Here is a 57,671-nt window from a genome sequence, read left to right as displayed (position 1 = left end):
ATCAATTTCAAAAGAACTCAAAAACGACGTGGACAAATTTCAAGAAAAACTGGAGCATTTGAGAGTATCCATAACAAACGACTCAATCGCTTGAATAGGTGAACCATGAGTGGATTTAACGAACTTAACAGCGTCGAATATTTCATCATTCACAACCTGACAGGCGTGAATTTGAATAACATGCGTGGGGGCATGGTAAAAGAAGAATCTGTTGGGTACGGGGAAGCCAAATGGCAATACGTCCAAAGCGAATTGCTCCAGCGGGAAATCACGGATGTCTTTATCGAGCAGGAATTGGTTGACGCCCTGCAGCGTCTCAACCCTGAAATTGCGGCACAACCTGAATATGCCGAAGAAGTCATTCGCAAACTCAAGGCAATTTTGCTTTCCGTAGGCAATGTGGGTTTGGTGCGCGCCAACGAAGAATTTGCCAAATGGCTGAGAGGTGAAATCAACATGCCATTCGGCAAAAACGAACAGCATGTGCCTGTTCGTTTGATTGATTTTGAAAACATCCACAACAATTCCTTTGTTCTTACCAACCAATTCAAAATCCTTGCGAGGGAAGCCAAAATCCCCGATGTGGTGATGCTGGTCAATGGGATTCCTTTGGTTGTAGGCGAAGCCAAAACGCCTGTTCGCCCTGCGATCAGTTGGCTGGATGGAGCGCACGACATTAATGTTGTTTACGAAAATGCCGTTCCGCATTTGTTTGTGCCGAATGTCTTTTCGTTTGCGACCGAAGGCAAGGAACTATTCATCGGCGGCGTCAGAACGCCTTTGGAGTTTTGGTCGCCCTGGCGAATCGAAGAAGAACGTGACGAACTCAGTCACTTTGCAGGTTTGCATGACGTGGGCAAACAATTGACGCACTTATTGAAACCGTCCACGCTGCTGGATATTCTGCAACATTTCACCATCTATGCCACCGACAACAAAAAGAAGAAAATCAAAGTCGTTTGCCGCTATCAGCAATACGAAGGCGCAAATGCTCTTGTCCAGCGTGTTTTGGAAGGTGAAATCAAAAAAGGCTTAATCTGGCATTTTCAAGGGTCGGGTAAATCCCTGCTCATGTTGTTTGCCGCTCAAAAACTCCGCAAGGTTGAAGAACTTGGCAACCCAACCGTTTTGATTGTCGTGGACAGAATTGATTTAGATACTCAAATCACCGCTACGTTCAATTCCGCCGAAGTGCCGAACATGGTTACAACCGACAATATCAAAGAACTGCATGATTTACTGGAACGCGACAGCCGTAAAATTATTATCACGATGATTCATAAATTCAAAGAAGCCTATCCCGATATGAACAAGCGGGAGAACATCATTGTGATGGTGGACGAAGCTCATCGCACACAAGAGGGGGATTTAGGGCGAAAGATGAGAGCGGCTTTGCCTAATGCGTTTTTATTTGGTTTGACTGGCACGCCAATCAACAAGGCTGACAAAAATACATTTTGGGCTTTTGGCGCACAGGAAGATACCAACGGCTACATGAGCCGCTATACCTTTCAAGAAAGTATTCGCGACAACGCTACTTTGCCCTTGCACTTTGAGCCGCGCTTGCCAAACTATCACGTTGAAAAAGAAAGTTTGGATATTGCCTTCAAAGAAATGGCAAACGAATTGGGAGAAGAAGATAGAGATAAACTCAGCAAGAAAGCCGCAAGTATGGCGGTTTTCCTGAAATCGCCTGAACGGGTCAGGCAAATTGTTCAAGATATTGTTGAACATTTCAGAAAGCATGTGGAACCAGAAGGTTTCAAGGCAATGATTGTCACGCCTGATCGCTTCGCCTGCATTCTATACAAAGAAGAACTGGATAAGTTTCTCCCCTTTGCCGCCAGCAAAGTCGTTATGAGTACGAACGCGAGCGATGCTCTCGAATTCAAGCAAAAATGGGACATGGATAAAGACCAACAAGAAAAAGTCGTCGAAGAATTCAATGACCCCGACTCGCCGTTGAAATTTTTGGTTGTAACCGCCAAGTTGCTAACTGGCTTTGACGCGCCCATCCTTCAAACGATGTATTTGGATAAATCGCTCAAAGACCATACGTTATTACAAGCCATTTGCCGAACCAATCGCCTATTCCCCAACAAAACTTTTGGGCGCATTGTGGATTACTTCGGCGTATTCGATGATACGGCTCAGGCTTTGGCGTTTGACGAAGAAACCGTCAAGATGGTTATTACCAATTTGAAGGAATTGAAAGACAAGTTGCCGCAAGTGTTAGCAGATTGCTTGTCTCATTTTGCTGGAATTGATAGAACCATCGAAGGCTTTGAAGGCTTGCAAGCCGCGCAGGAATGTATCAAGACCGATGAAAAACGGGACGCTTTCGCCAAAGACTTCAATTCACTTTCCAAACTTTGGGAAGCCCTCTCGCCTGATGAAATCCTGAATCAATATCAGAAAGAATACAAATGGCTTTCCCAAGTTTATCTTTCAGTCAAGCCAACTTCCGACGATAACGGCAGACTGCTTTGGCACGCTTTGGGCGCACAAACAACGAAATTAATCCACGAGCATATTCATGTGGATGGAATCAGTCACGAAATGGAAGAAATGGTTTTAGACGCAAAAGTGATTGATGAACTGATGAATAACAAAGACCCCAAAGAAGCGCAACGGATTATGAAAATCCTTATCAGCCGTTTAGCGCGACATGGGAATAATCCGATTTTCATTGCATTGAGTCAACGCCTTGAAGCGTTACGCGCCAAGGCCGAGCAAGGGCTTATCAGCAGTATTGAATTTATCAAGCAGTTATGTGAGATTGCTCGTGATACGGTCCAAGCCGAAAAGCAAACAGATACAGTTGATGAGCGCAAAACCGCGAAAGCCGCCCTCACTGAATTATTCCTTGAAATGAAAACCGACCAAACGCCAGCAGTTGTAGAAAGAATCGTCACCGATATCGATTCTATTGTGAAATATGTACGTTTTGACGGCTGGCAAAATACAACCACCGGTGAAAAGTTGGTAATGAAAGAATTGAGAAAGATTCTTTGGGTGAAATACACTATCAAGGATGAAGAATTATTCAATCGAGCTTACGCCTATATTCGTGAGTATTATTAGCCAAAAGATTGAAGGAAAGATTAATATTTTCATCCGCGATCATTTTGTTGACGTCAACATAATGGTCGAGATCGGCAAAGGCGGGTAAAGTGAAAGACCTGAAAAAGAAAAATGAACTTCAATCAAAAAAACCGGAGAGCAAATCTCCCCGGTTTATTGTCGAAAACCCATTCCGTTACAGCGAAGGCAGCAGATAATCGTAGGCGCTCAAAGCGGCTTTGGCTCCCTCGCCGACCGCGATCAGCACCTGCTCGGCATAGTTATTGGTCACATCTCCCGCCGCGAACAAACCGGGAACGCTCGTGCGGCAATTGGTATCCACAACGATGCGACCCTGCTCGTCGAGTTTCACCAGGTCCTTGACCATGTCGGTGTTGGCGACCAATGCCTTCTCGACAAACATGCCGTCCGCTTCAATCTCCCGGACCTTTCCGGTCTTGTCCTTCAAAAGCAGTTTACGGGCATATGCATCGCCCTGTACTTCGACGACCTCACAGTCCTTCATGATGTTCACGTTGCCAGCCCGCTTGAGTTTCAAACCAAGGGGAGATTCGAATTTCTTTTCGCCCGCGCAGACGATGGTCACTTCCCTTGCAACCGTGGAAAGTTCACCCGCGGATCGCAGCGCGAGGTCCTCGTCGCCGATCACAAGCACGGATTTATCGATGAAGAGCGGCGCATACGAAAGCGCGGAATAGCACAAGCCCTTCATCGTGTATTCCTTCTCGCCCGGCACGCCCATCCGGGTCTGGCGGGTGCCGGTGGCAAGGATGACCGCCTTCGATTCGAGCGTCGCGCCTCCCCTGGTCGTGACGATGAACTGCTCGCCCTTCTTTTCGACCTTATCCACAACTTCGATGTGGCGCGCAAAGTCGAGATATTCCAATTCGTTGCGAAACTTGTCCACAACCTCGAGCCCTTTGATGACCTGGTACTCTTCGACCCAGGGCAGGGCAAGGCGGTAATTGGTCTTGCCGCCCAGGTCCTTCGAGACGAGCAACACGTTCAGGCGTTTGCGGATCGCATACACAGCGGCTGTCAACCCGGCGGGTCCGCCGCCAACGATAATCAGATCGTACATGATCGTTCTCCTTTCGCCTAATAAGCCGACTTGATGGTCTCGAGATCGATATCGTGCGAGCCCTCATCGGGCGGAGGCTCGGCGATGAATCCTTCCTCCATCATGCGCTTTGTCATGGACCGTGAGCGCTTGATGATCTTCGAAGCCCGCTCGAATTCCTCGTCATAGGTGCATTCGATCCGCGCCAGCCCCTGCTCGATGGCTTTCATCGCCACCGAAGCGGCTTCTTTGGGAAAGACCTCCCAGTCGTCCATATTCGGCAGGATGAAGTCCGCTGCGAGGCGGTCGCCGACGTGGTTTGCCATGGCTTGCGCGGCAGCGAAACACATCTCATCGGTGATCGTCCTGGCGCGGACATCGAGCGTGCCGCGGAAGATTCCGGGGAAACCCAGCGAGTTGTTGACCTGGTTCGGGAAATCGGAACGACCGGTTGCAATGACGGCCGCTCCCGCTTCCTTCGCCTCCCAGGGCCAGATCTCCGGGACGGGATTCGCGCACGCAAACACGATGGCGTCCTCTGCCATGGTCTTCACCCATTCCGCTTTGATGACATCCGGTCCGGGCTTTGAGAGAGCGATGACCACATCCGCGTCTTTCATCGCTTCGGGGATATCGCCCTCGCGTCCCTGCTCATTGGTGGTGTTGCAGAGTTTCCATTTATCTTTGAATTCAGCCTTGCGTTTTTCGATATCCTCGCGGTGTTTGCCAAGAATACCTTTACTATCCACCATGTAGCACTTCGCCGGGTCTGCGCCCCAGCCGAAGATCAGGCGCGAACAGGCCACGTTCGACGCGCCGCTTCCGACGAAGGCGATGCTGACATCCTCCATCTTCTTGCCGACAACCTTCAACGCGTTGATAAGCCCCGCCAACGTGACCGTTGCGGTTCCCTGCTGGTCGTCGTGCCAGATGGGAATCTCCGCCTTCTCGCGCAGGGTATCGAGGATGTAGAAACATTTGGGCTGCGCAATGTCTTCCAGGTTCACACCGCCGATGCCGGGCTGCAGCATCAGCACCGTGTTGATGATGGCGTCCGGGTCCTTGGTGTTGAGCATGATCGGCACACCGTCCACACCGCCGAGGTATTTATAGAGCAGCGCCTTGCCCTCCATCACCGGCAAGCCCGCCTTTGGTCCGATATCGCCCAGGCCCAGCACGCGCGTCCCATCGCTTACCACCGCAACCGTGTTCCATTTGTTGGTGTACTCATACACAAGTTCAGGGTCGGCTTGAATGGCTTTGCATGGCGCGGCGACGCCGGGCGTGTACCAGATGGCAAAATCATCGAAACTGTGAACGGTGCATTTGAGGGTCGTTTCGATCTTCCCCCGATAGAACGGATGCAATCGCATTGCATCTGCGGAAGGCTTCTTTGCTTTTGCAAGAAGTTCTTCGGTATTCATACCTGCCTCCTTTAGTTTATTCTCCGCTCCTCCGCTTCGATTCTTCGCGAAGGACGGTCATGACCGCATGGAGATCGAGTCCGCGTTTGCAGGCGCGGCGGGAAGCCTCGAGAACAGAATCAGACCACAAGGTTCGGCATTGAAGCGCCTCTTCGTCGTTCTGCAACACCATTTGGATGAGGCTCGCCAGTGGAATATCCATTTCGTTCCCGTGGGTCGTATCGCAGTCGAAACATGCCTGGCATTTGGATACATCCTGGCCTGTCGCATCCTTGACGATACGCCGCAGGGATCGTCCCGGACTCATGCAAGCACAGGCTCCGCCTCGCCCTTCGGGACGGCTGATCCCGTTTTCAAAAGTTTTGCCTCGCCGACAATGCGTGGCACCACATCCTCCCAGCCCACAGGCATGATATGCAATCCGTGAATGCCCTGCCCGTGAAGCTTTTTGATTCGCCCGATGATCTCCAGCGCGATCTTTACGCCTTCCTCTTGCGCGGCTGGCGCGCCGCCCGCTTTATCGGCTTCGTCCATGCGTTTGACGATGACATCGGGAACGACCACGCCGGGGACCTGGGTCATGTAGTGGGTCATCTTTGCGCTTTTGAGCGGCGTGATGCCCACCATGATGTAGACCTTATCGAGGATATTGCGCTTCGCGATTTCGTTCAGCCAAATCTCCATGCGGTCCACATCGTAGACGAGATTGGTCTGGAAGAACTGCGCGCCCGCGTTGACCTTCTTCTCTTCGCGCAGCGCCTGGAACTTGGGGTCCGATGCAAACGGCGAAGCCGCCGCGCCGAGGAAGAACTTGGGCGGGAACTTGATCTCGCGTCCATCGAGATAATGACCCTCATCGCGCATACGGCGCAGAATCCAAATCATCTGGATCGCGTCCAGGTCGTTGATATCCATGCGCCCGCGCGGTTGCGGCGCAAGCACGGGACTGTCGCCCGTCACACACAATACATTTCGCACGCCCATCGCGGTCGCGCCAAGGATCTCGCCCTGCAGGCTTGCGCGCGTCCGGTCGCGTGCGGCGATCTGCATCACGGGTTCCGCTTCGTTTTCGATGGCAAATTTCGAACAAGCCCACGATGTCATTCGCGGTGTGGCGGAGGCGTTATCGGTGAAATTGATGGCGGTCACGTACGGCTTGACGAGGTTGATGTTCTCGATCAACTTCTTCGTGGACATGCTCAACGGCGGCGCGATCTCGCAGGCGACCACGAACTCTCCAGCCTGAAACGATTTCTGCAGATTGGAAACAGGTTCGGTTGACGCGGGAGCGTGATACTTGTCATCGCCCTGCCACCAATCGGGCTGGCGCACGTTGCGGAAGATCAGGTTCCATGTCTTCCAGCGGTTCTCTCCGCTATCGAGCAGGAGACTCTTCATCACCTTGCCCGTGCCGTTCTTTCTGACCTCGGCAACGACGTCCTTCCACGTCTCTGTGCCGACCTTTTCCCAGTCTAGCGGCGGGAGGACTTCGAGCAGTTTTTCTTCGCGTCCCATTCTGTGAGAGCGCTCGTAGATCTTGTACCAAATGCACGGGCGGGTTTTATCCACGTAACAATGTTCGGGCGTCGAGCCTCCGCACGGTCCGTTCCGCAATCCCTTCGGGCATTCCATCGGGCAGATGAATGCCGTCTCCTGCAAGAGACAGTTGCCGCACATGCGACAACCGAATAGCGGTCCCTTGAGCATGTATTCGAAATCCTCCATTAGTTTATGGCTGAGGGGCTCGTTCTTAAACGGGGAGTAGGCTGGTTGCCATCGGCGACCGGGGGTAAAGATGGGCATGGTTCCTCCAGTAAGGTGCCAAGTGTCAAGGATCAGGTGTCAGGCAAATAAAAACCTGAAACTCAATTTTGTAAATACGAATCCGCGTAGATCACTTTGTTCAGCAGAATCTGGGTCGTCTTCCAGATTTCGGACTGTTCGGGGTCGGTTAGGTCGAAATCTTCCAACTGCGGTTCTTCCCCTGCGCCGATCCGTTCTGCAATCTTATTGTAGAGTCTCGCCAGCGGATTACTAGTGTCTTTCGTCTCTACCCAGCGGATAATATTGTTCTGTTTTTCATCGAACGGGTTGGCGATCATCATCTGCAATCCCACACCCATTAACATGGCGAGGTAGACGCGGTTGATAAGCGGGCGGTTGTCATTCGGAACCGCATTTGAAACGTTGCTCAATCCGACCGAAATATTCGGCTTTGGGTCCCAGGCATATTGCAAGGTGCGCACCGCTTCGATGAGGTGCGGGCAATATTGCTGGCATCCGCTGACCGTCAGCACGAGCGGATCGATGATGAGGTTCTCCATCGGGAAGCCGATCTCCATCATGCGCGGAATCAGGGTCTCGATGGCGATATTGACCCGCGCATCCGCTTCGACGGGAATCCCTTCGGTCTTCATCGTCAATGCGATCACCTTGGCGTTGTATTTCTTCGCCAGGAGCGGAATTTTCTCCAACCGTTCAGGCTCGGCTGAAGTGGAATTGAGGATCGGCTGCGCTTTTGTGATCTTCTGCAAAGCCGCCTCCATGCCGTCCACGTTCGTCGTATCGATCGAAAGCGGCACATCCACGACCGATTCGACCGTTTCGACGATCCATGGAAAGACCTCCGCCCAATCCTTCTTGCGCGGACCGAGATTAATATCGATCGCCTTCGCCCCCGCCTCCACCTGCCGCACTGCCAGATCCATGAAGAACTCACGGTCGCGGTTCGCCAGCGCCTCCTTTACCTTCTCCGAGATGATATGAATGTTCTCTCCGATGATATACATGGTTCCTCCTTTACATGAACCGAATGCTGTCATTTCCTTTGCGAAAAAACATCTCCGCTTCTTCCATCCGTTAAAACTCGTCTGTGCGCGGTTTCAGGCACATGGTCATAAAGACGACGTCCGCGCAATCGCCGTCGGGAAACATGAAATAATCCTCCAGCGTGCATTGTGAGACGAAGCCGACCTGCTCGAAGGCGCGGACGACCTTCGTCTTGTCCGCAATGATCTCGGCAGTCAGGATCGCGAGACCCTGCCTGCGCGCAAAATCCACCAACACGCGGGTCATCTTCATGCCGAGTCCGCGCTTGCGATAATCCTTCGAAAGGAACAGACGCACCTCGCCGATATGCCGCTTGGGACCGTCGAAGAAATGAAGCGACCCGCTCCCCACTGCATGGTCCTTGACGAGCGCCAGCAGGGGCAGCACCTCGTCATAATTCAACCGGTCGCACCAATCCTGGAGAACGGCCGGGTCTTTCACATTGTGCCGGAAATAGAGCATATCGTCCTCGCCCGCCGGCAGAAAGATCTCCTCCAAATGCGGCCGGTCCTCCTTGACCATCGGCCTCAACAACACATGCACCCCATCCTTGAGCGTGACCATTTCACGAAATATCCTGATCTGATCTGGCAGCATAGCGTTTCTCCTTGCTTGCTTGGTCAAACTTTGCTCAACGCAGACTCCACGGAAGGGAACCTGCGCAGGTCTGTATGAGGAAGAAATAATGCGGAAGTGAACGCATCATAAAAACTGTTATCAGCCGACAACTCGATATAGGTCATGCGCTTCGCGATTTCGGAAATGCGACCACGCTTGCGCCAATCGAGCAGCGCGTAATACGCGCCTTTCACCGATGTATTTCCCAGGAATTCGAACCTGTTCCATTCCATGTCAGGCAGCAGCCCGATCTGCACCGCCTTTTCCACGTTGATGTATTTTCCAAACGACCCGCCAACCAAAACCTTGTCCGTGGTCTCGAGCGGAATGCCGACATTCTCAGCCAGCACCGTAAAACCGGCATAGATGGCGGCTTTGGCGCGCAGAAGGTTGTCAATATCGACTCTTGTGATGACGATATCCTCACCCGACTCGGTCTCCGCGCCCCAAGCCACGACATACTCTCCTCCATGCGCCCCTTCACGGACCCTTGAACTGCCAGCCGTTAAATTAACATTCCCACCCTTATCCAGAATCCCCGTTAAGAACGCCTCCGAAAGCAGGGAGATCAATCCGCTTCCGCAGATTCCTTTCGGTTTGCCCCCGCCTATGACGCGATACGTCGGCTCGAGCGTTTCGCTGTTGATCCAGACTTCTTCGATCGCGCCCGTCGTTGCGCGCATGCCGTTCACGACACCGGCTCCTTCGAACGCCGGTCCTGCCGAGCACGCGCAAGTGACAAGCCAATCTCGGTTTCCAAGCACGGTCTCGCCGTTCGTACCAACATCCAGAAACAGGGTCACATTCTCCGCGTTATCAAGACCCGACGACAACACGCCCGCTGTGATGTCCGCGCCGACATAACTTGCCACCCCGGGCAGACAATCCACGACAGCCTCGGGGAAGATATTCAAACCGACCTCTCGTGCCGTCGAAGTCGGCGGCTGGTTGACCGCGGTAATAAAAGGCGAGAGCCGGATGTTCGATGCGGGGATTCCCAACAACAAGTGCATCATCGTGCTGTTACCGGCAATGGTTGCTTTGACCAATTGTTCGGGCGTCAAATTACCTTCAGGCAGTTTGACGCGTTTGCACGCCAGTTCGAGCAGTCCATTGACGGTATCCAGTACCCGCTGACGCAACTCATCCCCGCCGCTTTTTTTTGCGGCGTAAATGATTCGCGAGACCACGTCCTCGCCGCGCGAGATCTGGCCGTTATACTCGGCAACCTGCGCCTTGACCTGTCCAGTCACCAGGTCCACGAGCCATAATGTCACTGTCGTTGTACCGATGTCCACCGCACAACCCCAGAGCGGGGCATATTCATCTTCATGACCAGCGCGCAGGTCGATCAGCCGGGCGGGATGCCCTTCCTCCAGATTGCCAGTCTCGATGATGGCGGTAACGCGCCAATCTTTTTCGCGCAAGACCTCGCCCATCTTTCTCAACAGCCCGACAGAACACACAATCTGCTCCATCCGGTGCTGCAGGCGGAATGCGGTCTGGGTGCGCGACCAATCGTCGGTCTGATCATCCATGCTGGGCGGCGTGAGGGTCAGATGCATGCGGCGAACTGATTGCGTGAATGGATATTCATAATCAGATGGAACGGAAACTTCCACAACAACGCGGTCGGTGGTGAGCCGCCGTTCGATTTTCTCCTGCGGTGGGATATAAATTGCAGCGTCGCCCTCAACGACGGTCTGGCAGGCGAGTGCATATCCCTGTGCGATATCATCCGGCGAAAGCCGCAGCGTACTTCGGCGACGGACATCGCCACTCGTCACCTGCACCGCGCAACGACCGCAGCGTCCCTGCCCGCCGCACGGCTGACCGATGTCGATGCCCGCGTCATGCGCGGCATCAGCCAGCAATGTGTTGGTCGAAACTTTGACTTTGGCGTCGATATTTTCGCCGGTGAAGGTGATGGAATGTTCCACTTTGGTATAAGGTTGAATGTTTCAGGTTGAAGGTTGTTATTCTTCAGAGAACTTTCAACCTTCAACCTTGTACCTGCAATTTAATTGAGAACCTGCTTCATGAACGCGGGCAGATCCACCGCCTCACGCGGACCGACGCGAACCTCCCAGCCAGGGAGTTCCTCTTCCACCTCGCCGGACAGTACCGCGACGTGGCCCGGCAAAACGATACGCTTTTTACTGACCTTTTCCTCGACGTTGAATCCTTTGATGGCTTTGGCGATTCGTTCAGCATCGAACTTGCCCGCCGCCCATGCGGTCAGGACTGACATGCCCTCCGCGTCTGTGACGACCAGCCAGGCGGGCAAGCCGCTCCCTTCCACTTCGTTCGCAACGGCAAAGTAGGTGATGCTGAAATTGGTGGTGACGAGCACAGGGCTATCGGGCTTCGGAGAGTTGATCTCGTAGATACCCGGCTGGACTTGAATGGGTTTCTGCGGATCGGTGTAGATGTTCTCGCGCAGAACGAGCAATGGATAGATCATTTCCGGCGCAAAGGTGTCGATGACGACAAACCCGGCGTATTTCGTTATTGCCTGCGATGCATAGACAACTTCTTTGTCGAGTCCGTTTTGGGCTGCAAAAAAGATGGTGGGATACCCAAGCGGCTTGAAGTTGGATTTCAACGCCAGGCGGCGGGCTTGCGTGGAACGCGTGAGCCATTCGCCGAGATCCTTCCCGCCGAGGTCGAGCACCATATCCTCCACACCCCTGGCTTGCACTTTTTGAGTCAGGTCGGCGAGAGCCTCGAGCGAGTCCGCTTTGACTGCCAGGATGGCTTTATGTTTCGTCGCAACATCCGCAAGGGATTCGTGGTTGGATGAATCTGCGGCGTAGATCAGAGTCGATTCGCCAGCGAGCAGGCTGAGGGTTGAGTCGAGAGCCGCCGCATCGTTCCCGATCAAGATGAGCGGGCGTTTTGTCACACTGCGGACCGTCTTCGCGGCTTCAGGATTTCCATCCAATTCGATCGCAAATCCGTCGATGGAAAAATCCATGCCCACATAATTGACTTTGTATGCATCGGCAGCCGCGACTTTCTTTGCAAGATCGGGGTCGCTGGCTTTGACACGCAGGAACAGGCCGGGTTTGTTATAGAAAGTTTTTTCGTGGCGGAACATCACAACTTCGTTCCCGACCTTGAGCTCCGTTCCGTTTGCCCTGAGCGAGATGAGACGGATGGGCGGCGCGGCGGATTCTGCCAGCTGCTTTTTCGATTCTTCACTGACGTACGGGCACGCGCTGAGTTCCACCTGTTTTGCTGCAAGTTTCATCGCGAATGCGAGACAAGTGGGGAAGCTGCATTCCTTGCAGTTGGTTTGAGGGAGGAGCTTGTAAATTTGGATTCCGCTTAATGCCATGTGTATCTCCTTCGTGGAAATTGGAAAGTGGGGAGTGGAAACTTTTCACCTTCTACGCAGTTATTAATTCCTCAATCGCATCCTTCACCCTCGCCACCGATTCAGGATGCCTCAACACCACAATATCCGCGCCCGATTCGACGAGCGCAATTGCGGTGAGCGTTTCCCAGTGAATCGCGCGCGCTTTCCAGTCGCCCCACGCTTCGGGCACGCCCTCCCCGACCTTCGCTTCTTTTGTTTTCCATGCTTCAAAACCCGGCGTGACGATCATGGGGAACTGAGTCATCGCATCACCCTGCAGTGCGGCAAGCCGTAAACGCTCCATTACCGAATAACCATATTCGATGCCATAGCCGAGCGCGCCCGTGGTCGGGTCCATGAGAATGCGTTCCTTCGGCATGCCCATGTCGCTGATGAGAATGTTCAACTGCTTAGACAGGTTCACATCCATCGGCGCCCGTGCCTGTACGAGATGTCCGTTCGCCATGGCGGTGGCGACGATGGTGCGATAGTTCTTGTCTTCGCAAATGCCGAGGACGAGTTTTTCGCCTTTCGTTGCCTCCGAAACAGGGACCAGCACTTCGTTGTCTTTCTCCGCCTGCCCCGGTCCCCAAACGATGAGCGGGAGTCCTGTGGCGCTTAGAACAGATTTGACAATTCGCACCGCATCATCCGGGGTATCCTCAACGGTCAAACCCAGAGCGATAAGGTCGGCTCCCGCCTCTTCCGACTTTTTCGCCCATTGAGCAGGATCCGTCATCGCCTCGCCCCAGACCTCCATCAATAACGGCGACCAGTCTTCGGGCTTGCGAGATTTGATCTCTATGGCGATAACGGGTTTGTTCGGGGTCGGCGCTTCGAAGTGCAGATACGGCATGGTCGTTTCGCCGCCGATGGTGACGCTCCTCGAGCGCGTGCCTCCCTCTGCGCTTGTCGCGCCGATGGTGATGGCTCTGATACTGCCAGCCCATTTGTCTTTTGGGATTTCAATTGGCATAGTGTTCTCCTTTTTGAACCGCCAGGAGCGCGATGCCCGCAAAGAAAACATTTTGCATTCCTGGGGTGCTTCGTGATTACAGTAATCCTGCCTTCCTCCTTGCTTCATCCCTTTTCTCAATGAATTGTTCGATTGGCGATTTGCGCTCCGCGGCAAGGCCCAAATCCTTCAAATCGCTTTCATCCTTCGCTGCCATGTGACGCAGGATATGACGATAGGAAATATAAGCCGCGGGATAGATGATCCCTGCGGAGTTGTGCATCATATAAGCAATACGGATGCCCCTGTCCTTCATCATCTGCGCGGCAACCGCGAGTGGAACATCCGCTCCCAGCTCGGGGACTCCTTCACTCATGATGTCCTCGGCTGTCAGGGACTCATATCCCTCCCTGGCATATGCCCAAACGAGTTCGTCGGCTCCGACCACGCCGATGCCGTGACCTTCCACATCGAGCACGCACATCGCCTCGACATTCTTCTCCAAAAGGAAGCGGGCAATATCCTGGATGGGTGTTTCCCATTTACAGGTCGGCACACCGACAGTCATCAAGTCACGGACGAGTTTTTGTTCGCTCATGATTTCCAGCAAAAAACCTGACAGGTCTTCCTGAGACCTGCCAGGTTTTTAGTAGTTTACTCTCCCTCACCAGCCTGATTGCTCAGATAGTTCTCCAGACCCATCTGCTCGATCTGGATGCGCTGCTTCTTCGCCCAGTCGTGATGTCCCTCCTCCATCTTGAGGATGGTCACGAGCAAATCACCTGTAGCCTCATCGCCGACTTCGCTTGCCAACGCGATGCCCGCGTTGTAGGCTTTGATCGCGCCCAGTTCCGCCTCCTGGTCATTGCTCACCATTTCCTGCACATTCTTGCCGATCTTCATTTGGTTGAGTTTGGAAACGATGGGCAATCCTTCAAGGAAGAGGATGCGCCCGATGAGCCACTCGGCATGATGCATCTCGTCAACGGCTTTCTTTTCGATATCTTTGTGCAGTTTTCCATAACCCCAGTTATCACACATCTCGGAATGGACCATGTACTGGCTGATGGCGGTCAGTTCATCCGCCAGCAGATCGTTCAGGACTTTAATCAGTTTGTCGTCGCCTTTCATGTTTTACTCCTGTACAAGATTGAATGTTGAACGTTGGAAAGTTGACCTTTAAACCTTCCAACCTGTAACTGCTAAAACATCGGCTCCATCGCCATGGCAGGATGGTTGTGCGCCTCCAGCCAAGCGAGCAGGTCATCTACGGTTGATACACTTCGTTCGTCGGCGATCTTGTCAAGCAGATCAGGATCGCCTTCGCGGGCGCAGACAGCTTTGAACTCGTCGTTCATGGACTGTTTCAACACGGACGACATCCACACCACGCGTTTGAATCCGCCATCGGCGGAAATAAACTTGGGGCTGATGAGATAGAACTTGCCCACGCCCATTACGCCGGGGGTTTGCATCCCTCCGCCTGCGATGCCCGCGAGGGTCGAGAAGGTCATGCCTGCGGGGGTCATGGAAGTGTCTTCGCGCGAGACGACCATCACGCCATTGGCTTCAGGGATGAGCATCACAATACACTCGAAACATCCGCATGCCGTCATCGGGTTTTCCATGATGGAATACATCGAAACTTCCTGTACCACCCCATGCGACCCGATCTTGGCGTAATCGTTCGTCCCCTCCCAGTACCCTTTTTTCTCATCCACAAGCTTGCCCAGTTTGATGGGCTGGTTCGGCCCGGTCGGATTGATGCTGAACGAGGCTTTGCAGTCCAGCCAGTTGTACGCCCCGCACAGACCGAGGCGTTCAGGTGAAACCACGCACACATGGTTTGGCGCGAACGATTGACACAGCGTGCAGGAATAGAACTCCTCGACTTTGTTATCGGTCAAATCGGCAAGACGCTTGTTGCGGAAGTCATACGCCGCGCGTGCCTTCTCCAGCCATTCAGCGTGGAGCGCGGGGTCTGTGACGACAGTAACTTGAACTTTATCCACGATCGCGCCGAAATCTTCATGGAAACGGGCGTGTAATATTTTGCCGAAATGATCGAGGTTGAAGCCTTTTTCAGCGGCGTTGTTCGAGACGCGGATCCACGCAATGTCGCGTTGACCGACGTGCTGGATTCCGCTCGCGCCATTGACGAAGTAATGGACCTGTCTCTCCAGAACAGGCTCGAAATCCTGCTGCATCTGCCGCCCAGCGACTTTGATGATGATGCCCAGGTCCATCGACCCTTGCGCCGCAATTTGCGAAAAATCGGGACCAATGACTTCGATCTTTCCATCCGTGACTTCATCCAGTTTCGCCATGTGCAGGTATTCAAAAGCGCGCGAGTGTTTGCCGCCGAATTCCACCCGCAGATCCGCCTTGCGGACGACCTCGCCTTCAAACGCAGAACCGTACGGCACAGGCACATCCACGTTCGAGACCTTCACCCGCACGCCGCGCACTTCGATGCATTTTTGCACAAGTTGTTCCGCGCGCTCCAGATCATCTTTGCCTTCGATTTTGTTGAACGGCATGGAAACGACGTGTTCATAAGTCGTCACACCTGTCGGCAGGATCTCGGGAATGACCGTATCCGCAATGACCGGGAAACCAAAATTGATCGCACCCGCCGCTGCCGCATATTTCAGATCGTCCACTTCGCCGAGGGCAAGCACAAAGGCAAAGACGCGTTCCTTGTTGTAGAGCAGGATCTCGCGCGACATGCCCGGTTTGAGTCCGCCAAAGGTTAGTGCGGAGCGAGTTGCAAATCCCAATGCATAGATGGCGGATATGGTGTCGGTTCCAAATGGGACGGTAAACGTGTTGTAGCCGAGTTCCACGCCTTCTTCCTGAAGCTGGTGTATGATGCTTCGTCCGTTGACATTGCCGCACAGGAAGGTCAGGATATTGCGGCGTTGAAGTTCGCGCACGATCTTGACGGCGACTTCATTCGATTTTGCACATCCAACTATGGCGGCAAAACCGGGCATGCGCCCGTCCACAAGTTGGATGCCCCATGAACGCAATTGGATGTCATCAATGGGGCCATTCAAGTGTCCATCCAGATTCCCGCCTCCGTTTTCCGGGCTGGTAAAGGATGTGCCGCCGGAGAGTTTGAATCCCGGCATCGGTTCAGGCTGAAGCCCATAGGCGAAGCGCACCGCCTCCATCGTCTCAGCCGCGAGAAGCGTCGCCATCCCTGAGTCCAAAGTCTCGCCGAGGTACGGAGTCCATTTTGCAAAGGCGGGGATGGGATGAAGCAAATCCCGCGCATATTTCATGATGGGTTGCAGGTCGCCGAGCTTTTCGACCGCCTTGCCCGTCATGCCGAGGATGGTCGGGAGGTAGTAAGCCGTATTGGGGAATGAGACAGCCATATCGGCGCCTTTTTCCTTGAGCGCGCGATCGAGCATCAATTCAGCTTCAATGACCAGCGCATTCGCGCCGCGCATTGCTCTGGTTGCGATATATCGTGACATAAGTTCCTCCAGTAATTGGTAAATGGCAATTACCAATAACTTCAATCAGCCGCCAAACCATAGATCGCTTCGCGCTTTTCTGCGAGCGGCAACTTCTCCAGTTCGTTCATCTTCGCATCGCCGCTGCGGCCAAACTTGTCTTTCTCCCATGCGGGCAAGCCGAGCGCCGCGCGCTTTTTATCGATATGTTCGAGCGATTTGAGAATCATCTCCTGCGGGTCCGGGATGAATTCAAGCTTTCCACCGTATTGTTTCTCCCAGCCTTCGCTGATGTATTTCAGCACAAGGTCGCTGTCGCTGACGCGGTCCGGCATGCCGCTCACAGGCGACGCGCCGCCGAAAATGACATACGCGCCTGAGGCGACGCAATAAGTTGCGATTGCCAGCGCCTTCTCGCTCATCCATTCAGGCGCGAGGCCTACGGCTGGAACCTGGTCAATGTCATCGCCCAAACCGCCCTCTTCGACCATCTGCGTAAGCACGGTCAGGATGCGGGTGTTGTCCACACACGAACCCATGTGAAGGACGGGCGGAATGCCGACCGTTTCACAGACTTCCCTTAATCCGCTTCCGACTTCGGTCAGGCCTGCTTCGCCCAACATCAGCCCCAACTTCCCAGCGGCAATCGCCCCGCACCCTGTTTGGACGACCAGCACATCCTGTTTGAGCAATTCCTTCACAACCAGGTTGTGCAGGTAGTCCTGTGATGAGCGCGGATTGTTGCATCCCACGATCGCCGCCACACCACGGATGCGACCGGTCATGATGGCGTCATTCAACGGGCGGAACGATGCGCGATATGAGCCGCCGAGCATGTAGTTGATGTACTCATGAGAGAAACCCGGGATGACACTTTCCTTGATCTGCGGAATGCGCACCTTGGCAGACTCGCGATTTTTGAAGTTATCGATTGCGGTCTTGAGAATCTCTTTCGCAATCGTGAGCGCTTTTTGCTCGTCGAATTCGATGTGAGTGGCGCCCTTGATCTTGACCTTCGGCGACGTGGTGATGATCTTGGTGTGGAAGTTCTGCGCCAGACCCACCAGCGCCTGCATGATGCACTGCACATCCACCACCATCGCTTCGACCGCGCCGGTCATAATGGACAACTCTTGATGCAGGAAGTTTCCCGCCGCAGGGATTCCCTGCCGCATCAGGATCTCGTTCGCAGTGCAGCAAATCCCGGAAAGGTTTACACCGTGCGCGCCTGCCGCTTTCGCATACGCGATGATGTCTGGCGACTGCGACGCCGCGACAAGCATCTCGCTCATGGACGGTTCATGTCCATGCACGACGACATTGACCATGTCCTCCTTGATCACACCGAGATTTGCCTGCCCAAGAAGCGGCGCAGGCGTGCCGAATAGAATATCCGAGATGTCGGTGGCGATCATCGAGCCAGCCCATCCGTCGGCAAGAGCCGTGCGCACGGCATGATTCAAAATATGCGCGGGGTCCTGGTCGTCGCCAATGTGGGTGCGATGCAGCGCCTCAACCACCTCGCGATCGACGCCGCGCGGCCAGACCTTCTGTTCCCGCCAGACCTGCTGCCGCTTCTTCGGCGCGCGCACCGCAGGGGCAACCTCACCTCGCTGCTGCCCGAATTGCGCGATGTACAAATCCGCCAGGTCGTTGGCGACCTCTTCGGGTGACCGCCCTTCGACCTTGATGTCGTAATATGAAGCGACCATCCGCAGCTTCGCGACGTCACGAATGGAATATCCCTCCGCTTCGCCTTTGGCAGTCGCCTTTAAGAGGAAAGCCATGTCGCGTCCATGGTCTGAATGGGCCGCGCCGCCGGCCGCAATGGCGCGCGTCAGGTTGCGCGCCTGGATCGTATCGAGCGTCGCGCCGCAGACACCCACTTCGCCGTTCTTCGTTAAACGACACGGTCCCATGCCGCATTGTTTGCAGCACATTCCTGCGCCGCCAATGTTGCACGGAACCATGTTATCGGCGCGGGTGAACGCTGTACCGATTCCCAACTCCTCCGCACGGATCAACATCTGTTGCGCGGCGGGATCGGTCGAGTATTCCTTGATCTCACGCTTCTTAGCCATTGTTCGTCTCCTCGTCCATCTTGATTGCGCCAATCCCCGGGCAATACCAAAGCGGGCGCCCTCCATAATTCACTTTTTGCGCAAAGCTGACGGTTTGTTTGGTGGTCTCATACGTGGCAGTGTGACGGAAATACGGTCTTTGTCCATCCCCCTGTTGAGGTGCAATGCCCAATTCAACGGGCGGCGTCCATTCCCCCAGATAGCCAGCTTCGTCCAACTTCAGCGCAATTTCAAGATCGTTGATCTTCGACTCGTCATAGTCCACTTCGATGGTCTGAAATGCGCTGCTGGCATAAACCCCCGCGACCCCCTCCAATTCAAGCAGGATGCGTCGCACCTCCGTGACATGATGGTCACCATAAAGCGCGGGCGCCTCGAACGTTTTTGTTTTCATGCTGCCTCCTTGTCGGGTACTTAAATCATCACAAGACCTCTAAAGGGAGGTGGGCTTAAATCATTCTAGCACCCCGACCACCCGGCAAGTTGTGCTAATTGTCACAGGTTAGCTGGACAAATGTTATATCCATCATCCGAATTGATGATGAACGGCAATTTGAATGCGCGCGCGATTGGATTAAAGTGAAAGCATGAAAATTGCGATCACAGGAAAAGGCGGAGTTGGGAAGACGACCCTCACCGCCCTGCTCGCCCAGACGTATGCAGACGCCTCACGCGACGTTCTGGCTGTGGATGCCGACCCAAGCCCCTGCCTCGCCGGAGCCTTGGGATTCCCTCCCGAAGTCCGCAGCGGGCTTCATCCCATTTCCGAGATGAACGAACTGATCTTCGAAAGGACCGGCGCAAAACCCGGAACCGTCGGCGGTTTCTTCACCTTGAATCCGCGGGTGGACGACATCCCCGAACGCTTCAGCGTTCTGCATCGCGGCGTGCGTCTGCTCGAAATGGGCTCGGTCGATTTTGGCGGATCCGGCTGCATCTGCCCCGAATCCGCGATGCTAAAAACCCTCTTCACCCACCTGCTCTTCCGCGAAGACGATATCCTGCTTCTCGACATGTACGCGGGGGTGGAACATCTCGGCCGCGCCACCGTCGATTTTGTAGATGCGATGTTAGTGGTCGTTGAGCCGACCCGCCGCAGTTTGGGAACTGCGAAGCAGATCAGGAAACTGGCGAACGACATCGGATTGATGCGGTTGTATCTGGTCGGGAACAAAGTTCGGAACGGGGAGGAAGCGGATTTCCTCGAGTCTGAGGCAAACGAAATCCCATTGATCGGATATCTGCCTGCCGACTTGAAAGTGCAGGAAGCGGACCGCTTGGGCATTCCGGTCTACGATCATGTCGAAAGCCTGAAACTGTCGGCTCAAACCATCATTCAAAAACTCACCGAGTTGACCAGTGGCGAGGTGTATGAATGACCACTACCATTGCGCTCGCAGGCAAAGGCGGAGTCGGTAAAACAACTGTTTCCGCCATGATCATCAAGTATCTCGCCCAGAATCAAACCGGCAGCATCCTCGCCATCGACGCAGATCCATCCTCGAATCTCAACATGGTGCTCGGGCTCGACCTCGAATGGACGGTCGGCGACATCCGCGAAGATATGCTGGAACAGGTTAAAACTTCGTTGACCAACGGCGGCGCCGCAATGGGCACCATGCCGGGCGGTACGAGCAAACGCGAATACCTTGATTACCACATCCGTTCATCGCTTGCAGAAGGATCTCGCTTCGACCTGATCGCGATGGGGCGCGGCGAAGGACCGGGTTGTTATTGCGCGGTAAACCATAACCTGCGCGAAGTGATCGACGGATTAAGCCGTCATTACGCGTATGTGATCATCGATAACGAAGCGGGCATGGAACATCTTTCGCGCCGCACCACGCGCGACGTACAGCATCTTTTCATCGTCAGCGACCCCACCCAGCGCGGTTTGGTCGCGGCACAACGTATCGCAGATATGCGCAGGGAATTGGATATTAACATCGAGAATGCGTATCTCATCATCAACCGACTGCGCGGAGATATGCCAGCCGAACTAAAAACATTCATCGAAAAATCCGATATTCCTCTCCTTGGCACGATCCCTGCCGATGACGACCTTTCAGCATTCGAGTTTTCCGGCAAACCTCTTGTGGATTTGGGAGACGACTCCCAAGTTTTTCGATCCGTTGCACAGATGTTGAAAAATATCCTCTAATTCACACCTCGCTCTTTTTAAATCCACGACTTTTCCCATTGACCCAATACCCATCATCCCGTAAAATCCTTCTAAAATTATATATAATTTAAGAAGGATACACGCAATGGCAAAATACCAAGTCATGTACTGGCGGGACATTCCCCAATCATTTACCGTGGAAGCCGACGGGCGCAAGATAAAGAAGGAACTATCGCAAAAGGTGCAGAACAAGATCGACGCATATGCGATGGCGATCGGTGCTACATCCACTTCAGATTATGCCAAAGAATACAAACGCGGCGAATGGATCGAGCGCGATGGCACACCCGAGGAAGTTGCCGAAACGCTTCTTTCTGAACTGGAAGCTGCCGCCGCGATGATAATGATTCCACGCCGTGAAGCTGATCTGGCGTAATCATTGTCCCATATGCCAACACCCGATGGTGACCGAGCGCTTTGCATAGAATATGACTAAAAAACACAACATCATCCTTCAGCCCTCCGGTCGGCGTGGCCAGATCGACGAAGGCATGTCGGTTCGTTCAGCGGCGAGGGAATTGGGCGTGGAGATCGAATCCATTTGCGCAGAGAACGCCACCTGCGGAAAGTGCATGGTCCTGGTGGAAGAGGGCCGCTTCGAGAAGTACAACATCGAGTCGAAGCGCGAGAACCTCTCCCCTGTTGGAACCGAGGAACGGGCTTATCTTGAGCGCAGACCAAAGTTATTAAAGGAAAAAGGCTGGGAAATAGGCCAGGTCCGGCTATCCTGTCAGTGCAGGATTTTGGGCGATGTTTTGATCAATGTCCCAGAGGAAAGCCGCGGAAACAAGCAGATCGTCCGCAAGAGCGCGAGGGACCGCGAGATCGAAATCAAGCCTGCCATACGAAAATATCTCGTCTCGATGGCGCCGCCCAATTTGGAGCGTCCCATCGCGGATTGGGAACGCCTTGCCAAGGGATTGGAAACATCCATGGCGCTGGTGCGCGGCACGGAGGAAAAACTTCCGCGCTGGCATGACTTCGACATTGATTATGCCTGCCTGCGCACGCTCGCCAGGACCCTTCGGGAAGCAAAATGGAGCGTGACCGTTACCGTGCGCAACGACAGGGAAGTGATCGCTGTGCAGGCGGGCTATCACGAAGACAGCTACGGGGCGGCGGTGGATATCGGTTCGACGACGGTGGCGCTGTACTTATGCAATCTGCGCACCGGCGAAGTGCTTGCCTCTGAATCCGAGATGAATCCGCAGATCGTGTACGGCGAGGATGTCATGTCCCGCATTCAGTACGCGATCGATCAGCCCGACGGTTTGGAGAAATTATACAAAGCCATCATCGCCACTTTGAACAAATTGCTCAGTCAAGCCGCGCATACGGCTAATATCCGTCTGGATGATATTCATGAGATGGTCCTGGTGGGCAACTCCACCATGCACCATGTGGTGTTGAATTTGCATCCAAAAGATTTGGGGCTTGCTCCCTTCGTGCCGACCATTCACAAGTCGATGGATATCAAAGCAAGAGAGTTGGGATTGCACATCAACCCGTCCGGAAACATCCATGTCCTGCCGACCATTGCTTCATTTGTTGGCGCGGATACAAGCGCGGTCATCCTTGCCGAAGAACCGCACAAGCAGGACGAGAATTGGTTATTGATCGACGTCGGCACCAACGCAGAGTTGGTCTTGGGAAACCGTAAACGCCTAGTGTGTACGTCCACGCCCACGGGACCAGCATTGGAAGGTGCGCATGTCGAGTATGGAATGCGTGCCGCGCCCGGCGCGATGGAACGGGTCCATATTGATGAGACAACGCTCGAACCGAAGTACAAGGTCATCGGCGTGGAAGGTTGGAATACCGATCATGCGGAGTTTGTTGGTCAAGTCAAAGGGATCTGCGGATCCGCCATCATCGACTCTGTGGCAGAATTGTTCCGGGCAGGCATCGTGGACTCTCGGGGCAAGTTCAAGAAAGACTTGGACTCGAAGCGCGTTCGGGAGGGAGAATCCGGTTGGGAGTATGTCATTGCCTGGAAGGAAGAAACATCCATCGGACGAGACATCCCGATCACCCAGCAGGATGTTAGGCAGATCCAGTTGGCGAAAGCCGCATTGTTCACGGCGGCTCGCACGCTCTTGAAACGCAGTAATCTGGAAAGCCCTGATAAAATCATCCTCGCTGGCGGCTTTGGAAGTTTCATCGACAAAGAGAAAGCGATGCTGATCGGGCTGATTCCCGATTGCGAATTGGATAAAGTATATGCGGTTGGAAATGCCGCGGGCGACGGCGCGCGTATTGCGCTGTTGAACGTCGAGAAACGCAACGAGATCGATTCAGTGACACGCAAAGTGGAACGGTTCGAACTGCCCACCGATCCCGAATTTCAAAACCAATTCATGCTGGCGACGAGTTTCCCGCACATGAGCGAGCCGTTTCCGCACATCGCGCATCTGATTCCGAATCGCAAGGCGGATCCGCTGGCGAAGAACTTCATGAAGTAAAAAATCGGTGGTCGAGTAGGGCGGATGCTCTCCCCGCCCGTATCGAGACCACCATGTTAGAAAGTGTTTTTCATTAACGGGTGGTCTCGATACGCCTTCGGCTACTCGACCACCGATATCACCGATAAGGAAATACAATGAACAAATTTCTAGAACGACTGAGCGGCGGGGAAATTCTAGTTGCGGATGGGGCAACGGGATCGAACTTGCAAAAAATGGGATTGAAGCCGGGCAAGCCACCCGAGGACCTCATCATCGATGACCCGGATACGATTTTGAACCTCGCCTCCTCCTTCGCCCGGGCTGGGTCAGATATCATCCTGACCTGCACCTTCGGCGGGACTCGCATGCGAATGAAAGACTCGAAATATCAGGATCGAACCCCCGAGGTCAATATACGCGCAGCGGAGATCGCCCGCAAAGCCGCTTCGTTGAACAATGGACTTGTCGCCGGTTCGATGGGACCCGTCGGCGGAATCATCAAACCGTATGGTCCGCTCGAGTTTGAGGATGTGAAAGCGACCTTCGCCGAGCAAGCCAAAGCCCTCGCCGACGGCGGCGTGGACTTTTTGCTGATCGAAACGATGTTCGCCATCGAAGAGACCAATGCTGCGTTTGAAGGCGCACGGTCCGTGACAGATCTGCCCATCGTGGTGTCGTTCAGTTATGACCGCGGCACGCGCTCGATGATGGGCGTCAAGCCGAAGGATGTGATGAAGCGTTACTCCGAGATGGGCGCTGTGCTCGTCGGTGCGAATTGTGGAACCACCCTCGATAATATGGAAGCGGTGGTAAAGGAATATCAAGCCACCAAACTCGATATGCCGCTGTGGGTCAAGCCGAACGCGGGCGTTCCGCATATGGATATCGAGACCGAGCAGGGCGTGTATGACATGGGTCCCGAAGACATGGCAACCTATGCCAGGAAATATGTAGCGCTGGGCGCGAAGGTCGTGGGCGGATGCTGTGGAAATACAGCAGAACATATTGCGGCAATCGTGAAGGCGGTTAAGAGCTAGTTGCAGGTTACAGGTTGAAAGTTGAAGGTTACGGATTACGAATTACGGAACACGTAAAGCGTAATCCGTAATTTATAAGTGGAGGTCCTGATGCGTGCTGAGATTATTAAGTTGTTGTACGGGGAAAAGATTTCTTCGGTTCCCGCGTTCAGCGGGTTGATCCATGTCACGATCGAGGGATTGGCAAGTGAGGGATTGGCATTGCATGAAGTCCATCACGATGCGGAGAAGATGGCGCGGGCGGCGGCAAGTACGTTCAAGTTGACAGGGATGCCTTCGGCAACGCTCCCATTGGATTTCTGTTCCCCAGCGGAAGCGCTTGGCGCGGAACTTCTTTTTTACAGCAAGGAGGAAGTGCAATTCCCGCAGGTGCGCAAGCTGTTGTTTCAGAGTACAAAAGAGATCGGAGATTTGGAGATTGAAGATCGGAAGAGGGGAAGGATCGGGTTAATTTGCGATGCAATTGGATTGGCGAAGAAGGATATTGGAAAGCATGTTGTGATCTCAGGCATTATCCCCGGTCCGTATACGTTGATGATCTACATTTGCAAGGCTCAATATCTTTTTCGCGAAATGAAGGACGACCCAGAGACCGTGCTCAAAGCATTGGATGTCCTCGCTAATTTTCTGGCAAGCATTGGGAAAGCCTATTTGGACGCGGGCGCGGACTTCATCACCATTCACGAGATGGGCGGCTCACCTGGATTTATCGGACCCAAACCATTCGAGGCTTTCGTATTGCCTGCGCTTCAACAACTGACGAGGAAACTACCCCGCCCCACCGTGCTTTCGGTGTGCGGGAAAACGGACTCTGCCATGAGTCTGTTGGCGCAGTCTGGCGCGGATGCGATCTCGGTTGACCAATTGAATGATCTGAATGCGTCTCGCGCCGTACTAAAAGACATGTTGCTGTTTGGCAACGTAGACCCGGTGGCAACCTTGTGGCAGGGAAATGAAGGCTCGGTTGCAGAGGCAGTTCAAAAGGCGAAAGAAGCGGGCGTGGATGCGGTCTGGCCAGGCTGCGACCTGGTCCCCCAAACGCCGATCCAAAACATCAGGAAACTGGCGGAATAAGTCAACCTTTTTAGGGGATACGGGTTACTAAGGGTATATAATTGCGCAATTATCAGAGACGAGGAGAAACGGAATGACCGGGAAGTTGTCGTCCGTCAGCAAGGCTGTTAAGAGGACGGGGAAACAAAAAAACAAGGCTGCAACCAGGCAGTCCGCGCCGGTGCGCGCACCGAGGCAATCGGTTGAAAAAGACGATCTAAAAAAACAGATAAAAATCCAAAAGGCGTTGTTCGAGATCGCGGATGCGGCGAGCGCGGTCAAGGATATGGGGTCGTTCTATAAAAAACTGCACAAGATCGTGGGGAAACTGATGAACGCAGAAAACTTCATCATTCAACTGTATGACGAGAAAGCCAAAACCGTCACTTATCCTTACGTGCAGGATGCGACCGGGACTTTGTCGCCTGTCTTGAAACCGATTCCGGTGGAAAAAATCCGCAAGGGATTGGCGATGTGGGTGCTGGAAAACAAGAAGACCCTGCATGTGGATAATGCCGGGGTAAAGAAGATGCTGGAGGAGAAAACAATCGTCGGCATCGGGAACACAGGCAGTGAAGATTGGTTGGGAACTCCCCTGCTTGCGGAGGGAAAGCCGCTGGGAGTGATCGCGCTTCAAACCTATGAAGAGGGGGAACGCTACACGGACGATGATGTTCGCGTCCTCGAATTCGTCGCCCAGCACATCGCCGCTGCATTAACGCGCACCCGCGCCCTCGAAGCGGAACGCCAGCGCGTTGCCGAGTTGCAGATCATCAACTCCATCCAGCAGGGACTTGCTTCAAAATTGGATTTTCAATCTATTGTTGACTTGGTTGGGGCAAAGGTACGTGAGATCACTAATGCCGAAAGTGTTTTCATTGCGCTTTATGATAAATCATCAAACATCGTTGCCTGGCCCTATTGGGTCATCAATAATCAACGGGTTGAAGTTCCCCCCGAAGTATTGGGAAAAACCATCACCCGCAGTGTACTATTCGCAACTGAACCATTAAACCTTGGAACTACGCAGGAACTTCTCGATTATGATGCAATTCCTCCAGAAGGATATCAACTAGGCAAGTCGTTCCTCGGTGTGCCGTTTTACATCGGCACCACCATGATAGGCGCGTTAAGTATTCATTCCATTGAACAAGAGCATGCATTTCGAGATTCGGATGTGCGCCTCCTGCAAACTCTCGCCAACTCGATGGGCGTCGCGCTCGAAAACGCGCGCCTCTTCGACGAGACCCAGCGTTTGCTCAAAGAGACGGAGGAACGTAATGCGGAGCTGGCAATCATCAATTCCGTTCAGGCAGGGTTGGCATCCAAGCTGCATATGCAGTCCATTTATGAACTTGTCGGCGAAAAGATCCGTGAAATTTTTAATGCCGACTCAAACTATATCGGACTATACGATCAGAAAAGTGAACTTGTCCACGCGCAATATGCTGTGGACCGCGGCGTACGTCTGGAGTTTGACAAGCCCTTCCAAATGGGTCAGGGATTCTATACCCATGTGATCCGCTCACGTAAACCGCTCATTGTCAATACACTGGATCACGGCGCCCAATTGGGGGGCATCCCCACTCCCCGCCCCGATACAGGCGAAGATCTCAACGAATCTTACCTTGGGGTTCCGCTCTTGCTTGGCAATGAAATAAAGGGTGTGGTGGCTGTTCAAAGCTACAAACAATTTGCCTTCAATGAAGCCGACGCCCGCTTGTTGACCACCCTCGCCAACAGCATGAGTGTCGCTCTCGAAAACGCGCGCCTCTTTGATGAAACCCAACGCCTCTTCAAAGCCGAGCAGGAGCGCGTTGCCGAGTTGCAGATCATCAACTCCATCCAGCAGGGACTCGCCGCCGAGTTGGACTTCCAAGCCATTGTGGATCTGGTTGGCGATAAGTTGAGCGAAGTGATGAACACTGGTGATTTAGGTATCAACTGGTATGATGAAAAAAACAATCTTGTTCACTACCTATATGTATACGAACATGGGGAGAGACTTTCGATTTCACCAAGACCCCCACACCCAGGCGGGCAACTTGAAACTATTCTGAAGACTCGCAAACCTATTGTTTGGAATACGCCTGAAGATTACAACACCGTATTGCTGCCAGGGACCGATCAAAGCAAGTCACTCGTCGCTATTCCTATTATTAGCAGTGACCGCGTCCTTGGTACGATCTCTATTGAAAACTTCGAGCGCGAGAATGCCTTTGGCGAAAGCGAGCTGCGCCTGCTGACCACCATCGCCGCCTCGCTGGGAACCGCGCTCGAAAATGCCCGTCTCTTTGACGAAACTCAGCGCCTGCTCAAGATCACCGAAGAACGCAACGCCGAACTTGCCATCATCAACAGCGTGCAAGCGGCCCTGGCGGCAGAACTCAACATTCAGGGAATCTATGACGCGGTTGGAGATAAGATCCGCGAGATCTTCAACGGCAAGGATGTGGGCATCCGCATTTACGATCCCAAGACCGGCATGGTCCATTACCCATATACGTACGAGAATAACGAGCGCATCCAAATCGAATCCAGCCCGTTAGGGGAGAATGGCTTTGAGTCGTATGTAATTCGCGAACGTGAAACGCTGGTCATTAACGAAAACATATTCCAAGAAGCGGAAAAATACGGTAGTTACCTGATCCCCGGCACCGATGCGCCTGTGTCCATGGTCTTGGTTCCGCTGATCGTGGGTGATCAGGGACGCGGTTTAATTGATTTGAGCGACATGGAGCGAGAACACGCCTTCAGCGAGTCGGATGTGCGCCTGCTAACCACCCTCGCCAACTCGATGAGCGTGGCACTCGAGAATGCCCGTCTGTTTGATGAGACTCAACGCCTGCTCAAAGAGACCGAAGAACGCGCCAAAGAACTTGCCATCATCAACAGCGTCCAGCAAGGGCTGGCGTCCAAGCTGGATATGCAAGCCATCTTCGAGTTGGTTGGTGACAAGATCCAGAGCATGTTCAATGCACAATCGGTCTTGATCAGTTCCTTCGACCATGAGAAACAAGTCTCGCGATTGGATTATGCTTTTGAAAACGGTGAACGCTTCTTTGACGATGAGTTATTGCCCTTCAGCGTGGCAAACCGATACATGATCGACACCCGCCAACCGATCATCATTCATCAAAATTCCACTGAAGAGGCTGCTAAATATGGGCTGAAACAAATGGAAGGCACTGCCATAGTGAAGTCGTTGATCTTCGTCCCCTTTGGCACGGGCGATAAGGTTAATGGATATTTCAGCCTGCAAAACTTTGAGCGTGAGAACGCTTTCTCCGAATCCGATATCCGCCTGCTGCAAACCCTGGCGGGCAGCATGGGCATCGCGCTCGAGAGCGCCCGTCTCTTCGACGAGACCCAGCACCTGCTCAAAGTGACCGAAGACCGCGCCGCCGAACTTGCCATCATCAATAGTGTCAGCGAAGGCTTGGTGCGTGAACTTGATTTCCAAGCCATCATCGACCTGGTGGGCGAAAAGATCCGCAAGGAATTTAATGTGGAGGATATGTATGTCGGTCTGTATGACTCACAGAGCAATGTTATAACCACGCCCTATTACATTGAACATGGTGACCGCTTCCCCATCGAACCATTTACGCTGGGACCCGGGTACGCGAACTGGGTGATCAAGAACCGCGCCACACTCGTGATCAACGAAGATATTGACCAGCGAAAAATTGAACTGGGTATGGCTGGGGGCGTATTGATCGGTGATGAAACAGAAGACGATCTGACTCAGAGCGTTGTCTGTGCGCCCATCTGGTCTTCGGGGCAGGTGATCGGGGTTATTACCCTGTATTCGAATCAAACACACGCCTTTTCGGAATCCAGTGTCAGCTTATTGACCACGCTCTCCGCCAACCTTGGCGTGGCGTTGCAGAACGCCCGTCTTTTCGACGAGACCCAGCGCCTGCTCAAAGAGACCGAGGAACGCAATGCCGAACTGGCGGTCATCAACAGCGTCCAGCAGGGCTTGGCATCCAAACTCGAGTTCCAGTCCATCATCGATCTGATCGGCGACAAATTTGAGGAGATCTTCAACGCACAAGCCACGCTGATCTCATTGTATGATCCTGCCGCGAATGAAGTCAATCATCGTTACCTGATCGAGCGCGGTGAACGAATCCATTTTGATCGACCCGTTCCCATCGACAAGTTCCGCCAGCGTGTGGTGGAAACACAACAACCCTGGTTGATCAATCAGAATTACCGCCAGATCACGCTCGAACTTGGGGAGGAACCGGTGCTGGAAAGGGAGGAGCCGAAATCCCTGCTCTTTGTGCCGATGATCGTCAGCGGGAACGTGACCGGCATCATCAGCCTGCAAAACCTGGATGTTGAGAACGCGTTCAGTGACTCGGACGTCCGCCTGCTCTCGACGATTGCCAACGCAATGAGCGTTGCCCTCGAGAATGCACGCCTCTTCGATGAGACCCAGCAGCGCAACGCTGAGTTGACCATGATCAACACGGTCCAGCAGGCGCTGGTCTCGAATCTGGACATCAAATCCATCTACCAGTCGGTGGGCAGGAAGATCACCGAAATCTTCAACGTCCAATCGGCCGCCATCTACACCATCGATCTCAAGACCAGGATGATGACCTACGAATTCGCCTACGAACAGGGCAAGGAATGGGAGATTCCCGCGAAGCCCGCCACCAGCATGCATAATCATATCGTCGACCAGGTGCTTAGAACGAAGAAAAGTTTTCTCGTGAACAGCGGGTTCGACGAGTTCGCGGCCGATTTCCCCGATTTCAAATCCTCCCGCGGGCGGCTCCCGAAATCGCTTTGCGCCGTGCCGATCCTGATCCGCAAGAACATGCTCACGGGCATATCCCTTCAAAACCTCGATGTCGAAAATTATTTTACCGACTCGGACATGCGCCTGCTGGAAACCATTTCGAATGCGACCGGGATCGCTCTCGAGAATGCACGCCTCTTCGACGAAACCCAGCGCCTGCTCAAAGAGACCGAAGAACGCGCCGCCGAACTGGCTGCGATCAGCACCGTCACCCAGGCTTTGGTGGCGGAAACGGACCTGGATAACATGATCCAGCTCATCGGGAGTCAGATGCGCGACACGTTCAATGCCGATATCGCCTACCTGGCATTGTTCGATCCACAAACAAACATGATCCAGTTCCCCTATCAATACGGCGATGAGATGGAACCGATCCCGTTCGGGGAAGGGATGACTAGCCGCATCATCCGCGACGGTCAGCCGCTGATCTTCAACCGCAACATCGACGAGGAAAGTTTGGCGCTCGGTATTCGCCGCCGCGGCCGGAAGGCGCGTTCGTATCTCGGGGTGCCGATCAAAGCCGGGCGCGAGACCATCGGTGTGTTGAGCGTGCAGAGCACACAAAAAGAGAATGTCTTCGATGAAGACTCCCTGCGCCTTCTTTCGACCGTTGCCGCCAATGCGGGGTCCGCGATCAAAACCGCCAGGCTGCACGCCGAAACCCAGCGCCGCGCGAGAGAGATGGCAACCCTCACGGAAGTCGGGCGCGATATTAGCTCCAGCCTCGAAGCCAGGACCGTATTGGAAAGTATTGCAAAACATGCCAAGGACCTGCTCGATGGCGATTTGAGCGCGCTATTCCTTCCGGAACAGGACGGAAGGATATTCCGCGCCATTGCCGCAGTCGGCAAAGAAGCCGAAGAATTGCGCAACGACACCATCACATTGGGTGAAGGTCTTTTGGGAAACATCGCCCGGGCGAAGGCCGGCGAGATCGTCAACGATACCAATTCGGACCCGCGCGCCTTGACCATTACGGGAACCGAGCCCACTCCCGATGAGCACCTGCTGGCAGTTCCCCTGCTTGCCAACAGAGAGTTGAAAGGCTTAATGGCGGTTTGGAGGCACGGCAGCAACAACCAGTTCGTCGAAGCCGAACTTGAGTTTTTGAACAATCTTTCACGGCAGGCCGTCATCGCGATTCAGAATACCCAGTTATTCGAAGAATCCCAAAACCTGCTCAAACAGACCGAGCAACGCGCCGCCGAGCTCGCCATCCTCAATAGCATCAGCGAATCGATGACCCGCACACTGGATGTGCGCGCAGTGACCCACAATGTGGGCAACAAGGTGCATGAGATATTCAATGCCGAGGTCGTGGACATCCTGCTCTACGATCCTGCGACGAATATTGTGCAGTTGGCATACAGTTTCAGCGACAATCGTTTTTACGAAAACGAACCTCCCTGGGAATTGGGCGAAGGGCTGACCTCGAGGATCATCATCACCAAGCAGCCGCTCCTATTGAATACCGCCGGGGAAATAAATGAAAATGGCGCGGCGGCATACGTCACTGCTCCGGAAGACGAAGAAGAGATCAAATCCTATCTGGGCGTGCCGATCATGGTCGGCGACCGGGTGCTGGGTGTGGTGGATGTGCAAAGCTACAAATCTTATGCGTTCAATGAAGGCAACCTGCGCCTCCTGCAAACCCTTTCCGCGAATATGGGCGTCGCCATCGAGAACGCCCGCCTCTTTAACGAGACCCAGCGTCTCTTCGATGAAGCAAAGGAAGCCCGCGAAGCCGCCGAACATGCCAACCAGGCGAAGAGCGCCTTCCTTGCCAACATGAGTCATGAACTGCGTACGCCGCTCAATGCCATCATCGGCTTCACACGCATTGTGAGAAGAAAAGGCGAGGAGTCGCTTCCCGCAAAACAACTCGAGAATCTCGACAAGGTTCTAGGCAGTTCGGAGCATTTGCTCAACCTGATCAATACCGTGCTCGACATCGCCAAGATCGAAGCCGGGCGCATGGATGTGCAAGCCGCAAACTTCAACATCAACGCGCTCATCGATCTATGCGCCAACACCGCCACACCCCTCGTCAAGCCCACGGTGCGGCTTGTCAAACAGGCCGAAGACCTTGGCGCAATGCATTCCGATCAGGACAAGATCAAACAGATCATCCTAAACCTGTTGAGCAACGCCGCCAAATTTACATCCGCCGGAAAGATCACCCTGAATGCGCGCCGCGACGATGAAATGCTCGTCGTGAATGTCAGCGATACGGGCATCGGCATCACCGAAGAAGCCCTCGGCAGAATCTTCGAAGAATTCCAGCAAGCCGATACCAGCACCACGCGCCAATACGGAGGCACCGGTCTGGGACTGACCATCAGCCGCAACCTGGCGCGCCTGCTCGGCGGCGACCTGACGGTGGCAAGCGAATTCGGCAAAGGCTCGACGTTCACGCTCACCGTTCCCGTTCAATATGGGACAAAACCCGCTTCAACCCCGGACCTTGAAACTGATTCGCGCCGCCCAGCCGCATCTCCATCCAAAACGCAGCCCGGCAGGAAACTCATCCTCGTCATCGACGATGACCCCGATGCGGTTTACCTTTTGCAGGAAAGTCTCTCGCGTGAAGAATTCGAGATCGTCGGCGTGCGCAGCGGCGCGGAAGGACAAGCCCGGGCTCGCGCGTTGAAACCGCACGCCATCCTGCTCGACATCCTCATGCCGGATAAGGACGGCTGGCAGGTTTTGCACGACCTGAAAACCGACCCGGCGACGACTAATATTCCAATCATCCTGCTAACCATTGTGGATAAGAAAGCGCTCGGGTTCCGCTTGGGCGCAGCGGCATATCTGTTGAAACCGCTCAACCCCTTTGAAGTAATATCCACATTAAGGCAGGTCATCAAGCAGAAGCATCGCGACCGGGTTCACGTCCTGGCAGTGGATGACGACCCCCACATCGCAGATATGCTGCGTCAACTGCTTCCGGAATCAGAATTCAGATTGGAATCCGCTTTGGATGGCGTGGCAGGCTTGCAGGCGATCGAGGCGGAGCGTCCCGATGTGATCCTGCTCGACATCATGATGCCGCGGCTCGACGGGTTCGGGGTCATCGAAGAACTGCGGAGGAATCCCGCCACGCAGGACCTGCCGATCATCGTCATCAGTGTCAAGGAACTGACGGATGAAGAGACAGCCCGCCTGCGCGAAAGCGTGACGCTTGTCATGCGCAAGCAGGGGTTCGACGGCGAGAAACTGGTGCATGAAATCAGGAAAGCCGCGCACACTGAAGAGTGAAGAGACAGGAACCTTATATGAAAACCATTCTGATCGTGGAAGATACCGACCTGAACATCGACCTGCTCACACAATTACTGGAGGATGATTACAACCTGCTGATCGCGAACGACGGCGGGAAGGGCGTTGCCATGGCTGTCGAAGAAAAACCGGATCTTATCCTGATGGACATTTCCCTGCCGGTTTTGGACGGGTATGAAGCCACACGCAGGATCCGCCAGACGCTTCCCGCAACGCCGATCATCGGTCTTTCCGCGCACGCCATGGACAGCCAGATCGTGAAGGCGCGCGAAGCCGGCTGCAGCGATTACCTCACCAAGCCAGTGGACGAAATGCAGCTCTATGGTCTATTAAAAAAATATCTCGGATAAACGCGATGAACAATCCTCCCCGCATTTTGCTTGTGGATGATGAACCTCTCAATCTTGATTATCTTCAACAGGAGTTGGAAGACAAGGAATACGAACTGCTGACCGCCACGAATGGAAAGGAAGCGCTCGACGCGATCAAAGAATCCCTGCCGGACCTCGTCCTGCTCGACATCATGATGCCGATCATGGACGGGTTTATCGTGCTCGAGAAAGTTAAATCCGATCCCGCTACACGGCATATCCCCATCATCATCATTTCCGCCAACAACGACCTGCAAAGCGTGGTAAAGGGAATCCAACGCGGCGCGGAAGATTACCTCCCCAAACCTTTCGAGCCGGTCATACTTAATGCCCGCATCTCATCCAGCCTCGACCGGAAACGACTCCGCGACCAGGAGCAGCTATACCTGCAAAGCCTTGAGAAGGAGTTGAACATCGCGCGTAATATTCAAAAAGAGTTCCTGCCGCGCGAATTGCCGCAGGTGCAGGGCTGGGAGATCGCCGCCTACTTCAAAGCGGCGAAGTTCGTAGCGGGGGATTATTACGACGCTTTCACGCTTTCGGATGGGAATCTTGTACTGGTGGTGGGCGATGTTTGCGGAAAAGGAGTAGGCGCGGCATTGTTCATGACGCTGTTCCGAAGTTTGATCCGCGCCGCATCCTCCAGCCTCGTCCTTGACGGTTCCCCCACTCCCGCCGCACGAATTGGAGGAGCCGTTCACACCACCAACCGATATATCTCCGAAACTCACGAAGACGCGCTTATATTTTCCACGCTCTTCGTCGGCTTGCTGGATTCATCCAGCGGGACCCTCACGTATATCAATGCAGGGAACGAATCGCCTTATCTCATGCGGGCTTCGGGCGATATGGAAGAATTGCGTCCCACCGGACCCGTGATCGGTTTCAACAGGAAAGCCAAATTCGCATCAGCCGAAACCCATCTCGAGCCCGGCGACAGCCTGCTCGCTTTCACAGACGGCATTCCGGACAGCAAAAACCCCGAGGATGAATTCTACGGCCGCGAGCGGCTTGTGGATTTTTTGAAGCAGGGTATCTCCTCCCCGGCCGAATGCGTGAACCGACTCGGCCGCGACCTCGATACCTTCATCGGCGAAGCGGAGCAGTTCGACGATATCACCATGTTCGCCCTGCGCAGGCTGTAAAACCAGCGATGAAAACATGACAAATGGATAACAGACAGGCGCACGCTGCCTGTTTTTTTCATTCCGCTATTGACGATTCTCCACGCCGTATGTAAACTGAATCACCACTCAGAGGAAATGATGCCTACCGCCGGGCAGAAGAAAAAACCGTCCCAGAAAGCCGTCCAAAAGAAAATGTCCGCGCGCGCCGATGGCTCCGTCCAACTCCGCAAGGAATTGGAGCAGCGCGAGGCGGAGCTTGCCATCATCAAAAGCGTGCAGGACGGCCTCGCCTCCAAACTGGAGATGCAGGCGATCTACGATCTCGTTGGGGATAAGATCCGTAACCTGTTCGGCGCGCAAACCACCATCATCGCCACCTTCGATCACGAGGAAGGCAAACAAAATTTCAATTACTATGTAGACCGTCACGGGCGCGAGTATCTCGAAGCGCGGCCCATGAGCGGGCTGGTCAAATCGCTGATCCGCACCAAAAAGACGATCCTCCTCAACGACAGGGTCGAAGGACGCATGAAGGAACACGGCGCGGAATTGGTACTGGGTTCTCTCGTCCCGAAATCGGCGCTGTTCGTCCCGCTCATCGCAGGGGATGACGTACGGGGGGTCATCTCCCTGCAGAACATGGATAAAGAGAACTCTTTCGAGCCGTTCGATGTGCGCCTGCTGGAAACGCTCGCCGGGTCGTTGAGCGCCGCCCTCGAAAACGCCCGCCTGCTGGACGAAACCCAACGCCTGCTTAAAGAGACCGAACATCGCAACGCGGAATTGGAAGCCATCCGCAAAGCCTCGATCGACCTTTCCTCGAATCTCGATTACACCACCGTCCTCGACTCGCTGTTGGTCAACACCTCGGCGTTGATGCCGAGCATCGAGAATATCAACCTGTTCATCTACGAGAACGACGAGCTGAAGTTCGGCACAGCCATCTCGCACGGCGAGATCAAGAATGTGCCGGTTGCCAGTCCGCGCCCCGGCGGGATCACCGATACGGTCGCCAGAACCGGCGAGGTCGTACTGGTCGAGGATATGCAGACCCACTCGCTTTACACCAACACATCCCCGGGATGGAAAGGCGCGCTGATCGGCCTTCCGCTCAAATACCGCAAGAAGGTCGTTGGCGTGATGAACATCCACTTTGCCGAGCCGCGCACCTTCTCGGAATCGGAATTGCGCCTGCTGAAATTATTCGCTGACCAGGCTTCGGTCGCCATCGAGAACTCGCGCCTCTTCAACGAGACCGAGCGGCTGCTCAAGGAAACCGCCGCGCGTAACGCGGAACTCGGCGTCATCAACAGCCTGCAATTGGTGCTGGTCTCGAATCTCGACCACCAATCGATCATCGACCTGATCGGCGACAAGGTCTCGGAAATATTCGATGCGCAAGTGACGCTGATCTCGCTTTACTATCCCGCGGCGGGCGAGGTCCAGCACCGCTACATCAAGGAACGCGGCGATCGAATGCGCTTCAACCAACCCTCCCCCATCGACGGGTTCCGCAAACAAGTGGTCGAGAGTAAAAAGCCGCTGTTGATCAACTCGGATTTCCTGAAACTCGCCGATGAGATGGGTGAAGCGCCGGCTTTCGCGGGCGAAGCGCCCAGGTCGCTTCTCTTCGCGCCGATGATCGTTGGAGGCCAGGTGACCGGCATCATGAGCCTGCAAAACCTGGACCGCGAAAACGCGTTCACATCCGCCGATATCAACCTGCTTTCCACCATTGCCTCGAGCCTGAGCGCCGCGCTCGATAAAGCCCGCCTGTTCGAAGAGACCCTGCGCCACGCGCGCGAATCGGAAGTGCTGAACGAAGTCGGGCGCGACATCTCCGCCACGTTGAACCTGTCCGCGGTATTGGATAAGATCGCCTCGCACGCCCGGGAACTGCTGAACGCCACCTCCAGCGCGATCTACCTGCCCCAGCCGGATGGTAAGACCATGCGCGCCATCGTCGCGAGCGGCGATATTGCCGATGAAATCCTTGCGGATACCATCCGGGTAGGAGAAGGCATCATCGGCTCGCTGGCAAAAGAGGGCAAAGCGGAATACATCAACGACACGAATCTCGATCCGCGCACACTGCAGATCCCAGGCACGGCAGCGGTACGGAACGAGCGCTTGATGGTGACTCCGCTCCTTTCCGGAAAAAAGGTCAACGGCATGATGGCGGTTTGGCGCGAAGGCGGCGAGCCGTTCTCCAAGATCGACCTGCGCTTTCAGGAAGAGCTATCGCTTCAGGCGGTGATCGCCATCCAGAACGCCAACTTCGTCAACGAGGTCCAGCAAAGAGCCGCCGAATTGGAGATCATCACCAGCGTGCAGGACGGGTTATCCTCCAAATTGGACGTTCAATCCATCTATGAGTTGGTGGGCGAAAAGGTGCGCGGCATTTTCAACACCCAGGCGGTCGTCATCTCGTATTACGATCAAAAGACAGACAGCGCCTCCTTCCCATATATGTATTGGAAGGGCGAGAGGATTTATCCCGAAAAACAGCCGCTTTCCGGGTTTTCTGGTTACGTCATCCGCAATCGCGAAACCCTGTTCATCAATGAGAATGTCGCGCAGGTTGCGCAACAATACGGCTCCACCCTGCTGGCCGGAGATACCTTCCCCAAATCCCTGATCGCGATCCCCATCCTTGCGGGCGACCAGGTGCATGGCTCGCTCTCGATCCAAAACTTCGAGCAGGAAGGCGCCTTCCACGAAAACGACGTGCGCCTGTTGACCACGCTTGCGGGAAGCATGGGCATTTCGATTCAAAATGCAAGGCTATTCGACGAGTCGCAGAGCCTTCTCGCAGAGACCCGTCAACGCGCGGAGGAGCTGACGCTCATCAACAATATCCTGAGCGGATTGGACACAAAGATGGACATCCAATCCGTTTACGACAGGACGGGTGAAAGGATACGCGAGATCTTCGACGCGCAGATCGTGGTCTTGAGCATCTACGACCACAAGGAAAAACTGACCTACTATCCATACATCATCGAAAATGGAGAAAGGCTGTATCAAGATCCCCTGCCGTTGAGGGAAGATGGCGGCGGATTCGGCGGATATGTCATACGCACGCGCCAGCCGATCCTGGTCAACCGGGATTTCGATGAACATTCCAGAAAGTACCAGTCCAACAACCTGGGCGCGAACGCGGACGATACGGTCGTCGTCCGTTCGGGGCTGTGGGTGCCGATGCTGGTCGGGGACGAAGTAAGAGGCGTGATCTCGCTTCAAAACCTCGAAAAAGAGGATGCCTTCTCCGAATCCGATGTGCGGCTGTTGACGACCATCGCCAACTCGATCGGGGTCGCCATCGAGAATGCCCGCCTCTTCGACGAAACTCAAAGGTTGTTGAAGGAGACCGAACAGCAGAACGTGGAATTGGGCGCGTTGAATTCGGTTCAACAGTCGCTTGTCTCCAACCTCGACATCCGATCCATCTATCAGGAGATCGGGCGCAAACTCGCCGAGATCTTCTCCGTCCATTACGCGGTCATCTACACCGTTGAGTTGGATACCCAGATGATGACCTATGAATACGCCTATGAAAACGGCAAGGAGTGGGAAATTCCCCCCAAGAAGGCGACCAGCCTTCACACGTATATCGTGAATCACGTCCGGGAGACCCGAAAGACCTTTGTTGTCAACCGCGATTTCGATTCCTTCGCGGCAAATCACCCTGATTTCAGGGGCTCGCGCTCACAACTTCCAAAATCGCTGTGCGCCGTGCCGATCCTCATCCGCGATCGATTCGTCACCGGCATCTCCCTGCAACACCTCGAGCAGGAGGATTTCTTCACCGAGTCCACCCTGCGGTTGTTGGAGACCATTGCCAGCGCGGCCGTGGTTGCGCTCGAAAACGCGCGCCTCTTCGATGAGACGAAACGCCGCGCCGCCGAACTGGAGATCCTCAACAACATCGGGCAGGTGCTCACCCGGCAATTGGACGTCAATTCCATCATAGAGAAGGTCGGCGACATGGTGCGCGAACTCGTGCGCGAGGATAACATCGGCATCGGCTTGTACGATCCGGAGACGAACACCGTCACGGCGCATTACGTCACCAAAGGCAACGAACGTGTGCAATTCCCGCCCTTCCCGATCAACGAGTTCACGAACAAAGCCGCGATGCAAGGCAAGACCCTGGTCATCAACCGGCGTTCGCCCATTCTGTGGAAGAAACTCGGCTCGAACATGACTGCCGCGGAGGACATCCCAAAATCGGTCGTGATGGTCCCGATGATCGTCGGCAGGGATTTGATCGGCGGAATCACGATCCAGAACTTCGAACGCGAGAACGCCTACGACGACGCCATGATCAAAATGATGGAATCCATCGCCTCGGGCATGGCGACGGCGATACAAAATGCGCGGCTGTTCGAGGAAGCCCGTTCGGCGCGCGCCGCCGCCGAGCAAGCCAACGAAGCCAAGAGCGCCTTCCTCGCGACGATGAGTCACGAGATCCGCACGCCGATGAACGCCGTGATCGGCATGACCGGACTTTTGCTCGATACAAATCTCAACGACGAACAGCGCGATTACGTCGAGACCATCCGCAGTTCGAGCGACGCCTTGCTCGCCATCATCAACGACATCCTCGACTTTTCCAAGATCGAAGCCGGGCGCATGGATATCGAGCATCAGGTCTTCGACCTGCGCGAATGCGTGGAAGCCTCACTCGATCTCGTCAGTGCCCGCGCCGTGGAAAAAGGCATCGACCTTGCCTACATTTTCGAAGGCGACATCCCGCCCGCCATTGTCGGCGATGTGACCCGCGTGCGGCAGATCATCACGAACCTGCTCAGCAACGCGGTCAAATTCACAGAAAAGGGCGAGGTCGTTCTAACCGTATCCAGCCAGAGGTACAGGAACGGAGGCGCGAAGGAAAAAGCCCTGCTCACCTTCGCCGTCCGCGATACGGGGATCGGGTTGACTCCCGAAGGCATGAGCAGGCTCTTCCAATCCTTCACGCAAGCCGATTCATCCACCACGCGCAAATACGGCGGGACCGGGCTGGGACTCGCCATCAGCAGGCGGCTTGCGGAGATGATGGGCGGTTCGATGTGGGCTTTGAGCGACGGGATCGGGAAAGGCTCCACATTTATGTTCACCATCAAAGCCGAGACCGCCGAGATCGCCCCTGCAAAGAAACACCTGCATCTCGGCATCCAGCCAGCCCTGCAGAACAAACGCGTGTTGATCGTCGATGACAACTCCACGAACCGTTACATCCTCAACATGCAGACCGCCAAATGGGGCATGATTCCCCGCGACACCGAATCACCGGATGCCGCTTTGAGATGGATTGAGAACGGCGAGACCTTCGACGTCGCCATCCTCGATATGCACATGCCGGAGATGGACGGCATCGAACTGGCGAAAAAATTACGCGGCAAACAGGCCAGCTTCCCGCTCGTGCTGTTCAGTTCGCTCGGCAGGCGCGAAGCGGGCGACGAAGCCGGGGTCTTTTCAGCCTATCTGACCAAGCCGATCAAGCAGTCGCAGTTGTTCGATACGCTGGTGGGACTCTTCGTCCAGACTCCCGAAGACGAAAAGAAGATGACAACGGAACGCTTCAAACCGGACCCGCAGATGGCTGCGCGGCACCCGCTGAAGATTCTCCTCGCTGAAGACAATACCGTGAACCAGAAACTCGCCTTGAGACTGCTCGAGCAGATGGGCTACAAAGCGGACGTGGCTGTGAACGGCGTCGAGACTCTCCATAAAGTGGAGCATGATTCCTATGATGTGATCCTGATGGATGTGCAGATGCCAGAAATGGACGGATTGGAAGCGACGCGTAAAATCCGAGACCTGACAGGTTTCGAAAACCTGTCAGGTCTGAAGCAGCCTTACATCATCGGCTTGACCGCGAACGCCATGCAGGGCGACCGTGAGATGTGCCTGAGCGCGGGCATGGACCATTACATCCCCAAGCCCATCCGCGTGGTGGAATTGGTGGATGCGTTGTTCAAGGCGAAGAAGTAAATGCCGCGCTGAGCGGAGCGTCGAAGCAATCTCCAGATAACAAGGAGATTCCTCGCCGTCTGGTCTCGATATGCGACGCTTTACGCCGCTACTCGACCAGCGGCTCATGCGTGACCCATCTTTTGGAGAAGAATGTCCGTTTTGAATCTGAACACATTCGATAATCTCAAACAAAGCGCAGGGGCGGAGTTCGTGAATGAATTGATGGACGCGTTCTTCAAGGATTTTGAAGAGCAGGTGGGGCACATGCGGAACGCGATCCATAGCAATGACGCTGACTCCTTCCGGCGGGCGGCGCACAGCATCAAGTCCAATGCGCTGACCTTCGGCGCGGAAGAGTTGGCGGCTTTGGCGCGTGAGTTGGAGATGATGGGGCGTGAGAAAAACCTCGAAGCGGGGAACAGGCTCGAAGTCCTGAAAGAGGCGTTCGAATCCGTCAAGATGAAGTTGAACGAGTTAAGGTAATCCGATGCCCCCATCCGCTCCCGAACCCGCCCGTCTGCTCGTCGTGGACGACAATAAGATCAACCGCATGATGCTCACGCGCAGTCTCGAGCAGGAGGGGCATCTGGTCGAAACCGCCGAGAACGGGAAAGAGGGTTTGGAGAAGTTCCGCACAGGGGCGTTCGACCTGATGCTGCTGGACATCGAAATGCCGGTGATGAATGGTTTCGAAGTGCTGGAAGCCTGCCTGAACGATTTCGACCTGCGGCAGATCCCCATCATCATGACATCTGCAATGGAGGAACTGGATGCGGTGGTCAAATGCGTGGAGTTGGGCGCGGAGGATTACCTGACCAAGCCGGTGAACCCGATCTTGCTGAGGGCGCGCGTAAATGCAAGCCTGGAAAAGAAACGGCTGCGCGACGAACAGCGGAAATTGTTCCGGACGTTCGCGACAAAGGAAGTGGCGGAGGAGCTTTTGCGTGAGGGCTTTTCGCTCGGCGGACAGATGGTGACCGCCAGCGTGATGGTCACGGACATCCGCTCGTTCACGACGATCGCGGAAAGCCAAAGCCCGTCCGATTCGATCGAACTGCTCAACCAATATTTCAGCATGATGTTCGACGCCATCACCCACAACGGGGGAATCGTGAACCAGATCGTCGGCGACGGGGTGCTGGCTGTATTCGGCGCGCCGATCTTCTACAATGACCATCGCGAGCGCGCCGTAAAGGCGGGACTGCAAATGCTGGAACGGCTCAAGGTCTTCAACGAGAATCAATTGGCGCAGAACAAGACCGCCATCCGCATCGGGATCGGGATCACCTCGGGCAAAATGGTGGCCGGATACACCGGGACGCAGAACCGCGCCATCTATACCTGCATCGGCGATACGGTCAACCTCGCGGACCGAATCCAGGAATATACCAAGGAGGCGCTGCGTCCGCTGTTGATAGACGAAGACACGCGCAAGGGACTCCCGGCGAATTACAAAGTGGAGGATTTGGGAAAGATCGTTTTCAAGGGGAAGAACCAGGCGGTGAATGTGTTTGCGGTGGTGGGATAAGCCTTTTCTTGTCAGGGGTATAATTAGTCAATGTCTGAGCGCGAATTCCTGATTGGGAGTGTCCAAAGGAATGGGCTAAAATAGAGACATGAGAAGATGCCCATACTGCCAAGAAACAACCCGCCAAAACAAAGCAGGAAGAACAAACGCCGGGTCGCAAAGGTATCGCTGTATGCACTGCCACCGCAAATACACGCCGGAACCGAAAAAGCAGGGGTATCCGGACAGTCTCCGCAAGCGAGCCATGGAAATGTACGTGGATGGAGGTAATCTGCGGCGGATAGCTCGTCATTTGAAAGTTGCGCCACAAACGGTGGCGTATTGGGTGACCGATGTAGCTGAGGCTTTACCGAACGCACCCGTGCCCGAAGAGGTCAAAGAAGCCGAAATGGATGAAATCTTCACCTTTATCGGCGATAAAAAAACAGAATCTACATTATCACTGTGGTAGATCGCAAGACTCGTTGCATTTTGGGCTGGGCGGTGGTCTGGATCCGCACTCAGGAAGCCATCCAGCAAGTCGTGGATCAAGCGCCGAAAGCCAAGTGGTACTACAGTGATGGGTTTGATGCTTGCAAATGGCTTTGGTATCATTTCGGCAGGTACGAAGTTTCGCAAGGCAAGACGGACACATATTCAGTGGAAGCTGACAATGCCGAGCTGCGTCACTATCTGGCTCGTCTGGCTCGCAAATCCCGTTGTTTCTCACGCTGTCCATATGCGCTGGAGTGTGCTTTGCGCTTATTTGTCTATTGTTTCAACAGCAGGCAACTGCACAAGCAACGCTTTCCAAACTACGTCTCTCATGTGATGGACTTCGTTAGCCCACTGTTTTAGACACTCTCTTCCTGATTTATCTCGACCCTGAAACCCGGTTCTGCCGTTATCGGCATTATCATCTTTCCGACGGCAAAGAAATCATCGAATTTCGGTTACAACTCGAAGTTTTTGTGGATGAAGAATGGTATCCTGTGGTGAGATACGACACAGCACACGGAAAGCCACACCGCGATATCATTCTCCCCAACGGAGAACAAACCAAGGATTGGTTCGAAGGTTACTCCATTGCGGAAGTGCTTACCATAGGTCAAAAAGATATCATGGACAACTGGACTGTTTACCGTGACCAGTTTTTGAAGGAGATGAAAAAATGAACGAATTTTATCGCGCGAAATTCAATGACCTGTTCGTGGAATTCACGCGTTACCTTATCACCCACCCCGACTTCGGCGAAGGCATTCCCAGAGGCGCGGAAGTTATCCTGCTGGACCGCCTCGACCCGGGATATACAAACTACATGCTCGAAAAAGCGCCCAAAGAAAATGTGGTATTTATTGATGTTGGCAAACTTGCCCCGATTCGCTCGCGGATGAAGAGGCCGAAGATCGTGTCACGTCCGCCCGAGATAATGGCAGGGTAATAGGGGGTAGGGGAAAGAACCAGGCGGTGAATGTGTTTGCAGTGGTGGGAAGGTAGGAAATGGTGAATTTTTTGGCTTAACTTCTTGCTTACTCGACGCAAAATTCGTATAATGAATGTAAGATATTAGATGTAATCCCTCAGGGACTTTATGACACGCTATATTAAACATAGTTGGGTGGCAGGCTTCACAACATCTCGAATCGGTAAGAGGAAAAAAAGAATGGATAATCCGACACTTCAAGCCCTAATCATTTCTGCTACAACTTTACTTCAACCATACTTACCAACCATCGCCACAAAAGTCGCGGAGAAAATTGGCGAGGAGGTACCTTCAAGTATTAGTAAACTATGGAAAGTTATCAATGAGCGTTTTTCGAAAAAACCATCGGCCCAAGAAACGCTTAGTGATTTAATAAAAGATCCGAATAACCCTGATCTTCAAGCAGCATTTCGAGTTCAGTTCAAGAAATTAATAGAAGAAGATGACGAATTCGCAAAAAATATTAAGAGTTTAGTAGAAAATCAAGAAGGGGATGCAAGACACATTTCAAGGCAAAGTGGCAGAGAAAATATTTCAGTACAAGGGAATGGCAATGTATTTTCACAAAACCAATCAGGCGGCATCACAGCCAATAATCTAATTGTGAATAATATTTCCACCAACCCAACACCTGTACTTGATATCAAAGAAATACTCATCAACCAGCCTCATGAAGGAAAATTTCAGAGTAGATTTGAACTATCGCTTCACACTCCGCATCCTGTTGGTAACCTTTATATTGGTGTTAGAGCTTCACAAATTGAAAAAATGGATATAATGCCGATGCGTTTAGGTATGTTCATGAGTGGTCATGCAGGTATCCGAGACGGTTATGCTTTTGATAATTTGCAGAACGCATACGGAAAATACGAATTAAGAATTATTACTAACAAGCCAGAAAGATTTGCTATAGAATACAACATTGAATAAAAGCCGCCTACCGATGAGCATTAGTATCAAGGTGCTGAATGTGGGAAATTAATTGCAGAAAAGGCAACACTTCGTCGTTCACGCCCCAGCGCAGGTATCCCACTCGCGGAGTTTATCCTGACTGGCGAAGCCGTGTCGAAGGGCTCGGGGACAAGACGCAATACCCCTTCGGGGCACGAGTCTGTTGGGTGACTTTTGTGAATGATAGTGCTTGGAAAGGAAACGCGTGCTGCTACAGATCAGCAAACTAAAGACCGTTGGTCGGATCGCACCGCTGGTATTGCTGCTGGTGACAATGACAGGACCCTGGTTTATCGACAGCCACCCGGCAACAGAAGATACGTGCTCTCCTCCTCTCGTCTGGCAGGGTAACGGTTACTGCGCGTGCCTGGTGTCTTTCATTTCTGCGATTAGGCAAGCTGTCAAACCGGGCCACAGCGCGTTATGGTTGGCGAGTCTACCGCTAGCGCTACCTTATCTTACAACACCCTTTCTCATCCTTGGCGGAGAGCGCCGATGGCTGCGAGTCTCTCACTTGGCAGCATGGGGGTTGGTTGCTATTTACTCGCTTTTTCTCTTTGTTGCCTACTGGTATCGGCACCCAGCGTTGATATTATGGGGCGCCGGGCTTTGTGGCGTGGTAGCCGTTGCAACATTGGCAGGAGAAATTTTGGTTGGTAACTCCCCAACTAGAAACGAATCACTATGAAGTATTTTATAGGAAGGGAAAACCCGGTCCGGCTCTGGCGGGCACCATCTGCCTGAAGGGGACTTAATCCCAGCCCTCGCTCTCGATCTCGTATAATTAGGGGATGCAACTTCGCCTCTCCCTTACAACGCGCCAAACGTTATCGATCGCCGTTATCACCCTCATCGCCTACGGACTGCTCCTCCCTCTCACCGGCTTCTATTGGGACGACTGGCCCTTCGCATGGATCGCAAAATTTCTCGGTCCCGCCGAGTTTGTTCCGGCGTTCATGCCGTTCCGCCCATTTCTGGGTCCCATCTTTTATTTCACCACCAGCATCATTCCCCTGCATCCGCTCGCGTGGCAAATTTTCGCGCTCGTCATCCGCTTTCTCATCGGCATTGCGGCATGGTGGACCTTCACGCAAATCTTCCATCAACGCAAACCTGCCCTGCCTGCGCCAGTGCCGCAGGCACAGGTGACCGGGACCGAAGGGACGCTCGCCTTCGTCGCCGCTTTGCTGATGCTCGTCTTCCCCGGTTACAGCCAGCATTGGGTGGCGCTCACGCACATCAACCAGGAACTCATCCCTTTCATTTTCTATCTGCTTTCGTTCGGCTTCACGTTCAAAGCCTTGCGCACCCAAAAGAAGACCGACACTGTCATTGCACTACTTCTTCAGATCTGCGGCATCTTCCCCACCGAATATTTCTTCGGCATCGAAGGCATCCGCGCCCTTCTCCTTTTCGCCTTCTTTCAAGGCAATTTCCGCGAACGCTTCACGCAAACCGCCAAAGCCTGGTTTCCCTATCTGCTGGTCTGGATTCTCAACGCCGCCTGGCTTGCCTATTACTACAACTTCGGTCCCTATGCCTCCTACGCCGTCTCCGCCGAATCGCCGACCGCGATTTACTATTTGACCCAGGCGCTGGATTCCCTGTGGAAAAGCGGATTCTACATCTGGGTCCAGGTCCTCGCCCTGACATTCACCTCCCTTCCCGCGCCCGCCTCACTCCTGACGTTGGGCTTGATCGCGCTTTCATTCATTACCCTCGTCCGAATCTTTCTCCGCTCCGCGCAGGAAGAAACAAGTGACAAGACTCGCGCCATTTCATTATTACTCACCGGCATCTTGGGCATCCTGCTCGGGCGTCTCCCCTCGCTCGCAGCGAATCTTCCGCTCACCCTGCAATCTTCCTATGACCGTTTCATGATCTCGATCATGCCCGGCGCGACCTTGTTCATCGTCGGACTCATCGAATTGCTCTTCAGGAATCATCGTTTGCGGATCACCATCTTCTCCGCCCTCATCGCTCTCGGCATCGGGCAGCAATTCTTCAACGCCAATATCTTCCGCAGGGATTGGCAAAGACAGGGCGAGATCTACTGGCAGATGGCATGGCGCATGCCCGCGCTCGAACCCAATACCCTCCTGCTCACCTACCAGATGCCGATCGACTACGAAACCGACCTCTCCTTCACCGCTCCCATCAACTGGATGTACGCGCCGAATTACACTCGCGCTGATCTTCCCTACATGCTGCTCTACACCGAAAAACGTCTTGGCGGTTCCACATTACCCTCGCTGCAAAAAGATGTCGAGATCTTCTATCCCTACCGCACAGTCAATTTCGACGGAAATACGTCCAATGCAGTGGTCATCTACAAGCCGCAAAACAGCTGCCTGCGCGCCCTGGATTCCAATTCGAGCCCGGAACTCTACTCCGATTTTCCAAATGAACTTGTCGAAGCCATTCCATTATCCGATTCATCCCGCATCATCCCCAATCCTGCAAATCCCGCCGCGCCGAAGTTCTTCCCCGAGCCGAATCATGGCTGGTGCTATTATCTTGCCAAGGTCGAACTCGCCATTCAACAAGCAGATTTCAAGTCTGCAGCCGGTCTTGCCGGTGAAGCAACGCGCCTTCGCTTAACTCCCGAAGACCCGCGCGAGTGGCTGGCGTTCGTCAATGCCTATGCAATGGACGGTCAACTCGATAAAGCACTCGAGCTATCGCACAAGGTCCTCGAATCGGGGAAAACGCTCAAGGCGGTGTGCGCGGCTTGGGAGCAGGTTCAAACTCAAGGTCCGGGGGGAGGCGCGGAAGTAATCGAATCCGCAAAATTATCGCTTGGTTGCAATCCATGACGCAGTGCTTGACGCTTTAAACTTCATGTGCTACCATCTTTTTTAATTTAGGAACGAGGAGAATATATGATTCAAAATCATCGCAAGGCATTGACGATCTCGATGCTTACGATCGCGTCGCTGGTCGTCTCTGCCTGTGAACGCTCCATCTCAGAGGCGCCAGTGGAAACAGCCACGCCGATCCCGACGGGGTTGTTCGTCTCGCCGAATGCGCCCATCGAGAACCCGATGGAGATGATCGAACAATTTGCAAAACAGACCGAAGCCGCGCAGACAGCCGCCGCCGGGGGCGGGAGTACTCCCGAAACGACTGGCACGCCCGCAACCGCAACAGCCGACTCTGCGGGCTTGACTGCCACAGTGACACCGACAGCGACATTGAGCGCGGGGACACCCACCAACGCAAATGCAGTCGCTGTGACGACATCCGCGCCGCCGGTTGGAACTCCCATCCCGCCCGGTTCGCGTCCGTCCTCTTACACGCTGCAAAAGGGTGAATGGCCCTGGTGCATCGCGCGGCGTTTCGATGTGGATCCGTATGCCATGCTTCAAGCCAGCGGTTTGACGGTCTCTCAGGGTGAAAGCCTTTCCACCGGTACGCAATTGATCATCCCTGCCAGCGCTGGCGCTTTCCCCGGACCTCGAAACTTGAAAGCGCATCCTGCTTCTTATACGGTCGCATCGGGAGATGAAACCGTGGGGAGCATTGCATGTGCGTTCGGCGACGTGGACCCGAACGCCATCATTAGCGCAAACAGTCTCGGCTCGTCCCCCAGGTTGACGGTCGGGCAGGTTCTGCAGATTCCGTAAGAAAAACTTCAACAAGCCCGGGTCATGATGCCTGGGCTTTTTTGTTTTGCTCATTGACTTATTTCACCGCAAAGAACGCAAAGATCACAAGAGTTAAAAGATGTTTCTTGGCGAACTTGGCGCCTTGGCGGTTCAAAGATCGGATAGATAATGCCATCCTTTGAATTCCTGCGCTCCGAAATCCTCATGAAGGGACGCGCCTTCACCATCCGCCGCGATTATTTGAAAACGCCCGACGGGCGCGAGACGAAATTCGAGATCGTCGAGCACGGCGGCTCTGTGGTCCTCGTTCCCGTGGATCCCGAAGGCAACCTTCTCTTCGTCCGGCAATACCGCCACGCCGCAGGCATGGACATGCTCGAACTGCCCGCCGGAACCCGGGATGGCGACGAACCCTTTGAAGAATGCGCCGCGCGCGAGATCCGCGAAGAGACCGGCATGGAAGCGGGAACGCTGAAACATGTCGGCTCGTTCTACCTCGCGCCGGGTTATTCCACTGAATACATGAGCGTTTTTTTGGCGACGGACTTAAAACACAATCCGCTCGAAGCGGACGACGATGAATTTTTAACCGTGGAAAAGATACCCGTCCTGGAAGCACTGCGCATGGCGGAACGCGGCGATGTGCCGGATGCCAAGTCTCTGGCGGCGTTATTGATGGCTAGACCGTATCTGGGATGATCCATCAACTCAAATGTCTTTTATCAATAACGATAGATCTCACCTTGCCGCTGTATCGCAAGCATTACTGGTAACTTTTTTATGGTCAACTTCCTGGGTTTTGATCAAGTTTGGTCTGAAAGCGGACCTGCCCCCGGTCACATTTGCCGGGCTGCGCTACACGCTTGCGGCGTTCTGCCTCATACCGCTCGCCCTTCTTAATCCCATTCACCGCCAATCCCTGCGTGGATTTTCCACCCGAACCTGGTGGGAACTTATCGCCCTTGGCGTTGTATTCTATACGCTGACACAGGGCGCGCAATTCGTAAGTTTGTCGTTTTTGCCTTCCGCCACGCTTTCGCTCCTATTGAACTTCTCCCCCATCTTCATCGCATTTTATGGGATGGCCTCCCGCAGTGAAAGTACCTCGATCACGCAATGGGGCGGGATTCTCGTAACGGTCATCGGGGCGTCGATCTACTTCCTGCCGCTTTCGATCGCCAAGAACCAAATCCCCGGTTTGATCGCCGCCCTGGTCGCCTTGTCTGCAAATGCGACCTCGTCCATTTTGGGGCGCCATATCAACACGCAGGAGAAATTGAATCCGCTCGTGGTTACGAGCGTCAGCATGGGCATCGGCGGATTTTTGATGCTGTTCATCGGCATCGTCACCCAGGGCATGGGAAACTTAGACCTCACCCAATGGGCGATCATCGGCTGGCTGGCAGTGGTCAACACCGCGCTGGCTTTTACGCTTTGGAACAAATCCCTGCAAACGCTCTCCGCCGTGGAATCAAGCATCATCAACGGCATCATGCTTCCACAGATCGCCATCCTTGCATGGATATTCCTCGGTGAACCGCTCGGCGGAAAGGAAATGCTCGGGCTTGGGTTGGTGCTTGCAGGGACAATGATCGTCCAGTTGTGGAGATATTTACCCGGTAAATCCAAATGAAGTTTCCCAAATGCCAAAACGCGTTACTTTGTAAAAGCGTTTTTTATTTCCACCAATTCTGTCCAAAATATGACATCAGGCAGGGGGATTTAAGTCATATATAACTAACGTAATTCATCCCGCAGGAATACACTTGTTCATTGGAATACACGAGGCATATGCGCCTTTTTACAGGAGCCAAAGAATGAACAAGAACATCATCATGATCGACGGCAACGAAGCGACTGCCAGTGTCGCCCACCGTCTCAACGAAGTGATCGCCATCTATCCGATCACACCTTCCTCAGGCATGGGTGAATTCTCAGATGAATGGTCCGCCAAGGGTCAGAAAAATATCTGGGGAACCGTCCCACTCGTGGTAGAGATGCAATCCGAAGGCGGCGCAGCCGGGACCGTACACGGTGCGCTCCAAACCGGAGCGCTTACCACCACCTTCACCGCCTCCCAGGGCCTGCTGTTGATGATCCCGAACATGTACAAGATCGCGGGCGAACTCACCAGCACCGTCTTTCACGTCGCCGCGCGCGCCATCGCCGCACACGCCCTTTCCATTTACGGTGACCACCAGGATGCGATGGCGGTCCGCCAGACCGGCTGGGCAATGATCTCCTCCGGCTCCGTGCAGGAGACCCAGGATTTTGCAGCCATTGCCCAAGCCGCCACACTCAAGGCTCGCGTTCCCTTCCTACATTTCTTCGACGGATTCCGGACCTCCCACGAAGTAAACAAGATCGTCCAATTATCGGATGAAGAACTGCGCCTCATCATAGACGATGAACTGATCCATGCCCATCGAGCCCGCGGACTCAGCCCGGAACACCCGGTCCTACGCGGAAGCGCCCAGAACCCGGATGTCTACTTCCAGATGCGCGAAGCGGTAAATCCGTACTACATCGCCGTCCCCGCCATCGCGCAGGAAATGATGGATAAGTTCGCCAGGATCACCGGGCGCCGCTACAATTTGTTCGATTACTCCGGCGCGCCCGATGCTGAACGCGTGCTTATCATCATGGGCTCCGGCGGCGAAGTTGCCGAAGAGACCGCCAACTACCTCGCCAAGAAGGGCGAAAAGGTCGGCGTGATGCGTGTCCGTTTGTATCGCCCCTTTTCGGTGGAACATTTCATCAAAGCGCTGCCCAAGAGCGTGAAATCCATTGCCGTGCTGGACCGCACAAAGGAACCCGGCGCAACCGGTGAACCTCTCTACATGGACGTGATCAGCGCTTTGGTCGAAGGCGATCGACAGAGTATCAAAGTCATCGGCGGTCGTTATGGGCTTTCCTCGAAGGAATTTACTCCGGCGATGGCAAAGGCGGTCTTTGATGAACTGACCAAACCCGAACCCAAGAATCATTTCACCGTCGGCATCAACGATGATGTATCCAAAACCTCTCTTGCAGTGGATAACTCCTTCTCCATCGAATCCGAAGGCATGGTGAGCTGTGTCTTCTTTGGTCTCGGCTCGGACGGAACCGTGGGCGCGAACAAGAACTCGATCAAGATCATCGGCGAAGAGACCGACAACTTCGCGCAGGGTTATTTCTATTACGACTCGAAGAAATCCGGCACGGTAACCATGTCGCACCTGCGCTTTGGTCCCAAAGCCATCCGCGCGCCGTATCTGATCGAAACCAATCAGGCGAATTTCGTCGCCTGCCATCAATATTCCTTCCTCGAACGCGTGGATATGCTCAAATACGCCAGGGAGGGCGGCATCTTCCTGCTCAACAGCCTGTATGGTCCAGAAGAGATTTGGGATCACCTGCAGAAGGAAGTCCAGCAGGACATCATCAAGAAGAAACTAAAGTTCTACGTCATCAACGGGTACGACGTGGCTGAAAAGACCGGCATGGGCGGACGCATGAACACCATCATGCAGACCGCTTTCTTTGCCATCAGCGGCATCCTGCCGAAGGAAGCGGCAATAGCCGAGATCAAGAAAGCCATCGAGAAGACCTATGGAAAGCGGGGCGAGGCTGTCGTCAAGAAGAACTTCGAAGCTGTGGATGCAACGGTGGCGAACATTTATGAGGTCAAGGTCCCGGCGGGGATAACGTCGAAGACGACACGCCGGCTCCCGGTCCCGAATGAAGCGCCGGAATTCGTCAGGAATGTGCTCGGTCAGATCATCAACTCCGATGGCGATAACATCCCGGTATCCGCCTTCCCCGTCGACGGCACCTTCCCCACCGGCACAACCCAATGGGAGAAACGCAACCTTGCCTTGGATATTCCGGTCTGGAATGAAGATATCTGTATCCAATGCGGGAAATGCGTGATGGTCTGCCCGCACGCGGTCATTCGGCATAAAGTTTATGAGGACAAGTATCTTGCTGGCGCACCTGAAACCTTCAAGCATACGGTCTCGAAGTTCAAAGAGTTTTCGCCCGGTTATTCATACACGTTGCAGGTCGCACCGGAGGATTGCACGGGTTGCACTTTATGCGTGGAGGTCTGCCCGGTGAAAGACAAGACTGCTGTGGGGCGAAGGGCGATCAACATGGAGTCGCAACCGCCGCTGCGGGAAGCCGAAGCCAGGAACTGGGACTTCTTCATGAAAATCCCGGATCTGGATAGAAAACTTATTAATCCTTCGACGATCAAGAACTCGCAACTGCTGCGCCCGCTGTTCGAATTCAGCGGCGCATGCTCAGGTTGCGGCGAGACGCCGTATGTGAAACTTGTTTCGCAGTTGTTCGGTGACCGCGCTGTCATCGCCAATGCGACGGGTTGTTCATCCATCTACGGCGGAAACCTGCCCACCACCCCGTGGGCGATGGATGCCAACGGCCGCGGACCTGCCTGGTCGAACTCGCTGTTCGAAGACAACGCCGAGTTCGGTTTGGGCATGCGCCTCACCATCGATAAACAAAACGAATATGCCCGTGAACTGCTCTCCATTCTGGCGGATGAGATTGGCAAGGAGCTTATGCATGACCTGCTGATCGCCGAGCAGAGTTCAGAAACCGCCATCGAAGAACAACGCGGTCGCGTGGCGCAAATGAAAAAGAAACTTGAAAAATCGAAACACCCCCGCGCAAAGGACCTGATCAGCGTGGCAGACAGCCTTGTAAAGAAATCCATCTGGATCATCGGCGGCGATGGTTGGGCGTACGACATCGGCTACGGCGGCCTGGACCACGTGATCGCAAGCGGACGCAATGTGAATATCCTCGTGCTCGATACCGAAGTGTATTCGAACACAGGCGGTCAATCCAGCAAATCCACGCCGCGCGCCGCGGTTGCCAAGTTCGCCATGGGCGGCAAGGGCATGCCGAAGAAAGACCTTGGTCTCATCGCCATGTCCTACGGTTATGTCTACGTCGCCAAAATCGCGATGGGGGCGAACGACCAACAGACCCTGAAAGCCCTGCTCGAAGCAGAATCCTACGATGGACCCTCGCTCGTGATCGCCTACAGCCCTTGCATTGCCCACGGCTTTGACATGGCGCGCAGTCTCGACCAGGCGAAACTCGCTGTACAATCCGGGCACTGGCCCATCTTCCGCTACGATCCGCGGCTGGCGCTGGAGGGCAAAAATCCGCTCCAGATCGAATCCAAGGAGCCGAGCATTCCGTTCTCGCAATATGCCTACAATGAGACCCGCTACAAGATGCTGACCCAGATGAACGAAGAGCGCGCCGAAGAACTGATGAAGGAAGCCCAGCACGACGCGAAAGCCCGTTGGGCGCTCTATCAGCAGATGGCGGCAATGCACTATGGCAACGGCGGAGACGAAAACAAATAAAAACTGACCAAAGACGGCAGACGACCATCCGCGGACAAGAGTCTGCCGTCAAGGATCGGAAAACAGGAAAATCTTATGAGTGACCTCACCACCACCTACCTCGGTCTGAACCTCAAGAATCCGCTCGTGGCTTCGGCGTCGCCCCTTTCGAAGAAAATAGACAAAGCCAAAAAGTTGGAAGAGGCGGGCATCTCCGCCATTGTGATGTATTCTCTCTTTGAAGAACAGATCATCCATGAAAGCCTCGAGCTTGACCATTTCCTTTCCCGCGGCGCCGAGTCATTTGCCGAAGCGCTTACCTACCTCCCTGATGGCGGCATGTATGGCGTCAGCCCGGAGAAATATCTCAATCAAGTTGCCGGGCTGAAGAAGACGGTCAAGATCCCGGTCATTGGGAGTTTGAACGGCGTATCCAAAGGCGGCTGGACCGGCTACGCAAAAAAGGTTGAGGAAGCCGGAGCGGATGCGCTCGAACTAAACCTCTACTTCCTTTCCACCGACCCGAATATGACCGCCGCCGAAATCGAGGACGCCCAGGTGGAGCTTGTTGCAGAAGTGAGATCCACGATCAAGATCCCACTTGCGGTGAAGCTCAGCCCCTTCGTCACATCCCTGCCCAATTTTGCCAAACGCATCGTGGACGCGGGCGCGAACGGGCTCGTCCTCTTCAACCGCTTTTATCAGCCAGATTTTGACCTCGACGAGCTGGATATCATCCACAGCCTCGATCTCAGTACATCCGCCGACCTGCGCCTCCCGCTTCGCTGGATTTCGATCTTGTACGGCAAGGTTAATGCCGACTACGCCCTGACCAGCGGCGTCCATACCGCGAATGATGTGATCAAGTCGATGATGGCCGGGGCAAAAGTCGCAATGATGGCGTCCAACCTGTTGCACAAGGGCGAGACGGTCATTCCCGCCATGTTGAACGATTTGCAAACCTGGATGAAGGAACGCGAGTACGAATCCGTTCGGCAAATGCAGGGCAGCATGAGCCAGAAGAACGTCAAGGAACCCGCCGCATTCGAACGCGCGAACTACATGAAAGTCCTCGGCTCGTGGCGCGATTTGCCGTAATTTATGCTGCCCAGAGCGGCGACTAAGGTAAAATAAAAAAAGCTCTCCAACAGAGAGCTTTTATATACAAATCGCAAGGACGATTATTCAACAGGAGCGGCGGGGGCTTGCTTGCGCTGGCGGAACGTGATGCGCCCGCGCGACATATCATAAGGGGACATCTCGAGGGCAACGCGGTCACCCAGCAAAATGCGGATGTAGTGTTTGCGCATCTTGCCTGAAAGGTACGCCAGAACCTCGTGGCCATTATCGAGCTTCACGCGGAACTGGGTGCCGGGCAGCGCCTCGATCACCACACCGTCCACTTTGATCTTGCCTTCTTCTTTAGTCATACATGCCTCTTCCTATTCATTGTCCTTGAAGGAACGTCGCTTGATGCGGCGGATCGCCTTCTTTTTCTCCATCCGGCGGGTTTCGCTCTTGGAAACGAACCAGCGTTTGCGGCGAACGGTGCTCAAAACACCGCTCTTCACGACCTTTTTGCGAAAGCGTTTGAGCAGGGAATCCTGAGATTCGCCATTACGTAAATTGACACTTGCCACTGGTTGTCACCTCCTTTCCGTCATGGAAATAAAAAAATCGGCTGTCATACAGACTCAGCCGAGGCGTCCATCAAAAAACCTGAAACGAACTCAATGATCCTGCGATCAAAAATTGCGCTTCACACTCCTTTGAAGTTGACCAGCCGACCGAGCCTTGCAATCCTGCGACCGGGATTATACACGATTCGTTCCCGGGTGAGAAGATGATTAACCACCCGTTTTCGACTTCAGGTACTTTCGAAGACAGGTCGTCCATGAAAAAGCCGCATCCAATTCTGAATGCGGCAAATAATAAAAGAAAAGCCCCTTGGCAATGACCTACTCTCCCAGGAGGTCGCCCTCCAAGTACCATCAGCGCTGATATGCTTAACTGCCGGGTTCGGGATGGGACCGGGTGTACCCATATCGCTCAAATCACCAAGGGACAATTTCACAAATGAATTGTCCTGAATAGCAAATTACATGATGTAGGATGTATCCATGAGATTGCTTCGGGTTTGCGCCCTAGCAATGACATGGGGAAAAGTACCAAGTTCCCCGTATCACGGAATGAAGCCCTCGACCATTAGTACAGGTTAGCTTAACACATTACTGTGCTTACACATCCTGCCTATATACCAGGTAGTCTACCTGGGGTCTTACTCCCTTGCGGGAAAACAGGGATCTAATCTTAGGGCGAGTTTCCCACTTAGATGCTTTCAGCGGTTATCTCTGCCAGACATGGCTACCCAGCGATGCTCCTGGCGGAACAACTGGCACACTAGAGGTCTGTCCACTCCGGTCCTCTCGTACTAGGAGCAGCTCCCTTCAAATCCCTTACGCCCACAGCGGATAGAGACCGACCTGTCTCACGACGGTCTGAACCCAGCTCGCGTACCGCTTTAACGGGCGAACAGCCCGACCCTTGGGACCTTGTCCAGCCCCAGGATGCGATGAGCCGACATCGAGGTGCCGAGCGAGATCGTCGATGTGAACTCTTGGATCTCACCAGCCTGTTATCCCCGGGGTAGCTTTTATCCGGTAAGCCACGGCCCTTCCACTCGGTACCGTGGGATCACTAAGCCCGTCTTTCGACTCTGTTCGGCGCGTTGGCCTTACAGTCAAGCTCCCTTATGCCTTTACACTCTATGGTGGGTTTCCATTCCACCTGAGGGAACCTTTGGGCGCCTCCGTTACCTTTTGGGAGGCGACCGCCCCAGTCAAACTGCCCACCTGGCACGGTCCCCCATCCGGATGACGGAATGGGGTTAGGATCTAAACATAATCAGGGTGGTATTTCACTGGCGGCTCCACCGACGCTGACGCGCCAGCTTCAAAGCCTCCCACCTATGCTACACAGATCATGTCCAAATACAATGCCAAGTTGCAGTAAAGCTCCACGGGGTCTTTTTGTCCTGCTGCGGGTAGGCCGCATCTTCACAGCCATTTCAATTTCACCGGGTCCCTCGTCGAGACAGTGCTCTAATTGTTACGCGGTTCGTGCGGGTCGGAACTTACCCGACAAGGAATTTCGCTACCTTAGGACCGTTATAGTTACGGCCGCCGTTCACCGGGGCTTCGGTTCAAAGCTTCGCTTGCGCTAACCTCTCTCCTTAACCTTCCGGCACTGGGCACGCGTCAGCCCCTATACATCGCCTTACGGCTTAGCAGAGACCTGTGGTTTTGTTAACCAGTCACCAGAGCCATTTCACTGCGACCCTCCGGGGCTTTGACACCCCAGGGGGTACCCCTTCTCCCGAAGTTACGGGGTCATGTTGCCTAGTTCCTTAACGAGGGTTCTCCCGATCGCCTTGGTATATTCTACCCATCTACCAGTGTCGGTTTGCGGTACGAGCACTAAAGAGTTATGCTTAGAGACTTTTCTGGGCAACAAGGCTCAGCCACTTCGCTTATTACAGCCCGCTCCCACCTCAGCTCAACCGGCGGATTTCCCTGCCGGTCTTAACGCCTAAATGGTT

General features: G+C 54.1%; 41 protein-coding genes and 2 rRNA genes (2 of these 43 cut by a window edge). 25 read left to right on the top strand and 18 right to left on the bottom strand.

Going from position 1 to position 57,671, the window contains the following annotated elements:
- A protein-coding gene (locus HS100_11600) for an N-6 DNA methylase (protein MBE7434551.1) crosses the window boundary here: on the top strand, positions 1-94 show its 3' portion. Its footprint begins 1,982 nt before the window's first position; only the last 94 of its 2,076 coding nucleotides appear in the window; the start codon falls outside the window, past its left edge; its stop codon occupies positions 92-94.
- An 11-nt stretch (positions 95-105) separates the two neighbouring features.
- The gene (locus tag HS100_11595) at positions 106-3,084 is read left to right on the top strand and encodes a type I restriction endonuclease subunit R (protein ID MBE7434550.1); all 2,979 of its coding nucleotides are present in this window, start codon (positions 106-108) and stop codon (positions 3,082-3,084) included.
- A gap of 175 nt (positions 3,085-3,259) precedes the next feature.
- Here HS100_11595 and HS100_11590 read toward each other — a convergent pair whose 3' ends face one another.
- The 14 genes from HS100_11590 to HS100_11525 form a co-directional block, all read right to left on the bottom strand.
- Positions 3,260-4,165 (bottom strand): FAD-dependent oxidoreductase, encoded by a 906-nt coding sequence (locus HS100_11590; GenBank protein MBE7434549.1) that lies wholly within the window; start codon positions 4,163-4,165, stop codon positions 3,260-3,262.
- A gap of 17 nt (positions 4,166-4,182) precedes the next feature.
- The gene (locus tag HS100_11585) at positions 4,183-5,568 is read right to left on the bottom strand and encodes an NADP-dependent malic enzyme (GenBank protein ID MBE7434548.1); all 1,386 of its coding nucleotides are present in this window, start codon (positions 5,566-5,568) and stop codon (positions 4,183-4,185) included.
- 16 nt (positions 5,569-5,584) lie between these two features.
- Positions 5,585-5,875, bottom strand: a complete 291-nt coding sequence (locus tag HS100_11580) for a hypothetical protein (protein ID MBE7434547.1) — start codon at positions 5,873-5,875, stop codon at positions 5,585-5,587.
- The gene (locus HS100_11575) at positions 5,872-7,371 is read right to left on the bottom strand and encodes a methylenetetrahydrofolate reductase C-terminal domain-containing protein (protein MBE7434546.1); all 1,500 of its coding nucleotides are present in this window, start codon (positions 7,369-7,371) and stop codon (positions 5,872-5,874) included. The genes HS100_11580 and HS100_11575 overlap by 4 nt, the downstream gene beginning before the upstream one ends.
- Before the next feature lie 62 nt (positions 7,372-7,433).
- A complete protein-coding gene (locus tag HS100_11570) occupies positions 7,434-8,357 on the bottom strand; it encodes a dihydropteroate synthase (protein MBE7434545.1) in 924 nt (307 codons plus the stop codon).
- Between the two features lie 70 nt (positions 8,358-8,427).
- Positions 8,428-8,994 (bottom strand): GNAT family N-acetyltransferase, encoded by a 567-nt coding sequence (locus tag HS100_11565; GenBank protein ID MBE7434544.1) that lies wholly within the window; start codon positions 8,992-8,994, stop codon positions 8,428-8,430.
- Between the two features lie 23 nt (positions 8,995-9,017).
- Entirely contained in the window at positions 9,018-10,955 is a 1,938-nt protein-coding gene (locus HS100_11560; GenBank protein MBE7434543.1) for a DUF4445 domain-containing protein, read from the bottom strand.
- Positions 10,956-11,035: 80 nt separating this feature from the next.
- Positions 11,036-12,355 (bottom strand): acetyl-CoA decarbonylase/synthase complex subunit gamma, encoded by a 1,320-nt coding sequence (locus tag HS100_11555; GenBank protein ID MBE7434542.1) that lies wholly within the window; start codon positions 12,353-12,355, stop codon positions 11,036-11,038.
- A gap of 52 nt (positions 12,356-12,407) precedes the next feature.
- Positions 12,408-13,352 (bottom strand): acetyl-CoA decarbonylase/synthase complex subunit delta, encoded by a 945-nt coding sequence (locus tag HS100_11550; GenBank protein MBE7434541.1) that lies wholly within the window; start codon positions 13,350-13,352, stop codon positions 12,408-12,410.
- 76 nt (positions 13,353-13,428) lie between these two features.
- Positions 13,429-13,929 (bottom strand): CBS domain-containing protein, encoded by a 501-nt coding sequence (locus HS100_11545; GenBank protein MBE7434540.1) that lies wholly within the window; start codon positions 13,927-13,929, stop codon positions 13,429-13,431.
- Positions 13,930-13,985: 56 nt separating this feature from the next.
- Positions 13,986-14,462 (bottom strand): bacterioferritin, encoded by a 477-nt coding sequence (gene bfr / locus HS100_11540; protein ID MBE7434539.1) that lies wholly within the window; start codon positions 14,460-14,462, stop codon positions 13,986-13,988.
- 71 nt (positions 14,463-14,533) lie between these two features.
- Positions 14,534-16,816 carry a CO dehydrogenase/CO-methylating acetyl-CoA synthase complex subunit beta gene (gene cdhC, locus HS100_11535; protein MBE7434538.1) on the bottom strand — a complete coding sequence of 761 codons (2,283 nt, stop codon included), beginning with the start codon at positions 16,814-16,816 and terminating at the stop codon, positions 14,534-14,536.
- A gap of 41 nt (positions 16,817-16,857) precedes the next feature.
- Positions 16,858-18,876 (bottom strand): anaerobic carbon-monoxide dehydrogenase catalytic subunit, encoded by a 2,019-nt coding sequence (gene cooS, locus HS100_11530; GenBank protein ID MBE7434537.1) that lies wholly within the window; start codon positions 18,874-18,876, stop codon positions 16,858-16,860.
- Positions 18,869-19,270: a heavy-metal-associated domain-containing protein gene (locus HS100_11525; protein MBE7434536.1), complete on the bottom strand. Its 402-nt coding sequence runs from the start codon at positions 19,268-19,270 to the stop codon at positions 18,869-18,871. Before HS100_11525 ends, cooS begins: the two co-directional genes overlap by 8 nt.
- 193 nt (positions 19,271-19,463) lie before the next feature.
- On the opposite strand from HS100_11525, the gene HS100_11520 reads away from it, so the two are divergent.
- From HS100_11520 to HS100_11410, 23 genes are all read left to right on the top strand, one after another.
- Positions 19,464-20,255, top strand: coding sequence for an AAA family ATPase (locus HS100_11520; protein MBE7434535.1), 792 nt, complete (start codon positions 19,464-19,466; stop codon positions 20,253-20,255).
- Entirely contained in the window at positions 20,252-21,037 is a 786-nt protein-coding gene (locus HS100_11515; GenBank protein MBE7434534.1) for an AAA family ATPase, read from the top strand. The genes HS100_11520 and HS100_11515 overlap by 4 nt, the downstream gene beginning before the upstream one ends.
- Positions 21,038-21,143: 106 nt before the next feature.
- Positions 21,144-21,434 (top strand): virulence factor, encoded by a 291-nt coding sequence (locus tag HS100_11510; protein MBE7434533.1) that lies wholly within the window; start codon positions 21,144-21,146, stop codon positions 21,432-21,434.
- A gap of 52 nt (positions 21,435-21,486) precedes the next feature.
- Positions 21,487-23,520, top strand: coding sequence for a DUF4445 domain-containing protein (locus HS100_11505; protein ID MBE7434532.1), 2,034 nt, complete (start codon positions 21,487-21,489; stop codon positions 23,518-23,520).
- 137 nt (positions 23,521-23,657) lie between these two features.
- On the top strand, positions 23,658-24,539 hold the full coding sequence (locus HS100_11500; GenBank protein ID MBE7434531.1) for a homocysteine S-methyltransferase family protein: 882 nt from the start codon (positions 23,658-23,660) through the stop codon (positions 24,537-24,539).
- A gap of 90 nt (positions 24,540-24,629) precedes the next feature.
- Entirely contained in the window at positions 24,630-25,613 is a 984-nt protein-coding gene (locus HS100_11495) for a hypothetical protein (protein MBE7434530.1), read from the top strand.
- Between the two features lie 73 nt (positions 25,614-25,686).
- On the top strand, positions 25,687-33,666 hold the full coding sequence (locus HS100_11490; protein ID MBE7434529.1) for a GAF domain-containing protein: 7,980 nt from the start codon (positions 25,687-25,689) through the stop codon (positions 33,664-33,666).
- A gap of 17 nt (positions 33,667-33,683) precedes the next feature.
- On the top strand, positions 33,684-34,037 hold the full coding sequence (locus HS100_11485; protein ID MBE7434528.1) for a response regulator: 354 nt from the start codon (positions 33,684-33,686) through the stop codon (positions 34,035-34,037).
- A 5-nt stretch (positions 34,038-34,042) separates the two neighbouring features.
- Positions 34,043-35,203 carry a SpoIIE family protein phosphatase gene (locus HS100_11480; GenBank protein ID MBE7434527.1) on the top strand — a complete coding sequence of 387 codons (1,161 nt, stop codon included), beginning with the start codon at positions 34,043-34,045 and terminating at the stop codon, positions 35,201-35,203.
- Positions 35,204-35,323: 120 nt separating this feature from the next.
- Positions 35,324-41,182, top strand: a complete 5,859-nt coding sequence (locus HS100_11475; GenBank protein ID MBE7434526.1) for a GAF domain-containing protein — start codon at positions 35,324-35,326, stop codon at positions 41,180-41,182.
- A 132-nt stretch (positions 41,183-41,314) separates the two neighbouring features.
- On the top strand, positions 41,315-41,647 hold the full coding sequence (locus tag HS100_11470; GenBank protein ID MBE7434525.1) for an Hpt domain-containing protein: 333 nt from the start codon (positions 41,315-41,317) through the stop codon (positions 41,645-41,647).
- Between the two features lie 4 nt (positions 41,648-41,651).
- The gene (locus tag HS100_11465) at positions 41,652-42,692 is read left to right on the top strand and encodes a response regulator (GenBank protein ID MBE7434524.1); all 1,041 of its coding nucleotides are present in this window, start codon (positions 41,652-41,654) and stop codon (positions 42,690-42,692) included.
- Positions 42,693-42,864: 172 nt separating this feature from the next.
- Positions 42,865-43,143 (top strand): helix-turn-helix domain-containing protein, encoded by a 279-nt coding sequence (locus HS100_11460; protein ID MBE7434523.1) that lies wholly within the window; start codon positions 42,865-42,867, stop codon positions 43,141-43,143.
- 32 nt (positions 43,144-43,175) lie between these two features.
- On the top strand, positions 43,176-43,529 hold the full coding sequence (locus HS100_11455; protein MBE7434522.1) for an IS1 family transposase: 354 nt from the start codon (positions 43,176-43,178) through the stop codon (positions 43,527-43,529).
- 113 nt (positions 43,530-43,642) lie between these two features.
- Positions 43,643-43,846, top strand: coding sequence for a hypothetical protein (locus HS100_11450; protein MBE7434521.1), 204 nt, complete (start codon positions 43,643-43,645; stop codon positions 43,844-43,846).
- Positions 43,843-44,112: a hypothetical protein gene (locus tag HS100_11445; GenBank protein MBE7434520.1), complete on the top strand. Its 270-nt coding sequence runs from the start codon at positions 43,843-43,845 to the stop codon at positions 44,110-44,112. The genes HS100_11450 and HS100_11445 overlap by 4 nt, the downstream gene beginning before the upstream one ends.
- Positions 44,113-44,334: 222 nt before the next feature.
- Entirely contained in the window at positions 44,335-45,084 is a 750-nt protein-coding gene (locus HS100_11440) for a hypothetical protein (protein MBE7434519.1), read from the top strand.
- A gap of 812 nt (positions 45,085-45,896) precedes the next feature.
- Positions 45,897-47,921 carry a hypothetical protein gene (locus HS100_11435; GenBank protein MBE7434518.1) on the top strand — a complete coding sequence of 675 codons (2,025 nt, stop codon included), beginning with the start codon at positions 45,897-45,899 and terminating at the stop codon, positions 47,919-47,921.
- A gap of 66 nt (positions 47,922-47,987) precedes the next feature.
- Positions 47,988-48,731 carry a LysM peptidoglycan-binding domain-containing protein gene (locus HS100_11430; protein ID MBE7434517.1) on the top strand — a complete coding sequence of 248 codons (744 nt, stop codon included), beginning with the start codon at positions 47,988-47,990 and terminating at the stop codon, positions 48,729-48,731.
- 150 nt (positions 48,732-48,881) lie between these two features.
- Positions 48,882-49,412: an NUDIX hydrolase gene (locus HS100_11425; GenBank protein MBE7434516.1), complete on the top strand. Its 531-nt coding sequence runs from the start codon at positions 48,882-48,884 to the stop codon at positions 49,410-49,412.
- A 13-nt stretch (positions 49,413-49,425) separates the two neighbouring features.
- Positions 49,426-50,346, top strand: coding sequence for an EamA family transporter (locus HS100_11420; protein MBE7434515.1), 921 nt, complete (start codon positions 49,426-49,428; stop codon positions 50,344-50,346).
- A gap of 184 nt (positions 50,347-50,530) precedes the next feature.
- A complete protein-coding gene (gene nifJ / locus HS100_11415) occupies positions 50,531-54,094 on the top strand; it encodes a pyruvate:ferredoxin (flavodoxin) oxidoreductase (protein ID MBE7434514.1) in 3,564 nt (1,187 codons plus the stop codon).
- Positions 54,095-54,169: 75 nt separating this feature from the next.
- Positions 54,170-55,171, top strand: a complete 1,002-nt coding sequence (locus HS100_11410; protein ID MBE7434513.1) for a dihydroorotate dehydrogenase-like protein — start codon at positions 54,170-54,172, stop codon at positions 55,169-55,171.
- Between the two features lie 83 nt (positions 55,172-55,254).
- On the opposite strand, the gene infA is transcribed toward HS100_11410, so the two are convergent.
- From infA to HS100_11390, 4 genes are all read right to left on the bottom strand, one after another.
- Positions 55,255-55,503, bottom strand: coding sequence for a translation initiation factor IF-1 (infA, locus tag HS100_11405; GenBank protein MBE7434512.1), 249 nt, complete (start codon positions 55,501-55,503; stop codon positions 55,255-55,257).
- Between the two features lie 12 nt (positions 55,504-55,515).
- Positions 55,516-55,713 carry a 30S ribosomal protein S21 gene (rpsU, locus tag HS100_11400; protein MBE7434511.1) on the bottom strand — a complete coding sequence of 66 codons (198 nt, stop codon included), beginning with the start codon at positions 55,711-55,713 and terminating at the stop codon, positions 55,516-55,518.
- 305 nt (positions 55,714-56,018) lie between these two features.
- A 5S ribosomal RNA gene (gene rrf, locus HS100_11395) occupies positions 56,019-56,135 on the bottom strand.
- Positions 56,136-56,260: 125 nt separating this feature from the next.
- Positions 56,261-57,671, bottom strand: a 23S ribosomal RNA gene (locus HS100_11390) (it continues 1,544 nt past the right edge of the window).

The organism is Anaerolineales bacterium, from assembly GCA_015075725.1.
Classification (GTDB): Bacteria; Chloroflexota; Anaerolineae; order Anaerolineales; family Villigracilaceae; genus Villigracilis.
The sequence above is the reverse complement of the archived record's forward strand: the minus strand, read 5'-3'. Positions and strand labels throughout refer to the sequence as shown.

Coding starts and splice junctions, on each gene's coding strand:
- HS100_11480 (MBE7434527.1), top strand. CDS start 34,043: ATGAACAATCCTCCCCGCATTTTGCTTGTGGATGATGAACCTCTCAAT.
- HS100_11510 (MBE7434533.1), top strand. CDS start 21,144: ATGGCAAAATACCAAGTCATGTACTGGCGGGACATTCCCCAATCATTT.
- HS100_11550 (MBE7434541.1), bottom strand. CDS start 13,352: ATGCCAATTGAAATCCCAAAAGACAAATGGGCTGGCAGTATCAGAGCC.
- HS100_11420 (MBE7434515.1), top strand. CDS start 49,426: ATGTCTTTTATCAATAACGATAGATCTCACCTTGCCGCTGTATCGCAA.
- HS100_11430 (MBE7434517.1), top strand. CDS start 47,988: ATGATTCAAAATCATCGCAAGGCATTGACGATCTCGATGCTTACGATC.
- HS100_11505 (MBE7434532.1), top strand. CDS start 21,487: ATGACTAAAAAACACAACATCATCCTTCAGCCCTCCGGTCGGCGTGGC.
- HS100_11460 (MBE7434523.1), top strand. CDS start 42,865: ATGCACTGCCACCGCAAATACACGCCGGAACCGAAAAAGCAGGGGTAT.
- HS100_11595 (MBE7434550.1), top strand. CDS start 106: ATGAGTGGATTTAACGAACTTAACAGCGTCGAATATTTCATCATTCAC.
- HS100_11440 (MBE7434519.1), top strand. CDS start 44,335: ATGGATAATCCGACACTTCAAGCCCTAATCATTTCTGCTACAACTTTA.
- HS100_11580 (MBE7434547.1), bottom strand. CDS start 5,875: ATGAGTCCGGGACGATCCCTGCGGCGTATCGTCAAGGATGCGACAGGC.
- nifJ (MBE7434514.1), top strand. CDS start 50,531: ATGAACAAGAACATCATCATGATCGACGGCAACGAAGCGACTGCCAGT.
- cdhC (MBE7434538.1), bottom strand. CDS start 16,816: ATGTCACGATATATCGCAACCAGAGCAATGCGCGGCGCGAATGCGCTG.
- HS100_11575 (MBE7434546.1), bottom strand. CDS start 7,371: ATGCCCATCTTTACCCCCGGTCGCCGATGGCAACCAGCCTACTCCCCG.
- HS100_11425 (MBE7434516.1), top strand. CDS start 48,882: ATGCCATCCTTTGAATTCCTGCGCTCCGAAATCCTCATGAAGGGACGC.
- HS100_11465 (MBE7434524.1), top strand. CDS start 41,652: ATGCCCCCATCCGCTCCCGAACCCGCCCGTCTGCTCGTCGTGGACGAC.
- HS100_11470 (MBE7434525.1), top strand. CDS start 41,315: ATGTCCGTTTTGAATCTGAACACATTCGATAATCTCAAACAAAGCGCA.
- HS100_11565 (MBE7434544.1), bottom strand. CDS start 8,994: ATGCTGCCAGATCAGATCAGGATATTTCGTGAAATGGTCACGCTCAAG.
- HS100_11475 (MBE7434526.1), top strand. CDS start 35,324: ATGCCTACCGCCGGGCAGAAGAAAAAACCGTCCCAGAAAGCCGTCCAA.
- HS100_11525 (MBE7434536.1), bottom strand. CDS start 19,270: ATGAAAACAAAAACGTTCGAGGCGCCCGCGCTTTATGGTGACCATCAT.
- HS100_11585 (MBE7434548.1), bottom strand. CDS start 5,568: ATGAATACCGAAGAACTTCTTGCAAAAGCAAAGAAGCCTTCCGCAGAT.
- HS100_11545 (MBE7434540.1), bottom strand. CDS start 13,929: ATGAGCGAACAAAAACTCGTCCGTGACTTGATGACTGTCGGTGTGCCG.
- HS100_11495 (MBE7434530.1), top strand. CDS start 24,630: ATGCGTGCTGAGATTATTAAGTTGTTGTACGGGGAAAAGATTTCTTCG.
- infA (MBE7434512.1), bottom strand. CDS start 55,503: ATGACTAAAGAAGAAGGCAAGATCAAAGTGGACGGTGTGGTGATCGAG.
- bfr (MBE7434539.1), bottom strand. CDS start 14,462: ATGAAAGGCGACGACAAACTGATTAAAGTCCTGAACGATCTGCTGGCG.
- HS100_11485 (MBE7434528.1), top strand. CDS start 33,684: ATGAAAACCATTCTGATCGTGGAAGATACCGACCTGAACATCGACCTG.
- HS100_11520 (MBE7434535.1), top strand. CDS start 19,464: ATGAAAATTGCGATCACAGGAAAAGGCGGAGTTGGGAAGACGACCCTC.
- HS100_11590 (MBE7434549.1), bottom strand. CDS start 4,165: ATGTACGATCTGATTATCGTTGGCGGCGGACCCGCCGGGTTGACAGCC.
- HS100_11445 (MBE7434520.1), top strand. CDS start 43,843: ATGAACGAATTTTATCGCGCGAAATTCAATGACCTGTTCGTGGAATTC.
- HS100_11435 (MBE7434518.1), top strand. CDS start 45,897: ATGCAACTTCGCCTCTCCCTTACAACGCGCCAAACGTTATCGATCGCC.
- HS100_11500 (MBE7434531.1), top strand. CDS start 23,658: ATGAACAAATTTCTAGAACGACTGAGCGGCGGGGAAATTCTAGTTGCG.
- HS100_11570 (MBE7434545.1), bottom strand. CDS start 8,357: ATGTATATCATCGGAGAGAACATTCATATCATCTCGGAGAAGGTAAAG.
- HS100_11555 (MBE7434542.1), bottom strand. CDS start 12,355: ATGGCATTAAGCGGAATCCAAATTTACAAGCTCCTCCCTCAAACCAAC.
- cooS (MBE7434537.1), bottom strand. CDS start 18,876: ATGGCTAAGAAGCGTGAGATCAAGGAATACTCGACCGATCCCGCCGCG.
- HS100_11410 (MBE7434513.1), top strand. CDS start 54,170: ATGAGTGACCTCACCACCACCTACCTCGGTCTGAACCTCAAGAATCCG.
- HS100_11490 (MBE7434529.1), top strand. CDS start 25,687: ATGACCGGGAAGTTGTCGTCCGTCAGCAAGGCTGTTAAGAGGACGGGG.
- HS100_11515 (MBE7434534.1), top strand. CDS start 20,252: ATGACCACTACCATTGCGCTCGCAGGCAAAGGCGGAGTCGGTAAAACA.